The sequence below is a fragment of the Alicyclobacillus kakegawensis NBRC 103104 genome (assembly GCF_001552655.1).
In the GTDB taxonomy this organism is placed as follows: domain Bacteria; phylum Bacillota; class Bacilli; order Alicyclobacillales; family Alicyclobacillaceae; genus Alicyclobacillus_G; species Alicyclobacillus_G kakegawensis.
Genome location: NZ_BCRP01000018.1, coordinates 1 through 57,671, shown reverse-complemented (window position 1 = coordinate 57,671; position 57,671 = coordinate 1). Strand labels below are relative to the sequence as shown.

Annotated in this window: 51 protein-coding genes and 1 riboswitch (1 of these 52 running past the window's edge); of the genes, 9 read left to right on the top strand and 42 right to left on the bottom strand. The window is 55.6% G+C overall.

What is annotated here, in order from left to right; translation table 11 throughout:
• The 6 genes from AK2_RS12885 to AK2_RS12860 all read right to left on the bottom strand — a co-directional run.
• On the bottom strand, positions 1–527 hold the 5' portion of the coding sequence (locus AK2_RS12885) for a Gfo/Idh/MocA family protein (RefSeq protein ID WP_067935087.1). The gene continues 484 nt to the left of window position 1, outside the view; 527 of the gene's 1,011 nt are visible here — the first part of the coding sequence; it begins with the start codon at positions 525–527; its stop codon lies off the left edge, out of view.
• Positions 521–1,525, bottom strand: coding sequence for a Gfo/Idh/MocA family protein (locus AK2_RS12880; RefSeq protein WP_067935086.1), 1,005 nt, complete (start codon positions 1,523–1,525; stop codon positions 521–523). The genes AK2_RS12885 and AK2_RS12880 overlap by 7 nt, the downstream gene beginning before the upstream one ends.
• Complete coding sequence (iolG, locus tag AK2_RS12875; protein ID WP_067935079.1) at positions 1,507–2,553, bottom strand: inositol 2-dehydrogenase; 1,047 nt, start codon at positions 2,551–2,553, stop codon at positions 1,507–1,509. Before iolG ends, AK2_RS12880 begins: the two co-directional genes overlap by 19 nt.
• A 13-nt stretch (positions 2,554–2,566) precedes the next feature.
• Complete coding sequence (locus tag AK2_RS12870) at positions 2,567–3,613, bottom strand: sugar ABC transporter substrate-binding protein (RefSeq protein WP_083521180.1); 1,047 nt, start codon at positions 3,611–3,613, stop codon at positions 2,567–2,569.
• 92 nt (positions 3,614–3,705) lie between these two features.
• A complete protein-coding gene (locus AK2_RS12865) occupies positions 3,706–4,440 on the bottom strand; it encodes an ATP-binding cassette domain-containing protein (protein WP_067935073.1) in 735 nt (244 codons plus the stop codon).
• 14 nt (positions 4,441–4,454) lie between these two features.
• A complete protein-coding gene (locus AK2_RS12860; protein WP_067935093.1) occupies positions 4,455–5,420 on the bottom strand; it encodes an ABC transporter permease in 966 nt (321 codons plus the stop codon).
• A gap of 825 nt (positions 5,421–6,245) precedes the next feature.
• Between AK2_RS12860 and AK2_RS12855 the strand changes: the two genes are divergently transcribed.
• Entirely contained in the window at positions 6,246–7,100 is an 855-nt protein-coding gene (locus AK2_RS12855) for a serine hydrolase (protein WP_067935070.1), read from the top strand.
• Between the two features lie 215 nt (positions 7,101–7,315).
• Here AK2_RS12855 and AK2_RS12850 read toward each other — a convergent pair whose 3' ends face one another.
• The 17 genes from AK2_RS12850 to AK2_RS12775 all read right to left on the bottom strand — a co-directional run bounded on the left by AK2_RS12850 (position 7,316) and on the right by AK2_RS12775 (position 24,204).
• Positions 7,316–8,377, bottom strand: a complete 1,062-nt coding sequence (locus AK2_RS12850; RefSeq protein ID WP_067928694.1) for a tartrate dehydrogenase — start codon at positions 8,375–8,377, stop codon at positions 7,316–7,318.
• A 13-nt stretch (positions 8,378–8,390) separates the two neighbouring features.
• Positions 8,391–8,645, bottom strand: a complete 255-nt coding sequence (locus AK2_RS17830; protein WP_169794791.1) for an LCP family glycopolymer transferase — start codon at positions 8,643–8,645, stop codon at positions 8,391–8,393.
• Positions 8,646–8,791: 146 nt separating this feature from the next.
• A complete protein-coding gene (locus tag AK2_RS12845; protein ID WP_067935067.1) occupies positions 8,792–9,154 on the bottom strand; it encodes a VOC family protein in 363 nt (120 codons plus the stop codon).
• Between the two features lie 355 nt (positions 9,155–9,509).
• A complete protein-coding gene (locus AK2_RS12840; protein WP_067935065.1) occupies positions 9,510–9,869 on the bottom strand; it encodes a YidH family protein in 360 nt (119 codons plus the stop codon).
• 57 nt (positions 9,870–9,926) lie between these two features.
• The gene (locus AK2_RS12835; protein ID WP_083521178.1) at positions 9,927–10,355 is read right to left on the bottom strand and encodes a YidH family protein; all 429 of its coding nucleotides are present in this window, start codon (positions 10,353–10,355) and stop codon (positions 9,927–9,929) included.
• Positions 10,356–10,415: 60 nt separating this feature from the next.
• Positions 10,416–11,369: a formylglycine-generating enzyme family protein gene (locus AK2_RS12830; RefSeq protein WP_083521177.1), complete on the bottom strand. Its 954-nt coding sequence runs from the start codon at positions 11,367–11,369 to the stop codon at positions 10,416–10,418.
• 68 nt (positions 11,370–11,437) lie between these two features.
• Positions 11,438–12,616, bottom strand: coding sequence for an ROK family protein (locus AK2_RS12825; protein WP_067935059.1), 1,179 nt, complete (start codon positions 12,614–12,616; stop codon positions 11,438–11,440).
• 45 nt (positions 12,617–12,661) lie between these two features.
• Positions 12,662–14,182, bottom strand: a complete 1,521-nt coding sequence (locus AK2_RS12820; RefSeq protein ID WP_083521176.1) for a sulfatase family protein — start codon at positions 14,180–14,182, stop codon at positions 12,662–12,664.
• Positions 14,183–14,232: 50 nt separating this feature from the next.
• Positions 14,233–15,300, bottom strand: coding sequence for an ABC transporter substrate-binding protein (locus AK2_RS12815; protein ID WP_083521175.1), 1,068 nt, complete (start codon positions 15,298–15,300; stop codon positions 14,233–14,235).
• Positions 15,284–16,066, bottom strand: a complete 783-nt coding sequence (locus AK2_RS12810; RefSeq protein ID WP_245632903.1) for an ABC transporter ATP-binding protein — start codon at positions 16,064–16,066, stop codon at positions 15,284–15,286. The genes AK2_RS12815 and AK2_RS12810 overlap by 17 nt, the downstream gene beginning before the upstream one ends.
• Positions 16,045–16,743 (bottom strand): ABC transporter permease, encoded by a 699-nt coding sequence (locus AK2_RS12805; RefSeq protein WP_217994703.1) that lies wholly within the window; start codon positions 16,741–16,743, stop codon positions 16,045–16,047. Before AK2_RS12805 ends, AK2_RS12810 begins: the two co-directional genes overlap by 22 nt.
• Before the next feature lie 86 nt (positions 16,744–16,829).
• Entirely contained in the window at positions 16,830–18,176 is a 1,347-nt protein-coding gene (locus AK2_RS12800; RefSeq protein ID WP_083521174.1) for a sulfatase family protein, read from the bottom strand.
• A gap of 486 nt (positions 18,177–18,662) precedes the next feature.
• The gene (locus AK2_RS12795) at positions 18,663–19,676 is read right to left on the bottom strand and encodes a CobW family GTP-binding protein (protein ID WP_067935045.1); all 1,014 of its coding nucleotides are present in this window, start codon (positions 19,674–19,676) and stop codon (positions 18,663–18,665) included.
• A 401-nt stretch (positions 19,677–20,077) separates the two neighbouring features.
• Complete coding sequence (locus AK2_RS12790) at positions 20,078–20,830, bottom strand: SDR family NAD(P)-dependent oxidoreductase (protein WP_067935043.1); 753 nt, start codon at positions 20,828–20,830, stop codon at positions 20,078–20,080.
• Between the two features lie 86 nt (positions 20,831–20,916).
• Positions 20,917–21,801 (bottom strand): polysaccharide deacetylase family protein, encoded by an 885-nt coding sequence (locus AK2_RS12785; RefSeq protein ID WP_067935041.1) that lies wholly within the window; start codon positions 21,799–21,801, stop codon positions 20,917–20,919.
• A 64-nt stretch (positions 21,802–21,865) separates the two neighbouring features.
• Positions 21,866–22,840, bottom strand: a complete 975-nt coding sequence (locus AK2_RS12780; RefSeq protein ID WP_067935040.1) for an asparaginase — start codon at positions 22,838–22,840, stop codon at positions 21,866–21,868.
• 41 nt (positions 22,841–22,881) lie between these two features.
• The gene (locus AK2_RS12775) at positions 22,882–24,204 is read right to left on the bottom strand and encodes an MFS transporter (protein ID WP_067935037.1); all 1,323 of its coding nucleotides are present in this window, start codon (positions 24,202–24,204) and stop codon (positions 22,882–22,884) included.
• A 340-nt stretch (positions 24,205–24,544) separates the two neighbouring features.
• Here AK2_RS12775 and AK2_RS12770 point away from each other — a divergent pair, with 340 nt between their 5' ends.
• A complete protein-coding gene (locus tag AK2_RS12770) occupies positions 24,545–26,329 on the top strand; it encodes a sigma-54 interaction domain-containing protein (RefSeq protein ID WP_067935035.1) in 1,785 nt (594 codons plus the stop codon).
• 941 nt (positions 26,330–27,270) lie between these two features.
• Here the strand turns inward: AK2_RS12770 and ppc are convergent.
• On the bottom strand, positions 27,271–30,015 hold the full coding sequence (gene ppc, locus AK2_RS12760) for a phosphoenolpyruvate carboxylase (protein ID WP_067935031.1): 2,745 nt from the start codon (positions 30,013–30,015) through the stop codon (positions 27,271–27,273).
• A gap of 332 nt (positions 30,016–30,347) precedes the next feature.
• Positions 30,348–30,662: a hypothetical protein gene (locus tag AK2_RS12755; RefSeq protein ID WP_067935026.1), complete on the bottom strand. Its 315-nt coding sequence runs from the start codon at positions 30,660–30,662 to the stop codon at positions 30,348–30,350.
• A gap of 223 nt (positions 30,663–30,885) precedes the next feature.
• Between AK2_RS12755 and AK2_RS12750 the strand changes: the two genes are divergently transcribed.
• On the top strand, positions 30,886–32,568 hold the full coding sequence (locus tag AK2_RS12750) for a fused MFS/spermidine synthase (RefSeq protein ID WP_067935024.1): 1,683 nt from the start codon (positions 30,886–30,888) through the stop codon (positions 32,566–32,568).
• A gap of 50 nt (positions 32,569–32,618) precedes the next feature.
• Here the strand turns inward: AK2_RS12750 and AK2_RS12745 are convergent, their stop codons facing one another.
• From AK2_RS12745 to AK2_RS12700, 10 genes are all read right to left on the bottom strand, one after another.
• A complete protein-coding gene (locus AK2_RS12745) occupies positions 32,619–33,629 on the bottom strand; it encodes a HoxN/HupN/NixA family nickel/cobalt transporter (RefSeq protein WP_067935022.1) in 1,011 nt (336 codons plus the stop codon).
• A 74-nt stretch (positions 33,630–33,703) separates the two neighbouring features.
• On the bottom strand, positions 33,704–35,305 hold the full coding sequence (locus tag AK2_RS12740; RefSeq protein WP_067935019.1) for an ethanolamine ammonia-lyase reactivating factor EutA: 1,602 nt from the start codon (positions 35,303–35,305) through the stop codon (positions 33,704–33,706).
• Positions 35,302–36,417 (bottom strand): cupin domain-containing protein, encoded by a 1,116-nt coding sequence (locus tag AK2_RS12735; RefSeq protein ID WP_067935017.1) that lies wholly within the window; start codon positions 36,415–36,417, stop codon positions 35,302–35,304. The genes AK2_RS12740 and AK2_RS12735 overlap by 4 nt, the downstream gene beginning before the upstream one ends.
• Before the next feature lie 29 nt (positions 36,418–36,446).
• Positions 36,447–37,718 (bottom strand): Rieske 2Fe-2S domain-containing protein, encoded by a 1,272-nt coding sequence (locus AK2_RS12730; protein WP_067935015.1) that lies wholly within the window; start codon positions 37,716–37,718, stop codon positions 36,447–36,449.
• Between the two features lie 177 nt (positions 37,719–37,895).
• Positions 37,896–38,663, bottom strand: a complete 768-nt coding sequence (locus tag AK2_RS12725; protein WP_067935012.1) for an IclR family transcriptional regulator — start codon at positions 38,661–38,663, stop codon at positions 37,896–37,898.
• A gap of 142 nt (positions 38,664–38,805) precedes the next feature.
• Positions 38,806–39,936, bottom strand: a complete 1,131-nt coding sequence (locus AK2_RS12720; RefSeq protein ID WP_067935010.1) for a zinc-dependent alcohol dehydrogenase — start codon at positions 39,934–39,936, stop codon at positions 38,806–38,808.
• 126 nt (positions 39,937–40,062) lie between these two features.
• Positions 40,063–41,055 (bottom strand): ABC transporter substrate-binding protein, encoded by a 993-nt coding sequence (locus AK2_RS12715; RefSeq protein WP_067935008.1) that lies wholly within the window; start codon positions 41,053–41,055, stop codon positions 40,063–40,065.
• 60 nt (positions 41,056–41,115) lie between these two features.
• Complete coding sequence (locus AK2_RS12710) at positions 41,116–41,334, bottom strand: Rossmann-fold NAD(P)-binding domain-containing protein (protein WP_067935001.1); 219 nt, start codon at positions 41,332–41,334, stop codon at positions 41,116–41,118.
• Between the two features lie 52 nt (positions 41,335–41,386).
• Positions 41,387–41,983 (bottom strand): cupin domain-containing protein, encoded by a 597-nt coding sequence (locus AK2_RS12705; RefSeq protein ID WP_067935000.1) that lies wholly within the window; start codon positions 41,981–41,983, stop codon positions 41,387–41,389.
• A gap of 54 nt (positions 41,984–42,037) precedes the next feature.
• Positions 42,038–42,574, bottom strand: coding sequence for a cupin domain-containing protein (locus AK2_RS12700; RefSeq protein WP_067934998.1), 537 nt, complete (start codon positions 42,572–42,574; stop codon positions 42,038–42,040).
• A 534-nt stretch (positions 42,575–43,108) separates the two neighbouring features.
• Here AK2_RS12700 and AK2_RS12695 point away from each other — a divergent pair.
• Complete coding sequence (locus tag AK2_RS12695; RefSeq protein WP_067934995.1) at positions 43,109–43,807, top strand: class II aldolase/adducin family protein; 699 nt, start codon at positions 43,109–43,111, stop codon at positions 43,805–43,807.
• A 112-nt stretch (positions 43,808–43,919) separates the two neighbouring features.
• Here the strand turns inward: AK2_RS12695 and AK2_RS12690 are convergent, their stop codons facing one another.
• Positions 43,920–45,170, bottom strand: a complete 1,251-nt coding sequence (locus AK2_RS12690; protein ID WP_067934993.1) for an MFS transporter — start codon at positions 45,168–45,170, stop codon at positions 43,920–43,922.
• A gap of 412 nt (positions 45,171–45,582) precedes the next feature.
• On the opposite strand from AK2_RS12690, the gene AK2_RS12685 reads away from it, so the two are divergent.
• From AK2_RS12685 to AK2_RS12675, 3 genes are read left to right on the top strand one after another with little or no spacing between them, the layout of a single operon-like run.
• Positions 45,583–46,683: a Bug family tripartite tricarboxylate transporter substrate binding protein gene (locus tag AK2_RS12685; RefSeq protein WP_067934988.1), complete on the top strand. Its 1,101-nt coding sequence runs from the start codon at positions 45,583–45,585 to the stop codon at positions 46,681–46,683.
• A 34-nt stretch (positions 46,684–46,717) separates the two neighbouring features.
• Positions 46,718–48,235 carry a tripartite tricarboxylate transporter permease gene (locus AK2_RS12680; RefSeq protein ID WP_067934987.1) on the top strand — a complete coding sequence of 506 codons (1,518 nt, stop codon included), beginning with the start codon at positions 46,718–46,720 and terminating at the stop codon, positions 48,233–48,235.
• A complete protein-coding gene (locus tag AK2_RS12675; RefSeq protein WP_067934986.1) occupies positions 48,232–48,831 on the top strand; it encodes a tripartite tricarboxylate transporter TctB family protein in 600 nt (199 codons plus the stop codon). The genes AK2_RS12680 and AK2_RS12675 overlap by 4 nt, the downstream gene beginning before the upstream one ends.
• A gap of 180 nt (positions 48,832–49,011) precedes the next feature.
• Here the strand turns inward: AK2_RS12675 and AK2_RS12670 are convergent, their stop codons facing one another.
• Genes AK2_RS12670 through AK2_RS12660 form a run of 3 tightly spaced genes read right to left on the bottom strand, consistent with a single transcriptional unit; the run spans position 49,012 to position 51,976 of the window.
• A complete protein-coding gene (locus tag AK2_RS12670; RefSeq protein WP_067934980.1) occupies positions 49,012–49,509 on the bottom strand; it encodes a tripartite tricarboxylate transporter TctB family protein in 498 nt (165 codons plus the stop codon).
• On the bottom strand, positions 49,487–51,016 hold the full coding sequence (locus tag AK2_RS12665) for a tripartite tricarboxylate transporter permease (protein WP_157076335.1): 1,530 nt from the start codon (positions 51,014–51,016) through the stop codon (positions 49,487–49,489). The genes AK2_RS12670 and AK2_RS12665 overlap by 23 nt, the downstream gene beginning before the upstream one ends.
• Positions 51,017–51,034: 18 nt before the next feature.
• The gene (locus AK2_RS12660; protein ID WP_281180664.1) at positions 51,035–51,976 is read right to left on the bottom strand and encodes a tripartite tricarboxylate transporter substrate binding protein; all 942 of its coding nucleotides are present in this window, start codon (positions 51,974–51,976) and stop codon (positions 51,035–51,037) included.
• A gap of 347 nt (positions 51,977–52,323) precedes the next feature.
• Here AK2_RS12660 and AK2_RS12655 point away from each other — a divergent pair, with 347 nt between their 5' ends.
• Positions 52,324–52,680 (top strand): hypothetical protein, encoded by a 357-nt coding sequence (locus AK2_RS12655; protein WP_067934976.1) that lies wholly within the window; start codon positions 52,324–52,326, stop codon positions 52,678–52,680.
• Between the two features lie 15 nt (positions 52,681–52,695).
• Positions 52,696–52,806, top strand: a riboswitch (TPP riboswitch).
• Between the two features lie 162 nt (positions 52,807–52,968).
• Positions 52,969–54,738, top strand: coding sequence for a phosphomethylpyrimidine synthase ThiC (gene thiC, locus AK2_RS12650; protein WP_067934975.1), 1,770 nt, complete (start codon positions 52,969–52,971; stop codon positions 54,736–54,738).
• A 43-nt stretch (positions 54,739–54,781) separates the two neighbouring features.
• On the opposite strand, the gene AK2_RS12645 is transcribed toward thiC, so the two are convergent.
• From AK2_RS12645 to AK2_RS12635, 3 genes are all read right to left on the bottom strand, one after another.
• A complete protein-coding gene (locus tag AK2_RS12645) occupies positions 54,782–55,564 on the bottom strand; it encodes a bactofilin family protein (protein ID WP_067934974.1) in 783 nt (260 codons plus the stop codon).
• Positions 55,521–56,690: a flagellar assembly protein A gene (locus AK2_RS12640; protein ID WP_083521171.1), complete on the bottom strand. Its 1,170-nt coding sequence runs from the start codon at positions 56,688–56,690 to the stop codon at positions 55,521–55,523. Before AK2_RS12640 ends, AK2_RS12645 begins: the two co-directional genes overlap by 44 nt.
• Before the next feature lie 46 nt (positions 56,691–56,736).
• The coding region (locus tag AK2_RS12635; RefSeq protein WP_067934970.1) for an EAL domain-containing protein at positions 56,737–57,671 on the bottom strand (935 nt) is incomplete at its 5' end.

The window sequence follows — 57,671 nt, the reverse complement described above, 5'->3', positions numbered from 1 at the left end:
AGGTTAATGTCGTGGATGACCAAATCACGCCAGATGCCACCCGACGTTCGAATGTACCTTGCGTCTGGACAAACGCGGTCGCGACTGGTGCTAAGGCACACGAATACCCGACCGAGATCGCCGGACCTAACAACCGTATGGGCGCGCACATAATCGGGCAGAAAACGCCGCTGGTACCCGATGTGTACGGGCACTCCCGCTTCCTCAATCAAACGGCACATCTGGATGCAATCCGTCAGATTGCTGGCTAGCGGTTTTTCAAGCAGCAGCGGCTTTTTGGCTTCTAACAAGAGTTGCTCCACGACCGGTAGGTGTTGGTCTGTCGATATGGAGACGACCACCGCGTCCGCGTTCCGCACGCCATCCACAAGCGAGGTCGTGAAGGGGACCCCTAACTCTTCGGCTACGGCCGCGCCCCGCCGGGACCTCCCAATCATGGCCGACACACGAACACCTGACAACGACTGAAGGATCTCCGCGCGACGGCGGGCCAGCCCCCCGGCTCCGACAACCGCAACATTCAGCATACGCCTTCCCTTCTCTCTGCGATGTTCACCGCATGGTTGCGCCTCTGGGACTCGGCGGCTGCATACGCGACCCGTTCCGCCTCCAGCACACTCGCCACGTCGACTGGAAACGCGGCCCCTTTGCGCACGCAATCCAGGAAAACGGCAACCTCGCTGCGGTAGGCGTCTTCAAACCGATCCGGGAAGGAATGCATTTGCCGTACCATCCCCTCCGCCGTGAATCGGGTCGTCTTGTCCCGTGGCGCCTCCCCGATTTCCAGCGACCCCTCGGTTCCGAAAACCCGCATGCGGATGTCGTATCCGTATCGTACGGATCGGCTGAGGAGAACCTGGGCGATGGCACCCTCGTCAAGGTTGAGCAGAACCGCGCCCTCTTCCGGATCGCCAAGTGCTTGCATGTAAGCGTTCCGCCACAAACCGCCGCTGATGGAACGGACGCGCACGACACGTTGACCGGTCAGCCACTGAATCAGGTCGTAGTCATGTACGCCCATGTCAAAAAACAGACCGCCAGATTGTGGAACAAACTCCGGTGTCGGAGGGGTTTGATCCCGGCCAATCGCGATGACACTGAGGACCCGGCCAATTTTCCCCTCGGCAATGTACTGTTGCGCCGTCCGATACGCGCGGTCGAAGCGCCGCATGTATGCGGGCATAATCAGGTGCAGGTTGTTCATCGCCCGCAACTTTTCGAGATCCCCGGCTGAGAACGTGAGCGGCTTCTCGACCATGGCCGGGACCCCGTAGTGGAGTGCCATTTCAATGTAATCCAGGTGTGTACTTGTAGGAGTGGTGACGATGACGGCATCCGCTTCTTGAAACACCGATTCTGGATTCGAACCCACACGGCTTTGTAACTCTTGGGCAATCCGGGCGCTCCGTGCGGCATCTAAATCCCAGGCTGCGGACACCACACACCCAGGTGTTTCTGTGACATTCCGTGCATGGAGTTCTCCCATTCTGCCGGCCCCGATGATGCCTACCTTGAGCGGTTCCACGTTTCTCCTCCTATGCGTTCATAAATATCCCGAACCTTGATGGGTTTCTCTTCCTTCAACGAGCGCATGGCCGCGTGCGCGATACACTCTGCTTGGAATCCGTCGTGCCCTGTCACGAGCGGAGGAGTACCGTTGCGGATATAGTCAATGAAAGATCTCATTTCTTCGACATAGGCTTCGTTGTATCGGTCAAGAAAGAAGAATTTGGGCGCATCGCGATACACACCACCTCCCGTCCATAACTGGGCTGTATTCTGATAGTCGTTGTCCACCACCATACAGCCCTTGGATCCGAAAACCTCAACGCGCTGGTCATAGCCATAGACCGCCTTGCGACTGTTGTCGATGATTCCAATCGCCCCGTTGTCAAACTTCAAAACGGTGACTGCCGTGTCGACGTCGCCCAGCTCCCGGAACGTATCGTCGATAAGGACCTCTCCCCGGGCATACACCTCTTCGACTTCTCCGCCGACGAGATAGCGCGCGAGATCGAAATCGTGGATGGCCATGTCGAGAAAAATCCCGCCCGAAGTTTTGATATAATCGGCCGATGGAGGGTTAGGGTCCCGCGACGTGATTTTCAGGATATGGGTTTCGCCCACAGCCCCGTCAACAACCGCCTGTCTCAGCCGCTTGAAGTTATGATCAAACCTGCGGTTGAAACCGATTTGCAAGCAGATGCCGTTTGCCTGTGCGGTGTCGACGGCGCGACGCGTCTTCTCAAGCTCCATGCTGACCGGTTTCTCGCAGAATACGTGTTTCCCAATCCGGGCTGCTTCCTCAATGATCTGTGTATGCAGGTCTGTCGGCGCACAGATGAGAATGGCGTCAATCTCGGAATCGGAAAGGATATCCAGATAATCGTCGGTGACGTGCGGGATGCCCATATCCTTGGCCCACGTGCGAATCGCATCGACATAGATGTCGGAGACCGTTTTGATTCTCACCCCCTCAAGTCGGCGAATGTTCTCTCCGTGCAGCTTTCCAATCCGACCTACACCGATGATTCCAAGCGAGATTTCGCGCATGCGCCGCGCCCCCTCAGCCGCCGATTCCGGATTGAACCAGCTTCTCCATCTTCGATACGTTGTCCTTCGTCACGAACAACGTCCCCGTATTGACGTCCACGGGCGACATGCCGTATTTGGCCGTCAGGTAGAGCTCCACGACAGACATGTAAGCCTGGACAAAGGGTTGCTGGTCGACCGTCCCCAGGTCCATGCCCTGCTGAATGGCGTGCAGGGTGTTCGGATCAATGTCGAACGACGCGATTTTCACCTTGTCTTGCAGATTGGCTTGTTTCAGGAACTGGACAGCAGGTATCGTCTCCTGCGGCCCCAAACTGAAAATGAGTTTGACGTTTGGATGTTTGGCAAAGTAGCTCTGCAAGATGGAGATGGCTTGGTTCGCGTCGGTCCCGATGTTGAGCACATCTACCGAGACCCCCTTCGGTTTTAACACCTGCTCAATCCCCCGTTCTCGCCAGGTCAAATTCAGTGCTCCGGGCTGGCTGTTGAGAATCACGGTGTGATCACCAGAGTGGAGTTGATTGAGCACGTGACTCGCGAGGAAGTCGCCCGATTGCGTTTCATCTTGGCCGACATACCCTTTCACAGGAACGCTCTTCGAGAAATCCTGCGCATTGAACGAAATGACGGGTATTCCATTGGCCTGCGCCTGCTTGATGGATTCATTGAATGCTTTGGGATCCGGCAGGGTAACCGCTATCCCAGCCGGTTTTGCCGCAATCGCTGCATTGAGCAGGTTCACCTCGTCCGGAATGCTGAAGGTCTGTGGTCCCTCAAAAATCGCCTTCACACCCAGGTCTTTCGCCGCCGCCTGCACCCCTTTCTGTTCCACGGCCCAGAACGGATCGGAAGGTCCGCTGTGTGCGATGACGTAGAACGTGAGTTTCGAGTTCCCCGTGTGCTGAGCCGCGTTTGAACCGCTGGACAATTGGCTTGACCCCGAGGCGCCGGAGGATGCGTTCGCCGAGTTCGTGCTGGACGTGGAACACCCGACTGTGAACGTCAATGCCCCGAACGCACAGAACGAGGACGCAATGGCTTTTCTCCATAATCTCCTCATGAATTTGCCCCCTTACAAAACTTTATCGATATAGTTCCAATCATCCGATAACCACACGAACACTTGTGGTTGTCTGGAGTGTCGGAACCCCTTCAATGCACCCCGACCACCATTTGGGTAATGGCGTCCAACGTGGTTTGGTCCCTTGTGAAGTTGCCTATCTGGACGCCGCGTTCCAATACAACAAATCTATCTGCGACTTGGTAAACTTGGCCGAGATTGTGCATGATGAGAATCACCGATACCCCTTTGCGACTCACCTCCTTGACGATTTCAAAAACCCGCTCGGTTTCCTTGACGGATAACGCCGCTGTGGGTTCATCGAGAATCAGGAGTTTGGCCCCAAAATACGCGGCTCGCGCAATGGCGACGGCTTGCCGTTCGCCCCCGGACATGTGACCGACTTCTTCTCTCGTTGAGCGCAATCGAATCCCCATATCGGCCAAGGCTTCCATACAAGCCTCTTCCATCTCCTCGCGACGCAACACATTCAACCAGCCGGCACTCGTTCGTTCCTTTCCGAGAAAGAAGTTCCTCCACAGGCTTAAATTCTCAACCAAAGCGAGATCCTGATAGACCGTTTCAATACCCAGAGATCGCGCTTCGTTGGGAGATCTCAGGTGAACCTCTCGACCATCGAAAACCATCCTGCCTTCAGACGGGGCGTGATACCCGCTGATGATCTTGATGAGCGTCGATTTCCCGGCCCCGTTGTCGCCAATGAGTGCCACAATTTCGCCCTGGGCGATGGTAAAATTCACGTCCCTGAGCGCCTGGACGGTCCCAAACCGCTTCTGGATATTCGAGAGTTGCAAGATATCACCCACACTCACGCACCCCCTTACGCACCTCTAGATTTGCTGATCCTGCTGACGCGTACGTTGAACATGACGGCAATGATTAAGATGAGCCCGACAAACGATGTGTACCAATAACTTGGCGCCCCCATGAGGATCAACCCCGACGTAATCATGCCCATCAGAAGGGCACCGAGGCAGGAGCCGACCACACTCCCGATGCCCCCGGCAAGTGCCGTGCCGCCAATCACCGCAGCCACGATGACGGTGAGTTCTAAGCCTTGACCCTGTGCCGGGGAGACCGAATTCAGCCTTGCGAGGTCCATACACCCAACTAAGCCAGCCAACAAAGCGCTGATGCAGAAGTTCACAACCTTGACCCGCGTCACCGGAATCCCCATGGCGCGCGCAGCATCCGGTTTGCCACCGGAAGCAAAGCACCAGTTCCCAAATTTCGTCTTGTTGAGTACAAACCATCCGAGCACAGCGGCCACGACAAACCAGACCGCGGTAAAGTGCAGCCCCCCGGCAACCTCCCCTCCCAACACGTGCATCAATTTGGAACTGCCGAAGTACGAAATGGGATATCCTCCAGTCGCCACGAGAACGATGCCGCGCCACCACATCTGTGTGCCCAACGTGACAATGAATGAGTTGACATGGAATCGCGTCACGATGAGTCCATTGGCCAAACCGGTCAGTGCAGCGGGAATGAGGGCGCACACGAGGCTGAGCCAAATGTTCCAGTGTTGTTGGACAAAGAGATACGCCCAGATGGTGGGACACAATGCGTAGATGGAACCGACTGAGAGGTCAAACTCCCCACTTATCATGAGGATGGTGATGCCAATTGCGATGATGCCAATCTCCGCCGCGCTTGTAATAATGGAGGCGGCCTCCGTCATCGATAAAAACTGTGGATTCAAGACGGTAAATATGACTGCGGCTAGAACGATGCCCCCGATTACGCCGAGTTCCTTGACCGAAAAAAGGGTTCGACTCCACCTCAATCCCTTCGGCCCCGATAGAGTTTGTAGCTGAATTTTTCCGGTCATCTCCTTCACATACCTTTCGTCTTAAATTCTATTCTTTCATGTCCAACACGCGCTTGGCATGAAGTCTCATGCAGGTCAAGGTGGCCTTATACGATCCGTACCGGACACGTACATGCGTCAAACATCCGAAGTCGGCCGGATACAAGGAAACCGCTTTCCCAGCCGAAAACACCGAACTGTCCCAGTGAGATATTTTCTGAAGGAAACCGCTTACAATAAGGGTAGGAGAAACAAAAGTTTTTCTTTCAAACAGCCTCCAATGACTTCTTTACACTCTCAGTTTGCACCTCATTTGAGCCTAAGATTTGTCGTATTTTGCTCCTTCTTCCCCCTTTATCAAATCTTTGTACCCTGGTCTTGTTCATAGATCTGCATGTTCGCACAACGAAAACCTGAGTTGGTATCCCATACAGCGAATGAGATCTATAAAATATTTATTTTTATATTTTTATGTATACATATAAGCAAACCTCCATCCGAGAGAGTCTTTCGGTCGACCTCGTCACGGATGACATTAAGGATAGCGCTTTCTTTGCCTCATTATAATTGGGGCAGGCGTCCTTGTAAATACGTTTTTGAAAATTTATTGTTATCAGCCTCTGCCCACACAGCCTGTAAGTTGCATGGGGCCTCCCGACGCTTGCAAGTCGTCACCTCAAGTACGAATGCAACCGGAGTCATGCACCGCCACTGAATTATCAAGCCAAATGTGCCATGTTCCCTGAAATTCAACTTCCCTTCAAGGCGCTTCCTCTAACTTAAAGTATGGGGTGGGCCAATATGGTCAGGAAAATTCTTGGTTCTGTAGTCATCGCAGGAATCCTTGGTATCCTGATTTTTTTGCAGTACGGAATGCGAGCACGGCAAGCTGCGGCACAACGACCAAGTCAGGTCACGAAACCGGTAAGCCGTACGACGGAACCGACACAACACCGTCTGAATCTATTTGGAACCCAATTTCGCCAATTTATAAAAACACGTGACGACGATGTCTCTGTCGCGATCTACGATAAAAGGACGGGGAAAACATACAGTTTCCATCCGAATTCGGTATATTGTCCCGCAAGCACCATAAAAGTACTTATCCTGGCGGAGACGTTGAAAGAGAATGATGGAAATCTAACAGAGGAGCAGCAAGAACAATCGACGCGAATGATTGAAAATAGCGACAATGATGCCGCCACCGATTTATGGGAGGATGACGGCGGCACTGCGGCTATGCAGAGGTTCATGGATCAGCTGGGAATGTCCCACACCACCGCGAATGACCACTGGGGATTGACCACCACGACAGCGTCGGACATGTTAAAAGCCATGAAGCTATTCGCCTGCCCAAATGACATCCTAACCAATGAGGAACGTAAGTACGGACTTAATCTGATGGAACACGTGGAAGCGGATCAACAATGGGGAGTGAGTGCGGGAGTCGACACCAACGCGACAGTGGCCATTAAAGATGGATGGTCACCGAAGACCTGGTCCGATTGGCGGATCAACAGTTTAGGTTACGTGGACGGAGATGGGCGCAACTATGTCATCGCAGTGTACACCATCAACAACCCGACGGAGCAGTACGGCATCGACACCATAGACGACATCTCCAAAATGATTTGGAATGAACTTCAAACGAAGTGAATGATCCCACGCGAAGCCCACACATCACGCCCAGAGGTTCACAGTCTGTATTCGCTCCTGTCTCCGCACTCCTACACCCTCCAAAAACGGCGAAAGGGCTCGCCAGTATGCAACTCGGTGTACGGCGGGCCCATCCCACATTCCAAGTGGTTGCTTCGCAACATTCCTGCCCCTGTTCGACTCAACCTCTCGGCACCCGCTGCATGAATTTGGTCTCACGCCTGTGCCCTCAGGTTGTCCAACACCGCGCGGGTGACCTCCTCCGTGCTGTGCCTGCCGCCAATATCGCGCGTCTTTACGCCGGACGCCAACGTCTTCTCTATCGCCTTCAGCACGAGATCACCCAGCTCTTCGTACCCGAGAAAGTCGAGCATCATCTTCCCCGTCCAGATTTGACCCAACGGGTTCGCTATGCCCTGCCCAGCGATATCCGGCGCCGAACCATGCACGGGTTCAAACATCGACGGGTATTTCCGTTCGACATTCAAATTCGCGGCGGGCGCGATGCCGATGCTGCCCATGATGGCTCCGCCAAGATCGGTCAGAATGTCCCCAAACAGATTCGAAGCCACGATGACATCCAACGTCTCCGGTTTCATCACGAAGAAGGCGGACAGCGCGTCAATGTGTGTGCGCGAGGTCTGAATGTCGGGAAACTCCCTGCTCACCTCACCAAACACCCGATCCCAAAACGGCATTGTGTGCGTGATGCCATTCGATTTGGTCGCGCATGTCACGTGCCGCTTGCGCTTCGACGCCAACTCAAATGCGTACCGCATCACCCGTTCCGTGGCTTTTCGGGTGAAGACCGAGTTCTGAATCGCCATCTCGTCCTGTCCTTCGTGGATCCGTCCGCCAATCTCGGAGTACTCACCCTCGGAGTTCTCGCGAACCACCAGCAGATCAAAGCCGTTCGGGTGCCGCAGAGGGGATGGCAACCCCGGCAACAGCTTGGCAGGCCGTATGTTGACGGTCTGCTGCAGCTCTCTTCGAATTTTGATGAGCAATCCCCATAGGGACACGTGGTCCGGGACCACGCTCGGCATGCCAACCGCACCCAAGAATATCTGATCAAAGTTTTTCAGCGTCTCAATCCCTGTTTCCGGCATCATTTCGCCGTGCTCCAGATAATAATCGCAACTCCACGGGAACTCTGTCCAAGAGAACGCCAATCCTCCGTGGATCTCAGCAGCAGCATCCAGGACACGAATGGCCGCCGGAACCACTTCCTTACCGATTCCGTCGCCCGGTATCACGGCGATGTCAAACTTCTGCACAGGCTACCCCTCCTCAAGTATAAAGTAAAATATTCCAGCATCGCCTTGCCAATACCGACCAATGCGGCCTGGTGGAGTTGCTGACAGCCGTAGTCGGTTCCAGGCAGGCCATACCCGACGAGGTTATCTCCGTGTACCCATTGCCCGGCATGTACATCCGCGTGTCCCGCTGGATGCTCAGCGCGTCATATGTATGACGATTCCAATCAATATGGATAAGCAAGATGGAATCGGACTGCCCCGCCTTCTTCCCTCGACGCGCGTCCAATCCCGACGTCAATGGTGTATCAGAGAATTCTCCGCTTCATAAAGGGGGTATCCGCTTCTGCATTTCTGCGTCCAGACAAGTAATCTCCCTCACTGAGGAACTAACCCATCTACAGAATCCATATCCCACATTCGTCCCGGAAAAAGTCATTTGGCATTCTCATCACGTTGGAATATCCCAAAAATCAGCTTTTCGGGGCCTTGACAATATGCAACATAACCTCTCCCTGGAATCGGCATTTTTGGGTATACCGTCTCACCGCCATTCGCAGTAATTTTCACTAAATATTCGTCCACGTTATCAACCTCAATTGTGTTAATTACACGAGCTTGCCCATCAGGGGAGGGCAAAATTCCACCGGTAATGCCGGTGCCTTCTTCATCCGTGGTAATAAGCCAATAGCCTAAATCACCATGTTTTTCAATCTTCCACCCGAAGATGTTCCTATAAAACTCGACTGTTTGTTCCGTATTCGCTACTTGCATTTCAAAATGGGCTATACGATTCATGACATTTCCCCCTCATCATTCACTTGCATACTTGGTACGACCACATTAGTATCTGAAGCCATTGCATGTTCTACATTTTTACTCCATAGCACCAATCTTTCGGCATTTTCCGACCGGCAAGAACCCAGCCGAAGCAAGCGGCCCGTCATTGTTACTCCATACTCGCTCTACGGGAGTGATTCATTCCTGCCCCCAATTGCTCTTGAAATCTCCCCCGCTATCGAAGTTGGGTGGTACCATGGCTACATCCTCCATGTCCGAGTTAACACTAATCTACAGAAAGGCTAATTTTCAATCAAGCCATACCTGCGAGTATGTTGAGCTTCATCATCGATGGTTAGGCCTAACTTCTATGTCAAACATGGGACAGAAACTGCATGACTCCCAAACCGACTGCTACAACAAGAATCAGACCTAGCAATCCGTACAGCCAAAAGAGGGAATGAAGACTTGTGCGGTGACCATGAACGTTGATCTCCGCCCTTTTCTTGAAGTAGTGAACCGTGGCCAACACGGAGGCTAAAGCACCGGATAGCGTCAGGCCTTCAGCTACGATGCGGATTGGATACCATCTGGAGATATGGGTATCGATGGCGAGAGTAATTAACGCAAATCCCACACCGGATACAGATAGAATTGAGCGCAGCCAAGCCAGCACCGTTCGCTCATTGGCCAGGTGTTGCAAAACGCGTTTACTCTCATCAGTATCATTCATCTTCTACGTTGTTCCCTCCGGTACTTTCGGGGGCTGCCATACTGTTCTAACGGAACGCTAGTAGGCGAGGGCCATATAACACGCCATGGCAATCAAAACTGCGGCGACGGAAGAGCCGACGAAGATGACACAGATCCCGGTTGAATGAAACCCAGAATGATTAATCCCCTCTCGCTTCTGTAGATACGAAACAGCCGCGAAAACGGATGCCACAAAGCCAAATACAATTGTAAATAAGCCTATCAGCTTGATGAGCAGGTCAGCGTTTGAATGTAGTCGATTGCCGAATTCAAAATGAAGTGTGGTTGTTACGAAACCAACGCCTAAAATCGATATGATTGTACGAATCCACGCCAGAAATGTACGTTCGTTGGCGAGATGCTGCTGGACATATTTAGATTCATCCACGAAGACAGGCGGCCGTTCTAAACCCTGATGAACTTGTGTAGATTTCCTCCTGCTGATCATCATTTCCACCTTCGCCACCGCAGTCTGGTTTCAATCCCCAACAATTGCACATGCCCGGGCAGCGGATGACAACTTGCATCAGGCATCGGCAGCACACCGGAATCCCATGTGCCCGGTGGAACTGTCGGGCGTATTGGAGCTCCTGGCGGCAACACGATAACGATTGCAATAGGATTCATGACACAGATACGAACCGCCTCGAATGACTCGGTTTTGTCCTATCGGGGGCCCCTTCGGATCGACAGTTGGGCTGTTCATGTAATAATTCGGACTAAACCAATCCGCGCACCATTCCCATACATTTCCTGATACGTTGTACAAGCCAAAACCATTGGGTCGAAAACTCTTTGCGGGTGCTGTACTGACAAACCCGTCCTCCGCGGTGTTCCGGTATGGAAATTCCCCCTGCCATATATTACACTGGTGCTCTCCATCCTCTGAGAGCAACGAGTCCCCCCAGGGGTAACGTTTTTGAACCAATCCGCCCCTTGCCGCGTATTCCCACTCCGCCTCGGTCGGCAACCTTTTTCCGGCCCATGCGCAATAAGCAACTGCGTCGTTCCACGACACGTGGACCACGGGGTGATCCAGCCGGTTTGAGATGTCCGAATCGGGGCCCTCAGGATGTTGCCAATCAGCGCCCTCCACCACATACCACCAAGGCGCTGTGGGAACGACTTGCGTGACGGTCTTGGCGACCTGTTCGGAAACCAAACTGTGGAAAACAAAGGACCAGCCAAACTTCTCCGCATCCGTGACATAGCCGGTCTCTTGCACAAACAATTGAAACTCGGCGTTCGTGACTGTACAAGCGTCAATGTAGAATGGTTTCAAGGTCACTTTGTGGACCGGACCTTCCCCGTCATCGGGAAAGCCCTCGTTGGAGTCGGTCCCCATCAGGAAGTCTCCACCTGGTAGATAGATCATGTCAGAAGTGACGTCTTTCGTCTCACCGCCATGTGGAAACTGGACGCGACCCGATGACCCCTTTCGGCCCGGAGTGCAACACGAATGAGTTTGGAGGTTTTTCATTCGCAGATCCCCCCGTTTGAAATCATCAGGCACGTACTGGAGGTGATAAGTCCATCGAGAAATACCGCCTAGATGTATGGCATGAGTTCCCGTTCCAGATCTGGCAATCCGCCAACCAGCATGAAGTGGTAGATGCCCAAACTGCCTGCTCCCAGCACGCCAATCTCATGCACACCGTATGCGGACTTCTGGATTGTGACAGGCCCGGTAATGACTCTCTTGGTTAGGACATGTTTCAGTTCATTCCACACGACTTCACTGTCAAATATCCGGCCACAGGCAATCACATGCGGTACAGACAACACGTTCATCGTGTTGGTTAAGCCGATACCCAGGGAGGCTCCGACTTCTTGGAACACCTCCCGGATTTCGGGGACGTTTTCAAGCGCAATCAAGTCAGATATATCTATGTCCCCGTTCGCGAAATAATGGGGATACAATGATTTCACTTTTCTTAGAATGTTATCGGTGCCCGCGAACAGCTCCACGCATCCAACGCTTCCGCACCAGCATTCATCGGAGTCCTGGCGAATGGAAATGTGCCCCACATTCACAGGACCAAACCGATAGGGAACGCCATTGCTTATCAACCCAGCGCCCACACCCACATCGGCGTACAGGAAAAGCATATTGTTCAACGGTTTCCCGAGACCCATGAGTTTTTCCGCCAGTGACATCCCCACTACGTTGTTGTCCATCACCACGCGCGCGCCCGTTCGTCTCTGAACAAATTCCACCAAGGGTACATTGGCCCAGCGCTCATTAGGGCGCCGATTCACAGTGCCAGAAAAGAAATCCACCCATCCATTGACTCCCAGGGCAATTCCCAACACTTTTTCCTGGTTTACGGTTAGCTTGCGAACGAACGCCTCAATCAGCGCTACGGTCTCATCGACAGACTGGTCTTCCGAGAGATGGTCTTCTCTTTGCAGGATCTCACCCTTCAAATTAATCACACTGCAGCTAAGAATCTTTCTCCCGATGTGAACGCCGATGACGTATCGGCCATCCGCGTTCACATCAATCAAGATCTCTCTTCTGCCCACTCTGCTTTGAGAAGCCACCCGATCCGTTTCAACGAGAATTCCGTCGGAGATGAGCTCGGATGTGATGTTGGAGATGGTTGCCGCTGCCAAATGGGTGATCTTCGAAATCGCCAAGCGACTGATTGGCCCGTACTGATAAACCGTTTTTAAAACCAAGTAGCGATTCAGGTGCTTTGTACGGTTTACATTCTGGCCAATCATCGCAAGGGTCACCTCTTGTCTGTGAAGGCAGCTCCCCGGGTGGTTCTACGCGAAACTCAAGCGGGGCGGATACGGTCCTTCGAGCTGTCCATACATGTCTATCATGGCCTTCATCATTCGCAATACAACATCGGTGTAAGCCGGATCGTTGTATAAATTCACGAATTCGTGCGGATCCTCCTGCAAATCATACAGTTCTCCTTCATTGCGGCCCAGAAAATAGTTGAGCTTGTACCGCTCGTCAACGATGGTCTTGACATAAAACGCGGGTTCGGCACGATTCTCAATCAGGCAATAGTTCCGCACGGATTCATGCGGGTTCATCCAGGTGTGAAGCTGGCTCACACCTTGGACACTAGGTGCGTTCCCAATTTGGCACAAGTCACACAAGGTAGGTGCGAGATCGACCAGACTTTGCAAACTCTGACTCTGGACATTTTGCGGAATGTGCCCTGGCCAGCTTACGATAAACGGAACGCGTATCACGTCCTCGTAGTGAAGCGGGCCTTTTAACCACAGTCCGTGGTTACCCGCATAATCACCATGATCCGATGTGAAGATGACAACCGTATTTTCGGTCAGCCCGAGTCGATCAAGAGTCTGCATCAGTCGACCAATGTGATGATCAATCAGACTGATCATACCGTAATAGGCGGCCAGCCACCGTTTGGCGCGCGTTTCACCGATTTTGTCCGTCGTCGGCCCAAGACACTGTATGCCTTTCGTTGGATGGTTCGGATCGGCGGTGATTTCGACATCCATTTCATCCAGCCTGTCCTCAATGAGGCACTTGTGCAAAAGGGTCTTGTCGTCCATTTCACCGGGCCGCCGGATAAACTCGGGCAGATCCTCAATATCGTACATCTGGTCCCATGGTTCCGGCACCAAGAACGCGTTGTGGGGATCTTGGAAACTGCACCACACAAAGAATGGCTGATCCGTGTCGTGCTGCTCGAGGAACTCTATCGTTTGGTCAGCCGTCCACCTGGTATAGTGAAATTCCTCGGGGAGGTCCCACCTCCCCTCGCGATAGCCGCCATTCGGGCCGAAATACTTGTCAATATCGATGCCTTGATCCTCCAACCAGACGCCATAGTGCATGCCCGCAGAGGATATCTCGTCAGCGTGACCGTGGAGCATCTTGACTTTTTGAAAGCCGTAATACGGGCCATCCCAATGTCGCCAAAAATCTCTATCAAAAGTGTGCGGGCGCGCCTCAAAACTCCCCTCTGCCAGGACAGGCTGGAAGTGGGTCTTGCCGAACAGAGCTGTGCGATACCCCGCCGCGCTGAATGCATCGCTTATGCGCGGTCGGCCTTCATCTAATTTCACACCAATATTCCAGCATCCGTGCCGCGATGGATATTCACCTGTCAAGATAGAAGCTCGGCTTGGGGAACATACCGGATTGGTAACGTATGTCCTCCCAAAACTCACGCCACGTGCGGCTAAGGCGTCCAGATTCGGGGTCTTTATCACGGAGTTCCCCAATGCATGAATCGTGTTCGCGTGTTGTTGATCAGTCGTAATCAGCAGGACGTTTGGCCTCACTTGCGCCACTTCCATCTCTCCATTTCATCATTGCACCATGCGCACAGCACAGACAAAGCAACCCATCATTTGGAGATGTTCTTGTAGTATTTCTCATTCACAAACGTTGACGGATTAACCACCTTAGGCAGGGTTCCGCTCTGTACAAACTGCTCCTCCAAATTTTTCATCCACCCATCGACAGTCCCGTCGACCATGTAGGACCGAATTTGGGAGGAACTCAACCAATCCGTCGTGCCTGCTTGGGATTGCAGGGAAGCGGCTGGCGCGCCGGTGAAGGAAGCCGTCATTGAGACCGCCTGCTGGACATGGTTCATTCGCCAGTCATTCGCTTCGGCTAAAGCATTGACAAATTTTTGGACCAGGTCACTGTGAGACTTCTCAAAACTTGGGCTGGCTGTCCATACCTGCGGAAACGTAAATTCAGGCATGAATGTCCTGTCCGTCGCCAAGACCACTGTGTTCGGCATCTGCTTTTGTATCTCGGATGTGTAAGGATTCCATGTGGCCACAGCATCCACGTGCCCAGCCACAAAGCCGCTCACTTCACTGGACACATCCATATTCACGATTTTGACATCCGACGGGGTCAACCCTGCCTTTTTCAGGGCCAGGTTGAGGATCATCTCTCCTGACGTTCCTTTTGGCACACCGATGGTATGCCCCTTCAGGTCCGCCAGCGTTTTAATGCCCGACTTCGGATTCGCCAAAATCATGTCACCCACATTCAGGCTATCAACGGCAACAATGTCGGCCTTGCCTTCTGCGGCCAGGAAGATGGCGCCCGGCCCAATGTACGCGATATCAACTTGTCCTGCCGCCATCGCATCGATTTCGGGCGGCCCACTCGTGAATTTCACAGGCTGCACATCAATGCCCTGTTGCTTGAAGTACCCTTCCTTTTGGGCAATCGCCAGTGGAGCCGCCCCATGGATATCAGGCATGTACGCAACGCGAACGACAGGGAGCTTTCCAGATTCCTTGTCTTTCGAAGTCTGGGCGTTGGTTGAATTCTCACTGCTCGTGCCGCAACCAGCCAAAGCGACGACAGAAGCCAAAGAAATTGCACCAGCCAGCATCACACGTTTCATTGAAAAATCCCCCTTGAAATTGAAATTAGTGACGGTAGACATTCATCCACACTTCGTTCTTCAGATGTGTAAAACTATCCAGAAGCTTGGTTTCCTGATTTCTCGGGTATGGTAAGTCAACCTTCAACTCCTTCTTGATTCGCCCTGGATGGGCGTCCATCATGATGACGCGGTTGGCCAATATGACCGCTTCTTCCACGTCGTGCGTAATGAAGAAGACAGTCTTCTTCTCCTTTTCCCACGTTTTGAGAAGCTCTTCCTGCAATTGGCCGCGGGTTTGAGCATCCAAGGCCCCAAACGGCTCGTCCATGAGCAGGACCTCGGGATCGACCGCGTACGCCCTGGCGATGGCCACGCGTTGTTTCATGCCCCCGGACAGTTCCTTGGGATAGGCATCTTTAAACTTTGTGAGTCCAACTAGATCCAAATAATGAAGCGCTATTTCTGTTCTCTCACGTTTGGGTATCCCTTTGAGTTTTAATCCAAACTCCACATTTCCGAGAACAGTCTTCCACGGAAAGAGTGCGTATTGCTGAAAGATGACACCGCGACTGGGATGCGGGCCCTCGACAGGAACTCCTCTGTGCAAAACGGTTCCTCCGTCGGCCCTCTCCAGCCCGCCAAGAATGTTCAGCAGGGTGGTCTTCCCGCATCCAGAAGGACCGACCACACAGATGAAGTCCCCCTCGTTAATCTCCAAATTCACGTTGTCTAAGACCACATGGGTTCCCTTACCGGTCGCAAATGCCTTCGTCACGTTCTCTACTTTGATGACATGTTGAGAGCCTATTTCAATGTCTCCTGCCACCTCGTCAGCCTCCTTTCCATCCAGAGAACGCCCCGGTCCATGAGAAACCCGATGATGCCAATGATGAAAATCCCCATGACAATGACGGAGACCTGGTAGTACAACCCAGCCTGCTCAATCATGCTGCCGAGCCCATGCTGACTCGCGATAAGTTCTGCAGCCACCAAAGTGCTCCAAGCGCTCGCGAGACCCAGCCGGATGCCGACGAGAATGTATGGAAAAGAGGCGGGGATGACCACATCCCAAAACAGATTGAAGTCATTGGCCCCAAGCACTCTGGCCGCCTTCAACAGAGTGGTGTCCACGTTCTTCACGCCCTGATAGACGGAAATCACGATGGTTAAAAATGCGGCGGTCCAGATGACGAATATCTTCGCCGATTCACCGATGCCGAAAATAATCACGACCATTGGAATCAACGCTATGGGAGGCACGGTTCTAAAAAACTGGATCCAGGGTTCAAGCAATCCCTGGGCCCATCGGTACCACCCCATCAAGAACCCGATGGGAACCGCAAGAACCAACGCTATGGCAAAGCCAATGCCTACCCGCATCAAGCTCATGCCGATGTTCGTCCCCAGCCCCGCATGAAGTTGCTGGGGAACCGCCTGCAGCACCGCTATGGGTGTCGGCAACACCTTACTGAACGCAGGGATGAGTGCGAGTACCCACCACAAGGCAATTCCGCCGACAATTGAAATCGCAGGGTAAACCCTTCGCAATCGTTCTCACCGCCCATACACTGTCTTCACGAGATTCCCAATCAGGGGTCAATGGAAGGCTTGCGATCCGGCAAAACAAAATCCATCACGCGGCGGTGCTTCTCATAGGCCTCCATCGCCTGCTGGCCGTAGAGTTGAATTCCCGGCGGGCCGTACAGCGCGTTCACCTTCATGGGATCCGTCTCGCCGGCGACGCGCGATTCCCAATCCGTCAAGTAATCCATTAACTCCTTCACCACACTCCTGTGCTCATGCGCCACGGAGTGCTGTTCGAATACATCATGCTTCCGGTCAAAAAGTTGCACATTAGGGATATCCCACTGACCCGGATGATAGGTCCGGATTAATTTCCAATTTTCCGTTATGACGGCTCGTTGAGCCGTGTACAACCCATGTCCGCACACCAGGTGCGTTCGGCTGTCCCCGGAAAGCAGAGATTTCGCATCCCATTTCTCGGGAACGCGGACGCCAAACAAATCCAGTATTGTTGCGGACAAATCCATTTGGTAGACCAAGTCGTGCCTGACTCCCGATTGCTGCAAAGCTTTCGGAAGACGCACGATCAGCGGAACACGGTTTGTGCCATCATAGACACTCCAGTGCTCAATGTAGACCCCATGCTCGCCAAGTTCCTCACCATGATCGGCGGAAATGATGATGGCCGTGTCCTCGCTTATCCCTAACGAATCGAGTTTCTTCAGGACCTGACCGATGTGATAATCAACATATCGAATCTCAGCATCGTACAGGTCCACCACATGCTTGTACGTCTCGTAGGAATCAATCCCCATCATGCCGGCCGAATGCCAAAACACATCGTTCCGATGATTGTGAACCTGGTCCTTGGTCGGGTATTCTGGATAATCGTCCGATTTTACTGCGTCCACGCAGGACTCCGGCGGATTGTACACACTGTGGACGTCCCAGTACTGTACCCAGAGAAAGAAGTCGTCCTTTGCATGGTCATCCAGCCAATCCAAGGCGATCTCGTTGATCTTCCAAGCCGGAGTGGCCTGAAAGTGCCAACCTTTTGGATCGTAAAAATTTTCCCATCCGACATAAAACCACGGAGAAGGATGTCTTCCAAAGGTAGAGACGGCGGCAGTCGTGACCCCTGCGACGCGCAAGATGTTCGGTAAGGTATCGACTTTGAGATCCATGGTTTCGCCGCGTGATCCATGTGTCACAATACCTGTTCTCGTCCCCAACCGCCCACTAATCGTCGCCGCTCTGGAGGGCATGCAAGGGCTGTCTGACGTATAGCAGTTGGTAAACACGATTCCATCCCGAGCAACTTGATCAATATTGGGGGATGTCGGACGTTTATAGCCGTACACGCCCAGATGGTCAGGACGAAGACTATCGATGTCGAAATAGATGACTTTCAATGATCACCTCACCCCTTCTCTATTTAATTAATACATTTGATAAATTAATGATTGCACAGAATGATAACGTTGTCAATGTGGCTTGATGGAGTTTTAATAATCGCGCCTTTAGTAACTGTTGCAAAAGACGTTCTACACTACACACCCGGGTAGGCCACACGATGACATGGTGATGATTCGTAAACGCCGCTACGTAGATTCTCGTGAGCAATATCGAAGGGGTGTGTCTACCCTGGCAGCTCCTATCTTCGATGACATGTCCAATCGGGTGGTGGGATGGGTTTCATGGATACGTTGAGCGGCATCACGACCACCATTTCGCCAAGACGCGCGCGCACCGCTCAACGTATGAAAGGGTGATATAAGCACAGGAAATGTAGTCCAAACCAGGAGTGCGCATCCCTCCGACCCGATTTAGTCGACGAAGTGTCCGTTCGCCCGTCCGTCAAAGAAGATTCGGACAGGACTAGGAGTAGCCATTGCGTTTCACGCATTAAGTAAGATGGGTCGAGCCCCAAGCAAATGACGGAAGGCATGGAGAGAGTTGATCATTTCCTCCGCATGAATCCCCCTTAAAATGAATGTGATTCTGGTTTGGCGGTCATGGCCTGACCAATCTGATAAATGTTCGGGTGGATGGATGATATGTTGCACCCCATTTAAGACCACCGGTCCATCGTTACCAACGTCGAGTATTCCTTTTACCCGTAACACATGTTCTCCGCGAGCGAACAAGAGCATACTCATCCATACTCCGAACGCTGACCAGTCGATAGGACCATCAAATGAAATGGATACGGATTGCGTTTCAGTTTGATAAATATGTGAATTTTCAAGTTTTTTATCTACGGTAATCGCATGGGGCAGGATATTCCCACTTGTCTCGGCAGACCAATCCAGTGCAGCGAACAAGGCATTAAAATCCATATTTCCGTGTTCTGAAATAAAGATTTTTGCAGTCGGGTTCAACGCACGGATTCTGCCAAATACCTGTTCCTCCGTCACAGAATCAACGAGGTCGCGTTTCGTGACCACTATGACGTCTGCCAAAGAAATTTGTTTGGAGAGTTCCGGATGGTTGCCGGTTTGTCGAGGATAATTTACGCTGTCAACCGTTGTCAGAATGCCACCGATACGAAAATGGTGCTGCAACATAGGATCGGTAAGGATTGTGAATACCATGGGGGCCGGATCGGCAAGGCCTGTAGTTTCGATGACTACACCGGTGAGGATTTGAGAGTCTTTGCGGTTTATCAACTTAGACAATTCTCTCGCAAGGTCCTCACGCTTTTGACAACAAGCGCATCCACCACCGATGAGAGACAGTTCTTCAGCGGCAGCGTTTAATAGGTGATGGTCAATCGAAGCCTGACCAAATTCATTGACGATGAGAGCCGAGTTTCTCCATCTACCATGTCTCAGCATTTTCTGAAGCAATGTCGTTTTACCACTGCCCAGAAATCCGGTGACCACAAAAGCAGGAATCTTGTCCGTCTTCATTACCCCATATTCCCCTTGACGTCGCCGATAAGGCTGAGATGGTTCACCAGGCGTGAATCGGTAGGATCGACTGGCTGTCCAGCAAGGTTTTGGGCTTCTGTCCAAACTTCAGACAGGTTTGTGCATAGTACCGAGTTACCCTTACGATCCGATATCATATACCGATTTCCCGCCCAGTACCGCACATTCAATCCGTAAAATTCAAGAACCTCGTTTAAAATCTTTACCCGGTGATGATGATCTCGCGTGCGGGTACGCTGACTTGCGCCTCCGACAATGGTTGTAGATTGCTCATCCTCACCAGACAACTTATCCGTCCAATGAATCTGAGTAATCAACTCACCACATAACACACACATCGATGATTCAATCCTTCCTACAAACTTATGATTTGCTGCTGTTTATAACATCACGTCTCCGCAGTTTGGACCAAGAGTTTGCCCGGTATATAGACTTCCGTCTGGATCACTCGCGAGGAAAACTACGGTCGGGGCTACTTCCTCAACTGTCCCAAATCGAGGGATAGCCAATTCATTGCGCTTGGCTTGCTTCCAATCGTCATCCAATCCACGTATCAGCTCCGTTTCAATCGGACCTGGCGCCACACAATTCGCGGTGATTCCGTATTTTCCCAATTCCAAAGCTATAGATTTAGTGAATCCGATGACGCCGGCTTTCGCAGCGGCATAATGGCTTAAATCGACTCCACCTTTTTGTCCCAACTGCGATGCAATACTAATGATGCGACCGTACCGCTGCTTCATCATGTGTGGAACAGCGAATCTGGTAGTCAGAAAAACGCTCCGTAAATCTACCTCAATCATACGGTCCCATATCTCCACACTCATCTCATGAATCGGTGATTGCGTCAATATCCCCGCATTGTTGACAAGGATGTCGATTCCACCAAGTTTTTCAATTGCGGTCTCAATCACCGTGCGTGCCGTTTGTTCCAAGGAGACGTCACCCTGCACAAAGTGGGCTCGCCGACCTTGCCCTTCAATTTCCTCACGTAGACGGTCGATGGTGGATTCACTTTGACCCAGCCAGTTTACAACGATATCGGCACCTTCGGCCGCCATCCTAAGTGCTATTGCACGACCAATCCCACTACCTCCACCTGTAATAACGGCTCGTTTGCCTATCAACCGCACGTTTTGATACTCCCTTCACTCTTTGAATCGGGCGGGTGCCCCCACATTGGGGGCACCAATCACCACTCTCCATGTTTCAAAGAGAATCATTTATTGCGTGGAAACCTCTGCAGAAAGTCGTCAGCTATCTCATTGAACGTAACCCACCGCACACCCTCGTGCTGGTTAATGTACTCAATCAAGCGTTCATGCATCAGAAGGACTTGGGGACGTCCACTGACATCCGGGTGTATCGTCATCGGAAATACGGCATAGTCAAATTCGCGATACACCCAGTCAAACTGGTCACGCCACAGCTGCTCAATATCCCTTGGGCTTACGAATCCAAAACTGTTGGGTGATTTCTTGATGAACATCATCGGCGGCAGGTCATCCAGATACCAGTTCGCCGGGATTTCAACCAAGTCTGTCTCTATTCCTCTTTCAAGTGGCTTCATCCACTCGGACGCTTCTTTCGAATAATCAATCTTTGTCCATTTGTCGCCAACGCGTACGTAATATGGAGTAAAATCATTATGCATAAGACTGTGGTCATACTTAATTCCATGTTTAAGCAAAAGTTCATTTGTAATATTCGAGAATTCCCACCATGGGGCCACATAGCCAGTCGGTCGCTTACCAGACAACTGCTCAATTAATTCAATCGACCGAAGTAGGACTTCCTCTTCCTGCCGCTCAGTCATGGCTATTGGGTTTTCATGAGAATAGCCATGGGCCCCCACTTCGTGTCCCGCTTCTACAACCATTTTCATCTGCTCCGGAAATGTCTCAATGGAGTGCCCCGGTATGAACCATGTCGTCTTAATGTTATATTTATCAAAGAGTTTTAAGAGGCGCGGTGCACCAACTTCCCCAGCAAACATTCCACGGGAAATGTCATCTGGAGAATCTTCTCCTGCGTAAGAGCCCAGCCACCCCGCGACTGCATCGACGTCAACACCGTAAGCCACCAAAATCTCCTTCTTCGCCATAACGGAACCTCCTGTAAAGTTTTTATAGACTTTTCCGAACCCCCAGCCCAACCACCCGTATTGTCTAGGGTCGACTATACGCCTCTACGAATCTCCACATCTCTTGCCACCCTACGTTATTAGCTAGTAGTAGACCCAGTAAAATCCTTGCTTTTTCTCCAGCTAAATCCCCAGCAAACCATGCACCCGCGCGCTCCAGATCTCTTCCTCCCCCACCACCGTAGACCGGTCGGACAGCCCCGCGGATGCAACGGCTAGTCACGATAACGGGGACACCCTGTTGTACGAGCCGAGATATTTCACTGTGAATGCTTGGATGTGCGTTGCCACGCCCGAAAGCCTCCAAAACCACCCCCTTATACCCGGTGCACATCTGCTGAAATTCGGCACCCGTCATCCCCACTCCAAGTCGAACAAGAGCCACAGGCACAGGCACTTTTACATTCAAAACAGGCCTGCGGTCCGCCTGTCTCAGGACAATTACACGATCACCATCCATGCGGCCCACCGGTCCCCAACCCGGCGAATCAAAAGCCTCTAAGGCGCTCGTGTCCACCTTTCGCACTTCCCTGGCGGCATAGAGAAATCCAGCAAACGCGATGACAGTCCCAATATTGCGCGCTGACTCGGATTGCGCGATGCAAACGGCGTTCCGAAGATTGTTCGGACCGTCGCCGTGGGGGTTGGAAGCGTCTAGCTGGGCCCCCGTTAAAACGACCGGTTTCATGTAGTGGCCAGTAGTCAGAGACAAATAGAATGCGGTCTCCTCCATGGTATCCGTCCCATGCGTCAGGACGACACCCTGTACGTCCGGTGATTCGAGTGCCTCTATCACACGTTCGCCGATGAATGCAAGTGTTTCATAATTGAAGGCAAAGCTCCCCATAGTCGTTAGCGTGTCAACTTGCACGGACGCCATTCCCAGCCTTTGAACAAGTTCCTCCCCCGACAAAGACGCCGCCAAATCACCATTGTCTTGAGGGAGAGACGCTATCGTGCCCCCTGTTGTAATGATTCGCACGTGGGGATACCCGGTCACTTAACCAATCTCTCCTTCCTATTCCCGTCTAACTCATGGCCTCATTTGGATATGGACTCAAGAACTTGGCCAGGCCGGATTCGGCGAGCGCCTATCATCAATACACCGGAGAGCAGCATTGGTAATGCGCCAGCCACCAAGGCTCCAGAAGTCACCCCTGCCGTACCCGTGACCGCAGCAAAGACGGCTGAGCCCACGATCCCCCCTAGAGGTCCCATCGAGTTGACCACTGAGGCGGCCGTCCCTCGCATGCGGGTGGGAAAGGATTCGCTGATATACGACATCACCGCAGAATAGGAACCAATCAAGAAAAACAATCCTAAAGTGTAAGTTACGATTACGGCCAAGAAGCCATGGGCCAGGAACAGCATGATGGCGTAGAAAAGAGACCCTAGCACCCAGGACATGATGATGGTTTCGCGCCGGCCAATCTTGTCTCCAACATATCCGTGAGTCACGTATCCGATGTAAGCAACGGCGTTGGACAAGATGAGCATGAACAAAGAGCTCGTAAAGGAGATTCCCTTGCCTTCGACCAAAACCGTGGTGGACAGGACCGAAAACACCTGTATGGCCATCCAGTTGAGCAGGTAAGCGATACAAAGGAAAAGTGTGTGCTTGCGCGTGTCGCGGTCAAACATCTGTAGAAGAGAGGTCTTTGTCATCTTCTCGGAGTCTATCTCATAGACCTTGGCCAACTCGTGAGCTTCTTCGACACGATTTTTCCGAAGCAGCTGTCTGACCTGCTTCATTTGTTCAAACCTGGGCGACTCCTGAAGCTTCGACCACAGAATTACAATCACGATTGCAGGAAACGTTGCCACCAGGAACGTGCCTCGCCAACCAACGTGCGGCTCAAGCACAGCGGTCATCAAGGACGCAAACAGCACACCAATCGGCCATCCCCCTTGTACAAAGCTGTAGAGGAAACCTCGCCGCCCAGGCCCCATAATCTCCGTCAGATAGGTCGTATTGACCGCCTGCTCAGAGTAGCCCAAGCCGGACAGGGCACGGATAAAAATGAGATAAATCGGATTCATCGTAAGGGCGGTCAGCCCCGAGCTGATGGCAGCTCCAAACGTCGTGATCATGAGCGTATTTTTTCTGCCAAGATAGTCAGTCATGGGTCCTACGAGGAAGGACAGGATAAATGTTCCTACAGATACCCATGTGGCAATCTGCAAACTGAGAACGGTCGACCAATGAAAACTCTGCGCTATAACAGGTAGAAGAGTTCCAAACAAGATGTAGTCGTAAACCGAAAACATCCAGGCTAGAAATGAACAGACCAATGCATACGTCACTTGTTTGCTGGTCAGGGTGACCTGCCTAATTAGTCGAATTCCTTTCACGGATGTGGCCATTTCAATTTTCACCTCTCTTGGCTATAGTCGCTTCTTTCTCTCTTCTTTCTTCGATAACTTTCCTACTACAGCAGAACGAACATTCCGCAGCCTTCCATTGATATAATCCTGCGCAGCCTTCACCCCCAAACAAGCGCTTTCGCTTCTATGTTGTCTGCAATTTCTGTGCCAACAGAAAGACGCTTACCTTGTTGCCTAAACAGCCGGGCTATCAAAGAATTTTGCAGACAACCTTGGATGTGAAACTGATACAGGCGATTATTCTTGCACATTTGCATTGCACTTTGGCAATTTACATGCGATGATAAAGATAAAATATTGCATCAAGGGGGGAATGTTGATGGGAGAGCAGTTCAAGCGTCCAATCCATGAAACCGAGATTATCAACCTTGTTTTAAACGCTCTTCCGTTTTCGGGATGCTTGCTTTCCCCTACAGGAGAACTCCTGTTCGCAAATGAGTCCGGCCGCAGGGTGTATGAAGAAGTCCGGTCCTCCTTCTTATCTTCCCAATACTGGATGGACCTTCTGCAGTCAAAAACGATTGTTGGTCATACTTTCTCTGTCGGAGATTCCAAATATGTCCTATCCGGTGCTCCCGTCCGCCTTGCGGGAGAATTATTTGGGATCATGGCTGTTTTTGGTGATTATTCGGTTTACCGTTCGGTTTTTCATGATGAATTACAGTCCTACCAAACAACTATCCATGATCTGCAGACGATATTCGATAACTCGTATGACGTTCTGTATGTTTCAGACGGTGAAGGGCGAACACTTCGCGCCAGTAACGCCTGTGAAATTTTATGGGGAAAAAAACCGGAAGAGTTGGTCGGAAGGACAGTGTATGAACTCGAAAGGGAAGGTGTTTATCGCCCATCGGCGACGAGACTCGCATTAGAACGGGGAGAAAAAGTGCAGGTGATTCAGCAGACAAAGACCGGTCGCCGCCTAATGGTCGTCAGCACTCCTATCCGAGATGTTCATGGCAAAATCACACGGGTAGTCAATGCATCGAGAGACATAACTGAAATCCATGAATTAGAAGAGGAACTCAAGCAAATGAAAGCCCTGATCGAGGGCTATAGACAGCAATTGTACGAAGCTCAGAACAAGGAACGCAATCGACAACACAAGTTGGTATTTCATAGCAAGGTGATGTCAGATTTGAGTAGCACCCTCGTGAAAGTTGCGATGGTTGACTCCACTGTGTTAATCACAGGAGAATCTGGAGTCGGAAAGGAAGTAATCGCAAATTTTATCCATCAATACAGCCCGCGATCTTCGAATCCATTTATTAAAGTCAATTGTGCGGCCATACCGGAAAGCCTTTTAGAAAGTGAACTGTTCGGTTATGAGCAAGGTACATTTACCGGAGCAAACAGGCACGGAAAGGCCGGATTGTTCGAATTGGCGCACAAAGGGACCCTGTTTCTCGACGAAATTGGTGACATGCCTCTGAGTCTGCAGGCGAAACTTTTAAGGGTACTGCAAGACGGGGAGGTCAGACGTATCGGAGGTTCAAGTCCGAGACTGATTGATGTCCGCATCATCGCGGCAACAAACCAAAACTTAGAGCGCAGGATTCAGGAAGGCCTCTTCCGCAAGGACTTATACTATAGACTCAACGTCATCCCGATTTCTATACCTCCATTGCGGGACAGAGTAGAGGACATTTTTCCTTTGGTCCAACACTTTTCGGATTTATACTCACGCCAATTCCACAAACGGATAACCATCTCCAATGAAGTGATTCAGGTCTTTGAACGATACAATTGGCCGGGAAACGTGCGAGAACTGCAAAACGTGATTGAACGTATGATTGTTACCACTGAAGACAGTGAGATTCAGCCCAGACACATACCAAGCTATATCCTTTCAGGGGCCAGCGCACATTCAAGTACGAGCATTGACACCCATTCTTCTGGGGACGATATCACAGTAAGAAACATTGTGCCCCTAAAACGCGCGGTTCAAATCGTCGAATCGGAGTTACTTAAAATAGCGGTTCAAAAGTGTTCTACACTACAACAAGTGGCACGACTTCTCGAAGTCGATCCGTCTACAATATCCCGCAAATTATCCAAATATCAGTCGATGGGGATTGTGCAACTACCTGATTCCGAATGACTCATCTTGACCTGTGAACACGTTTTCGACCGTGTTTATGTTCTCTCGTAGTCCCTCCCGTTCATTCAATTCATTTGGTGGCTCATGTAGGCATCTGCACCAGCGGGGCCGGGGCCGTATCCAGAGTGTTGCTCGCCAGCATGACTTCGAATGCCTTCCCCGCCTTCCGGAGGCATGTGGTCTTCAATCGGCTGACCGAACGCCGACGCAAAGATTCCTTCGAAGATCCCGAAGAACACGCGCACAATTCCCAGGGCAAATGAGGGACCCGCCAACAGTGAGCGCCGTAAACACGGAACAAATCCTCATAGCATACATGACAGCAATGATGTCAGCCAACAGGCCCAATCGTCTTGACTGTGTGGAGACCCTTCCTTCGACCCAATCCATTTTCTCGACACCCATGTGCAGGTTCGACATGTGTCTAGATTATTCTCCCTGGTCCCTACTTATTATCTTTTTGTATATTTATTCATACGACACGTTTCCCTTATACGCACAAATGCTACTCCCTTGCAACCCTCGCTTCGACCACAACCTCCACGTGTCCCTTGAGCGCCCTTGTCACCGTGCAGCGAGACTCGACGAGGCGGACCAAATCCCGCACCCTCTCCATGTCCGCGTCGCTCGCGGTGGCCGGGAGCACGACGTACGGACGGTGCTCAATTGCGCTCGCAGTGCAAACCGCCTTCCTCGTTGAAGGCAGCGGTGGACGACACACTCAGGTCGATGTATGGTACCTTCCGGCTGGCAAGTGCAAAAGGCCAGGGCCAGGGTCATCATATAACAGGTGGCAGCCGCGCCGAGCAGCATCTCATCCGGGTTGGTGCCAATAGCCGGGCCGCCCCTCTGGGCGGGCGTGCTGACCACCGACCACCGGCCGCCGGGGCACGAGACCGGCGGCCGGTGAGCGGATGAGTGGCGTGCGTTCAAGGGCTGTGTCAACCCGTGTTGCGCAAGCCGGAGGCGATGCCGTTGATGGTGAACAGCACCTCCCGTTCCAGCTCGGGGGCGTCCTCGCCGCGGGCGCGCTGCTGGCGGAGATCGCGCAGCAGCAGGACCTGGAAGAAGGACAAGGGATCTACATACGGATTGCGCAAGTTGATGGACTCGCGGATGACGCGGAAGTCGGCGAGCACATCGTCGCGCTCAATGATGTCAAGCACCACCCTGCGGGTGCGGTCGTACTCCTCGCGGATGCCGGCAAAGATGCGCTGGCCGATGGACGCGTCCTCCACCAGCCGCACATACTCGGGCGCGATGCGCATGTCCGCTTTGGCCAGGGCCATTTGCAGGTTGTCTATCAGGGCCTTGAAAAACGGCCAGTGCCGGTACATGCGGCGCAAGGCCTGGAGAGTCTCGGGACGGCTTTCGACAACAGCGCCGACGGCGCTGCCAAAGCCGTACCAAGCGGGCAGGAGGTGCCGGTTCTGCGTCCACGAGAACACCCAGGGAATGGCCCGCAGGTCCTGTATGCGGGCGCTGCTCCTGCGCTTGCTCGGGCGCGATCCGATGTTCAACCGCCCTATCTCCTCTATCGGTGTGGCCTGCTGGAAGTAGGTGAGAAACTCCGGCTGGCCGTAGACAAAGCGCACGTACGCCTGGCGCGAGGCTTCCGAAAGCCCTTCGACACAGGCGGACCAATCGCGCTCTGTGGCCTGCATAGCTTCGGTCTGCACGTTGGCGGCGCCGACCAATATGGCGGAGACCGCCGCTTCGAGGGAACGCCGGGCGATGTCCGGGTGACCGTAGCGCTGCGAGATGATTTCGCCTTGTTCGGTGATCTTCACTTTGCCACGCAAGGCCTCGGGCGGCTGAGCGAGGATGCTGCGCTCCAAGGGTCCGCCCCCGCGCCCCAACGCGCCGCCGCGGCCGTGGAAAAACTTCAGCCGCACGCCGTGGCGCTCGGCCGTTTGCAGCAGCGCCTTTTGCGACTTGTACAGCTCCCAGTTGGACGTGAGATACCCGCCGTCTTTATTGCTGTCCGAGTACCCGAGCATGATCTCCTGCTCGCCGCCGCGGGCGGCCAGCTGCTGTCGATAGACCGGATGGGTGAACAACCGCTCGACAATCTGCGGTGCGCCGCGCAGGTCCTCAATCGTCTCGAACAAGGGCACGACGTTGAGCCGGCTGACGACGCTGCCGTCCGGCTTCCAGCGGAACAGACCGGCTTCCTTGGCGAGAATGAGCACCTCCAACACGTCGCTTACGTCAGCGGCCATGGAGATTAGGTAATCCTGGATGCACGCCTCGCCGAACAGGTCTTTGGCCCGGCGGACGACGTGGAACACTTTCAGTGTCTCGGCGGTCGCCTCGGAGAGGTCCTGATAGGGGCTGACCAGAGGGCGCGCATCCGCCAGGAGCTCGGTCAGCTTGTCCACCTTGTCCGCTTCTGGGAGGCCCCGGTAGTCGCCCAGGTGCGCCACCTGGAACAGCTCGTGCACTGCGTTTTCGTGCACCTCGCTGTGCTGGCGGATGTCGAGGGTGGCCATGTGAAACCCGAACAACTCGACCTGGCGCAAGAGCGGCCGCACGTGCACGGCGACGATGTCCTCGCCGCGGTGGGCCAACAGCGACGACTCCATCAGGCGCAAATCGGCCAGGAACTCGTCTGGGCTGGCGTACGGTTGTGCGGCGGACGCGTCCACCTCCGCGGCCGATCCGTGAAACCGCGCCTTGGTCGCCTCCAGGCGGCGCTGGATTTGCGAGATCTTCTCCCGATAAGGTTCATCGGGCGGATCGGCCACGGGAAGGGAAGCCAACAATTCCGGGCTGGCGCCGGTCAGCTCCAGCGATTGGCTGAGCTCCCGGCCCAGCTGTACGAGGCGCTCCTGATACTTGCGCATGGCCAGATCAAAGTGCAGGACCAGGGTCTGGAACGTGATGTCCGCGGTGACGAACGGATTGCCGTCTCGGTCCCCGCCCATCCAACTGCCGAAGCGAATGAAGGACGGCACACGCCAGCGCCGGTCTGGGTAGTGCTCGGCCAGCTGCTCCTCCAGCTGCATGTGCACATGCGGCAATACGTCGAACAGGATTTGATCCAGAAAGTACAGGCCGTTGCGCACCTCGTCCAGCACGGTGATGCGCTGCTTGCGCACGGGACTGGTCTGCCACAGGCCGACAATCTGGGCGCGCAGCGACTTCTCCAGTTGGCGCAGCTCGCGCGGGGTGAGCAAAGGATCATCCAGCTTTTGCAGGATGAAGGCAATCTGCTGGTGCTTGTCCAGCACAGTGCGGCGCGTGGCCTCGGTGGGGTGGGCGGTGAGCACCAGTTCCAATCCCAGGCGCTGCAGCAAATCGGCCACATCGTCCGCAGTGTAGCCGGCTTCTTTCAGCGTGTGCAGGGCGCTTTGGATGGTGGCGCGGCCGACCTTCTCGCCCTGCGCGTGCTCATACTCGCGGCGGCGGCGGATGCGGTGGTTCTGCTCCGCGATGTTGACCAGCTCGAAGTACAGGGAGAACGCGCGAATCACGTAGCGGCGCTGAGCCTTGGGCACTTGTTCAATCAGACGGGCGAACGAGGCGGCGCTTTCATCCTCCTCGGATTGGCGAAACTCCTTGGCGGCGGCGCGGATGCGCTCGACCCAGTCGAACACCTCCTGGCCGCACTGCTGGGTGACGACCTCGCCGAGCAGGTTGCCTAAGAGTCGAATATCGCGGTGCAAGGGTGCTTCGTTGGACACGCTGCGACCTCCTCCACTCCCCAGCCCGGCGCGTGACGCGTGGAACTGGCAGTGTTTGGTCTGGGAATGATAAGTCAGCGATTAGAAATGTGGCCGCGCCCCGGCCGCGGGACTTAGAACGGCCGACCGGGCCGTCTTTTGGCCCAAGGGACGGACAAGTGAAAACAAAAGGGCGTCCCAACTGGAAATCAAGCTGGAATCGTCCGGCAGGCTGATGAAAACGCCCCTTCTAGAACTTTCCGTTTCTCTTGAGCGATTGCGTATATACATATCAAGTATACATGGAAGAGGGTCCGGCGTCATGTTGGAGAGGAGAGGTTTCTGGCTGAAGGTTACTGGTTTTCTGCGCGCAGCTCTAGGCAGGCCTCAATCGCGTCAAGCCGGGCCGCCGCTTTGTCCTGGCGGCGCTCCAAGAGCGGAATCCGGCTGACATGTCGTTCAACGGCTTCCAGACGGAGTTCGAGGGCGTCTACACGCGCGATCAGGTTGTCCACGCTGACGCTGAGTTTGTCCACCCGCACGACAAGGTCGTCCACTTTTTTGGCCAGTAAGGCCACCTGCGTGTTGGTATTGGCGACGATACGTATTAGTTCTTCCGTCATCGACTCCATGCGTTCCAGGCGCTCTTCCCACCGAGGTTTCTCCAATGCATCTGACCCCCGTTTCCGATTGCATGGCTTCATGATTCGCCGGGTGGGCCCAGGATCCTGCCGGGATCGACAAAGATGGAGGAAGTTTCACAATAGGATTTCCGTTGCGATGAGACGAGAGCCCTGCTGCAACTTTCCGTTTCTCTTCGGCGATTGCGTATATACTAAGTATACGTGGAAGAGTGTCCGACATCTCGTCGAGAAGAGAGGAGCACGCTGGTTGGACAAGCCTCGGGTAACGGAAGGGATACGAACGGATGCGAACGGGCGAAACGGTGTGCGGGAGGGACGGCGTTTCATCCGCTACCTGTACGTGTACGTGGTGGTGACCGGAGCCTCCGTCATGGCGTTGGAACTGGCGGCGTCGCGGTTTTTGGCGCCGTACTTCGGCACGTCGATGATTGTCTGGGCCAACGTGATTGGCCTGATATTGCTGGCGCTGTCGGTTGGGTACGTGGTGGGCGGACGCGTGGCCGACAGGTGGCCGCGGGTGCGTCTGTTGATGGGATTGTCGCTGGCGGCGGGGCTGTGGATGGCGACACTGCCCTTGTGGGGGCAGCTGATCTTTCGCGGATTGTCACACGGCATCCTGAACACGCCGATTGCCACGATTGTCATCTCGTTCATCGCCATCTTGCTCGTGTTCGCGCCGCCGGTGTTTTTGCTGGCGATGGTCAGCCCATTCACCATTCGCCTGGCGACGGGCGCGAGAGCCGACGCAGGCCCCGGCGCGGGCGCGCAGGCCGACCAGAACGCGGGGTGGGACAATGCGTTACCTTCCCCCGGCCAGGCACTCGACGTGGGGCGCGTGGCAGGCAACTTGTACGCGTTCTCGACGCTGGGGAGTTTAGTGGGGACGTTTGGCACGGCGTTTGTCACCATCCCGTTTTGGGGCGTGCGGGAGACCATCTTCTTTTGGGCGGCGGTGCTGATGGCGGCGAGCCTGTGGGGATTGGTGCAGGCGGACATGCTGCGCATCGGCGCGTCACTGGTCTTGGTGCTGGTGATGCCGCCCGTGGCGTCCGGGGCGCTGCCCGGACCGGCGAGTCCGTACGGGCACGTGTTGTGGAGCCGGGACACCCTGTACCAGTATGTGCAGGTGGTGCGGGAGACGGACGGATCGATCGCGCTGATCTACAACGAGGGCGGCGGTGTGCAGTCGCTGCGCCGGCCGGGCGACGCGCTCAAAACCGGCGACTACTACGACGACTACCTGGCGCTGCCGTACCTGCGCAAAGGGGCATCGCGGGTGGTGGTGCTGGGATCCGCCGGTGGCACGATTCCCCACCTGCTGGCCAAGTACGTGCGGCCACAGCGGCCGGACTTGCGGGTCACGGGTGTGGAAATCGACGGCGACGTGATTCCATTGGACTTCCGCTACTTTGGGGTCAAGCCCGGCGACGCCCGGTTTGTCAACCAGGACGCGCGCGTGTTCGTCCGGCAGGCCCCGGCGCGGACGTACGACATCGCGATTGTCGACGCATATACGAACCAAATCTACATCCCGTACGAACTGACGACGGTGCAGTTTTTTCAGGAGCTGAAGTCCCGCTTGACGCCAGGCGGGCTGGTGGCGATGAACGTCAATGCGACGAGCCCACGCTCGCGGCTGCTGCTGTCGATGGAGCGGACGCTGCAGGTGGTGTACCCCTACGTGTACTGTATTAAGGCGCGCGGACTGTACAACTACATCCTGCTGGCCAGCGAGGACCCGGTTTCGACAGCGGGACTGGCGCGAATTCCGCGCGGCAGCGCGCTGGCCTCGGTGGCGGCGGATTGGCCGCGGCGGCTGGTGCCGCTCAGCGAAAAAGACACAGCGGGCGGCATGGTGCTGACCGACGACCGGGCGCCGGTGGAGATGCTGACAGATTCGATGATCTTTGGCGCAGCCAAAGAACGGTGAGAACGGGACAGCAGAAGAACGGGATAAAACAGGCGCGACCGTTTTCCACCTCACGGTGTCGCCTTGCTCCATCTCTCCTCGACACGAAACAGCTTCCAGAACCCGAACGACATCGCCCACACCAGGATGAACAGGGCGACCAGAAGAAAGCCCAGCCGTCCCAAATCCAGCTGTTGAACCCAGTCCCAGAGCGCGCTGTGCAAACCGAGTTGTGAAACCAGCGCCTGGGCCAGCTCAATCACGCCAATCAACAGCGCCGCCGCCACGCCCAGACCGGTTACGGAAAGATTGTAGTACACCTTCCGGAGCGGGGTGGACAAAGCCCACTTATAGGCGGTCGTCATAAAGACTCCATCCGCGGTATCCATCAGGCTCATGCTGGCCGCGAACAGCACGGGCAACGCTAAAACGCCCGGGAGGGGAACGGCATTTTTCACCGCCATGGCGGACATCGCCAGTAAGGCGACCTCGCTGGCCGTATCAAAGCCCAAACCGAACAGAAGCCCAATCGGATAAATGTGTGAGCTTTTCGTCACCAGCCGCAGCAAGGGACGCGCCAGGCGCGCCACCAGTCCGCGCGACAGCAACAATTCTTCCACGTGCTGTTCCAGATGCCCGCACGTGCGCATCTGGGAAAACAACCGATAGACATCAAACAGGATGAACAAATTCACCACACCGATGATCAGCAAGAATACCCCAGACACGACCGTTCCCACCATACCTCCGACGGTCTGCAGCTGGGGCAGGCGTCGTTCTACCACGTGCACGGATAGCACTGTGAACACCGTCATGCAGGCCACCACAGTCGAGTGTCCCAAGGAAAAAAAGAATCCCACGCCAATTGGATCCGCTCGTTGTTGCACGAGCTTTCGCACCGTGTTGTCGATAGCGGCAATGTGGTCGACGTCAAAGGCATGCCTCAATCCGAACGTGTAGGCCAAAAAAGCCATCCCGATGAGGCCGGGGTGACGGTGGGCAGCGACCACGAGCAACGTGACGCCCAGCGCATGCAATCCCCCAATCAGCACAGCGTATCGCAACCATCGGCGTGGATTCATGGATAGACTCCTTTCCGCTGCCTCCACATGTGTGTATGGGAAATATTCAATACGCTCTCAAAAAACTCCGACTCTCACTGCACCGGCGGATGCGTGGATGATGCGTGATCCCAGCCATCCCGCAATTGAAACACCAGCGATTTCACCGTGACGGGAACGACACCGGCCGGTTCTATTTTTCGGCCAATGTCCACGTAATCAAAATCGTGCAGGTGAATGCCGTCCAGGATTAACAGCGGACACTTCACGCCGAATTCCTCCTGGAGAAGGTGACCCACGGTTTTGGCGATGTCGCTGTCAAACAGCATGGTCACCTGCCGTCGCCCGCGAAACGAAGTCGGAAGTCCATGGCACAACCCTTCGCATAGGGCGTGCATGCGGTCATACGTCGGGAGGCCACCAAAGTGGAACGACAGCGCCACATCGGAATTTCCTTCTTCCAAGTCGAACCGGTGAAAGTGATCCAGGATCTGTTTTCCCATGGCCACCGGATTGATAGCGGAGTCCAAATCACACGGTGGATGCAGGACTGGCACGTTCCGCACCGGTAACACTCGCGGGCTCGACAGAAAAATCGTGTTGCCACTCACCTGCACGCTGTATTCGGACGCACCCACGACCGTGGCGCGCAGACATTCTCCGGCGCGGAGCACCGGCCCAAACTGCCCACGTTCAAACTGCCGGCGCACGGCCACTCCCAGAAAGCGACCGAGGTCGCCAAAGTCCTGGTCAGTGAGGCCGTACACGTATTCCCCCACGCCGCCCGAGAACACGACGCCATCGTAGGGCCCGCGCCGCTTGAGAGGGGGAGTGATGTACAACTCTTTTACGGTGTCCGGGAGCGGCTCCGGTGCCAAGGCCCGGGACAACTGCACGGCAAGCCATGCGGAAATCTTGTCCTTGACGGCTTGCGAGACCGCCTGCCCAATCTCCAGGTGAATGCCAAGCCCTTCTGCAATCCTTTGTCCGGCCGGCTCCAGTCGCGTCAGCCTTCCCGATGCGTCGGTCGCCATCAAGCGGCCCCCGATATGCAACGCGGCCGTTTCGACGACGCGTCCGGACTCGACCACGGAAAGCTTCGTGGTTCCCCCGCCGATGTCCACGTTCAACAAGCGGGATCGTTGTTGGTGCGAAAGACGCACGGTGCCCGAGCCATGCGCGGCCAGAGAGGCTTCCATGTTATGCCCGGCGATAGCACAGACAAACCGCCCGCCCTGGCGGGCCAGCATGTGGGCAATCGCCTCCGCGTTTTCCCGTCGAATCGCCTCTCCCGTCAGAATGACCGCCCCTGTATCCACACTCGCGTGCGGAATGCCGGCTTCCCGGTAAGCCTCAGCAATGTATTCTTCGAGCTTCGCCTCGTCGATTCGATGGGGTCCAGAATACGGGGTCAGCCAGATGGAGGAGCGGTAGACCGACTCCCGCTCCACCACCTGGTATCGGCTGGACAGGTCACTCCCCAACCGATGCAGCGTCAATCGAGAAAATGCCACCTGTGTGGAGGCGGATCCGATATCCATGCCCACGCTCATCAGTTCAAAATGGTCGGACAACCACAGGCCATCCGTCTCTGGAGACCAGTCCTCATCGTCGTGAAAGTGGTCGTCACCGGTCTCATGCATCCACAACATCGGAAGACCCCGCACGTCAGGAAATCGAACCGGTTCCACATTCATCGACTTAAGCCGTCCTTTTCGAGCTGAGCGAGTTCAGCCTCGTACACCGGCTGCATCTGCGACTGCAGGCCGTGTTTGGCCAGTTCGCTTTCAAACACCCTGCGAACCTGCGGATCCTCGTCGGCGTAATCAATTTGATCGCCGCCCAGGCGTTTGCTGATCCAGGCCTTGGGCACTCCCTGCTCGTTGCGAATCGCGGTGCCCTCATATTTCAAAGCCAGGTATCGTGCCGGTGTCGCCCCCGTATTAAAATGCTGATGGTACCAGCGATCCGGTGGCACAATCATGCTGCCTTCTTTCCAGTCGTATCGCCGCAACGGCGAGTTCTCCGGCCACATGAAACTGAACCCCTCGCCGCTGAGAATGATAACGTGCGCGCCCGGGCCATGCAGATGCGCCTTCTTGTAGGTCCCGACCGGAAATTCGGAGATGTGGCTGTTCATGGAACCCTTGGCTAAATTGAAACGTATGTGACCGCCGCCCGCCCCACGTTCTTTGGCGCTGATGAGCGGCAGGGAGCGGGTATCTGCCACAAAGTTGGTTTCCAGTAGAAACCCTTTCTGTGTGCCCTCGTCGGCAAAGTAGTCGGGCTCCCCGCGGAACCGGCTGCGGAAATCATACGCAGTGTTGAACACGAAGTCTGTCTCTCCGTACAGGTTGATGACCATGGGGGCATTCGTCACCGCGAGAAAGCGTACTTTTTCCAACCCGGAGCTGTTGAAATGCTGGTGCCAGCAGTTGAGGGGAATGGCGAACAGCGACCCAGCCTGCCACTCGAACGTCACCCTGGCCCCGGCGTCATTCCACACCGATGTCGAACCATGACCGTCGAGCACGTAGATCATTTCTTCGTACAACTGGCGCTGTGGCGCCAACTTCCCGCCGGGCGGAATATCGCATACGTAGCAATCATTGGATGTCCGCGAAGACTCGTGATTGATGAAAACACCCGCACCGCCCCGCCGCGGCCACGGCTTGACCTCCACGGTGTGCAAATCCGGTACATAGTGGGCCGCGATGATGTCCAACCCTTCCTCCCGCACCCAGGCCTCATACCTGGAGTCCTTTTCTGTGGCAAACCGTTTCGCCAACTCCTCCGACACCTTGGCCATCCCATTCACCTCCATGCATGTACGCCCAGTCAAAATTTTGCCGCCAGTTCTTCTTTCAAGCCTTCCTGCCAGGGAACACCCTTGGGCAGAATGCGGTCGCAACCCCGCACGTTGCGGTACGTGCGCGGATCGACCCCGCGTGGCGGCTTGCCGGACTCCACTTCGCGAGTCGCCTCCAGCAGCAACTGCCTGGCCACAATGATGGCAGCGTCGGCAGAACCCAGGCGCTCCTTTGAACGGTCGACAATGGGAAGCATTGTCTCCTGCAAGGCAAAGTCCTGAGTGTTGATTCCGGAGATGCCAGTGAACGTTTTCGTGCGCTGCACCTCACGGTCAATCAGGTAGTCGTTCGATTTGTTCCTCTTCAACCGGTAGCCAGGCAACATATCCTCCGGCCCACGCCCGAACAAGGCCTCGTGTTCCAAGCAGTATTTCCGGGGCAACGGCCGCTGTGGGTCGGCGGAATAAAACCAGTTGTAGACGCAGCAGTGCTCGTCGTCCACGGGAACCCAAATGTGGCCGTTCACCGACGGGTATCGCTCGGGTTCGCCGGTGCTCCAATTCGTCATATATCCCCGCATCTGCTGCGCCGGCATAATAAATTGATAGGCTCGGACGTAGTTTCCATCGCTCCCTAGGTCGCGGATGCCTACGTACGTGAATCCATAAGGCCGTTTATGCACTTCGAGTTTGGGCGCAGTGGCGCGGGTGCGTAAGGCCTTCTTGTCCTGCAGGTTATTATTGTGTGCGAAGGAAGAATGCGATGTATCGATGCCGCCTTCGAGCGCCTGCAAGTAATTGCAATCCTCAAATGTCTTGCTGACGAATCGATGGGTTTCCGGCGCGCGAATCCATTCGTAATCTGGATAGGGAGGCTGCTCGTCGCGTGGTCCCATGTACGTCCAGATGACGCCGCCTCCCTCCCAGCAGGGATAGGCGACCGTCTTGACCTTGTGTTTAAAGTTGCTCTCCGGTGGCTCGTTGGGCATATCCACACACTGCCCGGTCACGTCAAATTTCCACCCGTGATAGACGCAGCGAAGACCGCATTCCTCATTGCGCCCCCAGAACAGGTGCGCCCGCCGGTGTGGGCAGTAGGCGTCCAGAAGCCCCACGCGGCCATCACTGTCGCGGAATGCAACCAAGTCTTCCCCGAGCAGCCGGACGCGAACCGGGGGACAGTCAGGCTCCGGCAGTTCTTCGGACAAAAGCGCCGGGATCCAATACCTTCTGAACACTTCTCCCATGGGTGTGCCCGGACCGGTTCGTGTAATGCGTTCGTTGTCCTCTCGCTTCAGCATCGCCCTCACATCCCCTTCCATTCTTGTGTCAAGAGTCATTATAGGGATGGGTGCCGAGAGAACGGACCGTGGTTTCTGGTCTGTGGAACACTAATAGAAAATTTTTTGCGTGCGTCCATACGGGCGCCTAGGCCTCCAGACGGGCAGCTGAAACCGGTGAACGGTATGCGGTGGATATCATCCGTCGCCGTCGAGCTGTTCCGTGATCAACCGACTGTAGACACGCATTTCGCGCACATATTCCTGAACCTGATTGGGGAAGAACTCGGATTTCCCCGCAGTGACACTGAGCGCCGCAATCACTCGTCCCTCCTCCGTCGCCACTGGCACTGCGACGGAACAAGCTCCCTTCGTGGATTCTTCATACGTGGTGGCATACCCGTTTTTACGTATTGCCAGCAGCTGTTCCCGGATTATCTCTGGGTTCACGATGGTCCGCCTTGTATACGCTTTCAACGGTCTCCGAAGAACCCGTGCGATTTCCTCCTCGTCTTGATAAGCGAGCAACAGCTTGCCGACCGCGGTGCTGTGGCACGCCACTCGCTTGCCGATGCTGCTGAACTTGGTGGTCTCCTTGTCCTCTGGCAACTTGCACAGATACACGACCGCCCCCTGGTCGTAAACGGCCAGCCGCACCACCCGGCGCACCCGATGCATGAGATCAATCAGCAAAGGAAACGATTTGACACGGATCTCCATCCGCCGGTAAGGGATGGAACCCAGCACGAACAGCCCGAGCCCCAGACGGTATTTGTGGGAGCGTGCATCCTGATCCACCAATCGCATTTCGCTGAGCGTGTGCAAAAGCCGGTATACGGTGCTCTTGGCGATGCCGAGACGGGCGCTCAGTTCGCTGATCCCCAACTCCGGCTTTTCATCTGAAAATTCTTGAAGAATTCGGATAGCGTTGTGAACCGATGACAGATGTGCCGCTGCTCGAGCCACTTCATGTACCTCCTAAACACTCACGTGATCCGGGACACGGCGCTGCCATTTTACCGACTGCTATTTTCGATATTTGTAGCAAGTATTATATATCACAATATCACAGCGGCAGGTCGTTGTCGTCCGGACCGCTTGTGGAAAGTCACGATGAAGGATTCGAGTGCCTTCCTTTCTTCACCTGCGCCAAGCCGGGAGATACGGCCACCAATAGGGGATTCGGTTCACCCTCACCCCCAGCCGTCCGGAGCGCCAAATCCGTATCCTGGAGGCTGAAGTGGTGAGAGTTCAACAGATGTATGGGAAACCTACCATCCGCGATGCAGTCGATAGCCATTTCGACAGACCGGTGGCTATGACCACGCAACCCTTTCACGGTTACCGACTTCGCCACCACTTGATCGACGTCCCAAGCTGGAATTGTTTGGTGTTTGTAAGCGGCCAACGCGACGGTCCCACCGCGCCTCACGATGTCGAAGGATTGCTTGACCGGGTCGGATCCACCCGACGTCACATCAATGACCACATCTGCGAGGTCTCCTCCCGTAAAATCGAGCACCTTCTGGGACAAATCCTCATGCGTCACATTGACGATGGCGTCCGCGCCGAGCTGGCGAGCCAATTCAAGTCGATGGCGACTGCTTTGCCGGCCGACAACCATCACACTTGCCCCCAAGGATTTTGCGGCCAACAGACAGGCTAACCCCTGCTGCCCAGGCCCCTGGATGACCACTGTCTGACCGAACCTCACGCCACACTCCACATCCATCCACTCGAAACCATTCGCTATCGGCAATGTCATCGCAGCTTCCACAGACGGGACGTGTGCGGGCATGCGGTGCAAGACCGCATTGGGATGAAGGTAGAGGTATTCTGCAAACCCTCCCCACAACGCCGGCGGCACATCAATGGGCGTGTTTCCGTAGCGCAGCCCGCCGCGGCGTGAATCGGTGAAGGGGCAGGCACGGTACCTCCCCCGCCGGCACTCCTTGCATTGCCCGCACGGAATGTACTCCTCCATGGCCACTCGGTCTCCCTCATGGAGCCCCCATCGCCGCGAAGCCTCAGCGCCAAGTCCGGACACAAACCCGACAACATGATGCCCGAGGATGCGCGGTTCCCGCACGGTCGCGTAGTTGGCCACATCAGTCCCGCAGACGCCGACCGTTTCCACCTGCAACACGCCGCCATCCTGCGGTACTTCGGGCCGTAGAAATTCTCTCAGCTGTGTTTGTTTAGGAGCCCATGCTACGGCCGCCAAGACCTGGTTCACCATGAATGTGCACCTTCCCCGCGTTCGATTCGCACGTGACTCAAATCCTCGTCACGTAACGTCCGGAAATTACTCCGTGTTTTTCTTTTTCTTTTTTCTATAGAAGAGATGAATCGCCCGCTAGATCCGCTAGATGATGTAAGATTCCAGCGTTGCAGGCGCAAATAATTCCTCAACTGATAACGGTTGGCGAATCATCCCTTGTTCATACGAGTACGCAACGGCGGCTTCGAGGGTCGCCCGGTTTGCCGCCACCCCGTAGGGCCAAAAATCTTTTCCCATAATGGATTCGGTCCGTTCCACTTCGGCGGTCAACCACGGTAGTGTGACCTTCAGCGCAGCCGTCTGCCGAAACCCGTCGTACACTGCCTGTTTGGCCGCCACGAATGCTTTGTACAAGTTCATGGCCAGCCATGGGTGTTGCTGCAACACGTCGTCTCGTATTACAATGACATGCATTATGGGGAATATCTTGGTTCTCTCGAAATAGCGGCGTTCTTGCTGTTCATAGTCTGGGAAGAGCCGAGCCACGTTCGGAGACCCGTTCAAAAACGCGGACGGTGCGCGAGGACCTATAAACGCATCCAATTCTCCGGCATCCAACATCCGGTTCAAGGTTTCATTCGGCCCAATCGCATGAACATGGACATCTTTCGGGAGATCCAACGGGACCTTCTCAACACGCCCCGGAGTCTCCTCGCCGCCCACATACCACTCCACGTCGCTCGGATGTACACCATACTCGTGCTGAAGAATGCCGCGAATCCACAAACACGCGGTTAGTTGGTACTCCGGGAGCCCGATACGCTTCCCCCGCAGGTCTTGCGGCCGGGAAATTCCCGCTCGTTTATGGATAAAGATGCACCCATGGCGAAACGCCCGCGACGGAAATACTGGGATGGCCGTAAAACGCGGAAACCCCCGGTCACGAGCGATTAAATAGGAAGAGAGAGACAGTTCTGCCACGTCGAATTCCTGGTGCCGCATCATACGCCAGAACGTCTCCTCAACCTCCATCGACAAAGGATTCAGGTCCACCCCTTGTACAGTGACGGATCCATCAAAAAGCGCTGCCACCCGGTCATAATTCCAGCAGGCAAACGATAACTGCAACTTTCCCATAGAGCCCTCCTAGAAACGTGTCAGCCCTGTCACCACATCCGCCTTCCTGTGCGGGCGGATCTACCAGACTTGAATGATATCGGCCAAGCATGCAGCCTCTTCTGGGCTTCGTACGTTCTCGCCATCACGGCGGGCGACTTCCCATTCGTCTCGATCCTCTCGAATTCCGAAGATGACGGTAATGCCGTGTTTCCGCAACTCTTGTGCGTGCCATCTTCCATCCTCGCGATAGCCGAAAATCGCTATAACCTGCCTGGAATTTTGCTGGTCGGAATTCACACCCATCACTCCTGCCTGTTGTTCATTCCCACTTCCACCCATGACTTATGGGTCAACGCCGGAGCGCCTTCGTTACCCACTCCGCATGGATGCGTTGATTGGGCACATACTCAGGAGCGTTTTCCAGCTGCTCCAGGTCGTTCAACCCCGAATATTTGTAGATGCGGTTGACCGCAGAAATCAGCCGCGCGGGCTTTTCGGGATCTGAGTTGAAGTGCTGGTGAATCGTATTCGGAGGAATGTAGATGACATCGCCCGCCTTCCACTCGAACCGCTTCACCTCATCCTGCGACTTCCAATGATACGTATCTGTAATCTCCACGTCACAGTCCTGGTGAAGGTCGTATCCCCGACCTTCCAACACGTACAGGCATTCTTCCGCGAGATGACGGTGTTTCCCGGACCGACTGCCGGGTGGAATCACCTGCATGTAGGCGTCCACAGTCTCCATCCGGGTGTTCATTTGTTCGTTAATCATGTGTTTGAGGATGCCCTGTGGCGCCAGTTCCCACGGCATCTCCCAGGGATGAATGATCTTTTTCCGCATTTGATCACGCTGTGGTCGTTCTGCCGCATCATCCAGCGTATCCTGATAGAACCGCAGGGTGAGGTCACCCTGGTTCCACACCTTCGACTCGCCCCAAGCCATGTTTGTCCCTCCCGTTCCATTGCCTGTGCTGTCCCTGTCGGGAGCAGAAGTACGTTACACCTCGTCTTCCCGCGGCACGAAGCCAGCACCGTGTTCAGTCGGCTCTGTCGGACGCGGAATGACCGTTTTCTGAAACAACATGTTCATGAACATGTACATGGGCTTTGTCTTGATGACCAGTGCACGAGCCGGCTTGAAAGGGTCTGCGTTATTGTGCTGATGGACGCAGTTGTTGTGCACGATGGCCACATCGCCCGCCCGCCAGTTGTAGCGAACCCCGTCGTGGATCTCGTATCCGCTGCCGTCGAGAATGTAGAACGCTGCTTCGTTCACATGCCCATGTTTCTGCGACTTTCCTCCGGGCGCATATTCCTCCACGTGGATATGCAGCGTTTGCCCCAGTCCGTCGACGGGTTCCATGTAGTGCTTACTGAACGTCTGTGGCCCATCCATAAACTTGATTTCGTCACCGCGCCGGACACGGGGCAGAGACCGTAGGCGCTCCAGCTCCTGCTTCAGGCTGTATTCACCCTGAATTGCTCGTACGAACACCCGGTCTTTCTTGCTGTGATAGTGCGACTCGCCCCCCACTTAGATCCCTCCCTATCACTCTTTTCCGTGAAACGTGCAGGTCAGTGAACCGCTGTCCCCAATACCATCCGGATGCACTGGCCATCTTCGTCTCGTCTGGGAATGGAGCCCTTACTATCTTTCTTGGGGATAATATATATCCGGAATCGAATCGTTAGATAAATCGATTTCTTCTATACGGAACGCCCGCATGATAAACTTCGGTCTCGTACCTCAGGACGGCGGTTGGACGGAGGGAAAGACTCCGTATTGTAGGGAGTGAACTCGCCAAGCGCTCGCTAGGCGATATGTACGTGCCTGTCGAAAGGCTGTCGATGAGCGTCCAGACGAGATTTCACTTTCTTGTATATAGAACGGGGCATATCCTTCTGAGGCGAGGCCACCCTACAATCGAACTGCAGGGGGAAACCTTCGACGGATGAGATGAGTTCAGCGGCGCGGTAGCGTGCAACCGCGCTCTCTTGAATCGTCTCGTGGCGTCTCATTCGTCCGGAGACCATACGGACAAAGCCGGAAGGCGCGGAGGTGCGACTGATGATGACGATGGACAGGCAGGCTCGACTAGCTGTGGCCGTTCGACTCTTCGAGGCGCTGGATCTTTTCGACATGAACGGCCACGTGAGCGTTCGTGCAGAAGATGGCTTTTGGACCCACGGCCGACAAGCCGCTCGCGCTACCGTCACGGTCAAGGATCTCATTCTCGTGGATTGGGACGGAAAATTGAAGCAGGGTGATCAAGAACCGCCCAATGAGGTCTATCTTCACTCGGAAATCTATCGACTTCGACCGGATGTCCATGCGGTCGCGCACTTTCACGGTCACTGGAGCACCATCCTCAGCGTGACGGGTATTGGCCCGAGACCGGTCAGTTCTGTCACGTGCGTGCTGGGCAAGCACATTCCCATCTATGAAGATCCCGATTCCATCAGCCACGCGGAACGGGGGCGTGAAGTTGCCCGTTGTCTCGGCCCGCACAAAGTCTTGCTATTGCGCGGCCATGGCGTGGTGACAACCGGGAATTCCCTAGAAGAAGTATTGGTGCTCGCAAAATATATGGAAATCAATTCTCAACGACAGGTTTTCACCCATCTTCTCAATCCCAACGCTCATTTGCGGGATGACGAAATTGATCGCATCGGCCCGAGTCTGTGGACTGCTAAAAATATCCAAAAAACGTGGACGTATTATTACGAGAAAGCCGCGCGTGAGGGAAGATTCATCGGCATCCTGTAGAGCCGTTCCGCAGAAGCATGCCCGCTTTACAGCAAACGCACCTCGGGAATCGGGGAAGGGGCCGCTTTGCCCCCTATGGAACCCATTCCACCGTCAGGTGCGTTTGCAGGATTCACATCGTTTGCGTGCCCGTATTTGAAGCCGTTGGTGCCGACCAATTCCCCGTGACGTAAATCAGTCCACCGACCACGTACGACGCCGCGACCACCAGAAAGAAGGGAGTGAATCCCAAACGCTCGACCACAAGGGATAAGACCAAAGGCCACAGTGCTGAAGCACCATATGTGATCCCGAAAAACAAGCTGTAGGTGTTCGCGTGCTCTGCCTGAGACGTAATGTCTGAAACCAGGGTCTGCTCGATTGGGCTGTAACCATACACGAATATGCCGAAGGTAACCAGCAAGACAGCCAACAGCCAAACGTTGAAAGCCGCCATGAAAGCTAAACAAATGCCAAGAGACGCGGCGCCGAATAGCCAAAAACTGAGCACCTTGGAGCGGTTCAGCTTGTCCGAGAGACGCCCCGCCAGCACCGGACCGACCACGCTGGTGACCGTGAACAGGGTGAACAGGATGCCGGTGAATCCCTTGCTGAAGTGCATCTGATTGAGCAGGAACAGAGGTAGAAACGTCTGTAGAATGCCGAGCCCCTTCCCCCCCGCCGTCACGGACGCCGTGACGATAAGCCTCCGCACCCGCGGATTCTTCAATGGAGAAAAAAATCCGTCTCGAGAACGCACCGCGCCACGTTTGGATTGAGGAGCCGCCACCATTTCCGGAGGCAGGCACATAAACAACAGCACGGCCACCGCGAATGCAGGCAAGCTCAACCCATACAGGGTGTTCCTCCATCCAATCAGTGGAATCAATGCGGTGGCGATAAGCGGCGACACGACGGTGGCTATGTTGGCTACCGCAAAGTGAGTCGCTTGGGCCACACCCCTCCGTTCTCGGCTGAACCACTTGCTGAGCATGGAGCTGGCTACAGGATGGTGGGGGCTGGCCGCCACTTGGCCCAATGCGACGACTGTTGTCAGCTCGGCATAGTTGTGAACGAACCCACAGAGCCCTATCCCCAAACCGACGCCAATATTCTCATAGGCAATGATATTTCTACCTGACATGTATTTGGTCAGGAAACCCCCGGCACCTTGCAACAGGCCCCCAATCACTCGCGTGATGGTCAGCATCGTGCCCAGATCCACGTATCCAAATCCCATGGATTTCATTAACAATGGGTAGATCAAGGGCAATGCGGCGCCCGGCATATGCGTGATGGCATGGCCGGCACTCAATACACCCAACCGCAAATGCGCCTCACGCAGGTTGTCCTCGGACAAGTACGACGCAGCCACCTCCTGCATACGTGTGCACCTCCTCTCGTCGTTCCGCACAGCTCCCCACGCCTACCGGAATCGATCGGCGGCTGTTGTCCACCTCCTTGTAAGCCCATTCAGATATGCCTGCTTCAGTATAGTGGCCTGAAGGTGGCTGCGCAGGATGGGGATTCTTGCATATGAAACGTTTCCACGCCACCCTCGCGAACCGCTTGCCTGTTGTTCACTCTTCAAGAACGACGGGCTTCCCATCTGTGGTGGATGTCCCCAACAAGTTGTGTTCCATATGCAAGAAAATGCTATCTTCTCGCGCTATCTCACTGCCCTATACTGAGCCATGAATTGCTTATTCAAAGATTCAAAACATCGTTGTATTTCACCACAAGGCAGAATAAGCCATTCATAACTATGATTCCTTATTTGCAAAGGAGAGGATCCCATGAACAATCACAAGTGGTTGATCATTTCGGCCTCAGTGGTAGCGCTTTCTGTTCTCGCTGTGGGCTGTGGCACCAGTGGCAAGACCTCCAACTCCGGAGCAACAGGTGAAGGCGCTACAGGAAGTCAAAAGAACGTGTCGACATCCCACACCGAGTCAGCGACATCGGCTTCAGCTTTTTTCAAAGACAAGACGATGCAGATTCTGGTTCCGTACGGTCCGGGGGGCGGCTACGATCAATGGGCCCGGCTGATTGCTCCCTACCTGCAAGAGTATCTTGGCCTCGGCAAAGTTGAAGTCGTAAACGTCCCGGGGGGAGGGGGAATTGTAGGTACCAATCAGATCTACAGCGCAAAACCTGATGGTCTCACAATTGGTGATACAAACGCCGGTGGCGATGTATTCGACCAAATCGACAACACCCCGGGCGTGAATTTCGATGTCACGAAACTCACGTGGATTGGACGACCGGACGACGACCCGCATATCCTCGGCGTTCACACGAACGGCCCATACAAGTCTTTTACCGACTTAGAACATGCCCAGAAGACGATTAAGGCCCTGGCAACTGGCAAGGGAAGTTCCGACTACAATGCGGCAGTCATCACACTCAATGCGTTCAACATTCCCTACACGATGGTCGCGGCATTCAGTGGCAGCAAGGATGAAAAGGCTTCGTTCTTGAGCGGCAACGGCGACACCATTTCACTGTCGGCCTCCGACATCGCGGAGATACCTGATCAAGCCAAGGTTATACTCTTACAGTCGACAGAGCGCTTCAAGAAGTTGCCCAACGTGCCCACGGTCATCGAGCTGGCGCAACAAGCCGGACTGAACCAAGACAAGATCAACGCCCTGAAAGAAATGGCAAAGATCATGGATCTGGGCCACGCGTTCATCGCGCCTCCCGGCATCCCAGCGGATCGTGTAGCGGCGCTGCGGAAGGCATTTCAGAAGGCATTGTCCGATCCGTCGTTCATTGCCCAGGCAAAGAAAGAAAACCTTTACGTAGGTTACCTGTCAGGGAGCGAGTTAACGAACATCGCGGACAACGCCGTGGCCAATACGAGCCATTTAAAACCACTGCTGCAGGCCAAGTAAGTCTTTTTCCGGCAGTCTCCGAGGAGGTGTCCCTGTGTTTTCGGCTGTGTTGGCTGGTTTCTCTTCACTCCTGACGGTGCATGGACTGCTGCTCTTGTTGCTCGGCTCACTGCTCGGCACGTTGATTGGGACCATCCCGGGCTTGGGCGGAGCCGTTTTGCTCACCATGCTTCTTCCTTTTATCTATGGAATGCCTGTGATTCCAGCGCTTAGCCTGCTGTTGGCCGCGCACACAGGTATTTACTTCAGTGGTTCTATCACAGCTATTCTGTTGAACACTCCGGGCGCTCCCGAATCCGCCGCCACCACCTTTGACGGATACGCAATGACCCGCCAAGGGAAAGCAGCCAGGGCCCTGGGGGTCTCCGCCGTTTCCACGACAATCGGGGGCTGGATTGGCGTGCTTCTGTTGATGGCGGTCATCCCGTTGATGTATCAGCTGATTCAATTGTTTCAGCCGTCCGACTATCTGATGCTGGCCGTTTTGGCCATTATCCTGATTGGACAGATGCGGTCCGGATCGCTGACCAAAGGTTTGCTCTCCGGGCTGTTTGGTTTGATGGTATCGTTCGTCGGCTACGATCCGATTACTGGCGTACAGCGGTTCACGTTCAACCTGCTGTCACTTTACAACGGTTGCAGCATTACGGCGGTTGCACTGGGGTTGTTCGCGTTCGCGGAGATGTTTTCTCTGTACGCAAAAAACAGGGTGACGACCCAATCCACCAAGATTGGATTCAAGGGGAACGCCCCCGGCGCTCGAGTCACCGATGGGATTCGCGATGTGTTCCGACACTCCTGGCTGATGGTACGCTCCGCCATTCTCGGCACCCTGCTCGGGGTGGTTCCCGGTATTGGCGGGGTAGCGGCCAACTTTATCTCGTACGGGCAAGCGGTCAAGACTTCCAAACACCCGGAGAAATTCGGAACAGGCATCCCCGAAGGGATTATCGCCCCGGAATCGTCATCGATTTCCAAGGAGGCAGGCAACCTCATTCCGACAGTGGCGCTGGGCGTCCCGGGGGGCGTCGGAATGGCCGTTCTGATGAGTGGATTTACGATTTTAGGAGTGGTACCGGGCCCCTCCATGTTGAACCAGCATCTGGACGCGGTCTTCGCGATGGCTCTGGTCATCGCGATAGGAAGCCTGCTTTCAAGCGCAATGGGCCTAGCTATGGCTCCTTATCTCGCGAGACTGAGTCAGCTGCCCAGTCGGATTATCGTGCCCTTTATTCTAGCGCTCGGCGCGCTGGGGGTGTACGCTGCAGAACGGGACGTCGGCCAGATTGTCGTCATGCTGGGCTTCGGATTGGTTGGACTGATGATGAAGCGGTTCCAATACTCGATTCCCGCCGCGATGATTGGCTACATCCTTGGATCTGTGGCCGAGAAGAATCTCTACCTGGTGCAACAATTGCAGGGATGGAGGATGTTTGAACGTCCACTGACCGACCTCATGGTCGCCATTATTCTGGCATTGGTCATCGGCCCCTACGTTCGCCGCTTCAAAAAACGCGTTCCGACTCAAGAGCCAAAGGAGGCCAGTCTATGAAGATCTGGCGCGGAGAGCTGTTCATCGATTTCGCCTGGGTGGCGGTTGCAGTGTGGTATATTCGTGTCTCCATGAATTATCCACCGGCAGGACGACTGATTCCGATGGTCGTGGGCACAGCCGCCCTGGTGGTGGGATTGGTCCAGGTGATTGGGAATTTTGTGCCTGCTTTGCGTCCATTCACGCACCAGCGGAAGGCGCAGCCAGCAGCCGACGACCGGGTGGCCGTCTTGGCGAGACAAGTCGATGCCCGGACGAATTCGCCCACAGCCGAGGTGAGTGAACCCGTCGCTCCAATAGACTCCCCTCCACCGCCTGCTTCCCAAGCGGCGGAGATGCAACGAAGAGAGGATGTCCGCCAATGGGCGGCCATTCTCTGGTCCGCTGGGCTTGTGGGGGGCTTGCTTGTACTCGGATTCCTCGTCAGCATTCCTCTGTTCTTCTTACTCTACTTCATCTTGCAGAAGGGTCAGCGAAACTGGAAACTGGCCATTGCTTCCGCCATCGTGATGGGCGCGATAACGTTTGGCGTGTTCGACCAGTTGCTGGGGCTGCACCTGTACAACGGACTCGTATTCACGTCCCTGGCTGGATAGGGCGGGGCGGCCTCACCCCCCACTTTTGGCCCAATGCCGTAACCAGAAGTTGAACGACGTCGGCCCCTGATTTGGCCGCATGGGCGCCCGACCACCTCCATCTCCGGATGTGGCTGGACGAGGTTTTGAGGGGCCGGCATCCTTCGCACCCGGGTGGTATTGGGTCGCGCATCCGCTGGATTACGTGAAGGTAACCGACAGAAACAAATGGAACACGATGTAGAAGAAAGCACATGTTCCGATTGCGGATAGTAGGGCCTGCCACCTATGCATACGTCCCTCCAGCCAGGTGACCAGAAACACGAACACCCCGCTGGCAGCCAAATAGCCTATGATCTGTATGCCAATCGCAAACGCGGTCAGCCAACAAATCCACCGCAGCAGCCGCAGCCATTCCCGGGCTGGCAGGCCGGGGGTTTCCCGAGCAGGCGCAGCCGTAGACACGGATAGGCTGGAACCGGTCCCCTGGCGATGCACGAAGCCCAGGACTTGACGGAGACGCGGAAATAGGTCGGAGAGAAACAAGACAAAGACCAAAATGCACCCCGCAATCGCGATGGGCAAGGGGAGTTCGCGCGCCATGGGCTGGTACGTCCCCCCTACCGCGGCAAACACGATGAATACGGCCAGCAGCGTGAGATCAACGATTATGGTATCAATCGATGTTGTGAACTTCACTGACGGTATCCACCTTCCTGGCACTCATTTGCTTGTTCGAGCGGCCATGCCGAATCGAAAAGAGGAGTACAATCAAAACGACGCACAGCAGCCCGACGGAGATGGGGCGAGTGAAGAAGCCCCGCCACCCCATCGCCAGCAGGGTCTGGTGGAATGACGTTTCCATCAGGCTACCGACCATCAAGGGGATAACGAGGTTGATTTTGGGAAATTCGAACCGGTCCATGATGAAACCCAGCACACCGAACACCAGTGCGACAATCACGTCACCGATCAACCCGTTCAACGCGAAGGCTCCCACAACCGACAGCGCCATGATGATGGGGCCAAGAACGGGCCTGGGCACCAACACGAGCCGGGTCAGATAACCTCCGACAGCCAAAACGATGGCGGCGGTGAGAATATTTCCGGCCACCAAGGCATAAATGACCGTCAGCACCCGGTCTGGATCCGTCTGCACAAGCCGGGGACCGGGATCAATGCCCAAAACGGTCAGCGTCCCCAGGAGCACGGCCATCTCCACATGGCTCGGGATGCCAAATAGCAGCGTCGGGATGAATCCGCTTGCATCCTTGGAGTTGTTCGCTGCCTCGGGCGCAATGACGCCGCCGATTTCTCCCGTCCCGTAACGTTCCGGGTGCTTGCTGAACTGCACCGTCTGGCCATAGGCGATAATGGTCGTAATCGAACCGCCCACTCCCGGGATCATCCCCATCAGCGTCCCGACCAGATTGCCCCGGAAAAACGCACCGAAGTGCTGAAAGACCGATTTCATTCCGGCCCACACGCCGCTGAGCCGATTTCCGATCTTTTCCGTTTCGACCAACCTGTCGCCCTTCAGGGTCATGTCGATGGCTTGACTGATGGCAAACAGCCCAATCAAAGCGGGAACGATATCGATGCCGTTGTACAAATATAGGTTGCCGAACGTGAACCGGACCGTTCCTGTCACCGGATCCGATCCGATGAACGCGATCATCAGACCGAGTGCAACCGTTATCATGCCTTTCCAGATTGACCCCTTTTGGGAGATCACGGCTACCATGCTGAGACCTGCCAAGGCCATCATAAAAAACTCGGGATACGAAAAGGCCAGCACCACCCGCTCGCCCAGCGGTAGAATCAGCGTGAGCACGATAGCACCAATGACCGCGGCCAAGATGGCACTCATCGCGGAAGCACCGACTGCGTACCCGCCGCGGCCTTGACGCGTCAGCGGATACCCGTCAAAACTGGACGCAACACTCGGGGCATGGCCAGGAAGGTTGAGCAGAATCGCAGTGAGAGAACCGGATAACGGAATCGCACTCATCGCCCCAATCATCATGACAATCGCTGACGTGTGGTCCATTTTGTAGGTTATGGGCGTCAGCAATGCCAAAACCTGAGGTCCGCCCAAGCCCGGAAGGATGCCGAACAACATGCCCACAAGCACCCCAATCACCAAAAACAAGGGCGCTGGCCAAGCGAAGAATGCCCCGACGGCAGGTATAAGATGGGCAAACACAGGGAGCACTCCTTTCCGTCAGTGACTGATTTCGTCCTTAATCTCAGGAGCATATTTTCGCATCAGCTTTATGTCCCTTTGGACCGCCATCAGGGTGTCCTGCCCGTTCAAATATTGCGTCGACTCGTTGGCCGCCTTCATTTTCGAAACGAACCCCTGATCCTGAACCGCCTTCTTGAACGCACTCCGCAAGACAGCCAAATTCTCCTGGGAGACTCCTGGGGCTGTGCCCACCACACCTGCCAGTCTCGCGACCGTCGCCAGCTCCGGATGCCCCAACTGACCTATGGTCGGGACATTGGGCAAGCCCGGTAACCTTTGCGACGCGTTGACCCACAAGGGTTTTAACAGCCCGGCGGATATCTCTTGGCGCAATGCTGGATACGGAAATTGAACAAAATCGACCGTGCCTTGAGAGGCAGCGAGTACACTTTGTGAACTTCCGCCGCTCGGTATCGTCGTGGAGTTCTGCACGCCCAAGGACTTCAGGGTGATGAAGCTGATCAACCCCGCTGTCGTCGTAATGCCCGTCGTCCCCACTTTCAGGTGCGGATCTTTTTGTACGTCCTTCAGGCTGTTCAAGCCGGAATCCTTCGAAACCGCAGCCACATAAGGCATCGCGAATACCTGCCCAATCCAAGACACCTTCGTGAGGTCATAGTTCCCCTGCCCGATCAGCGGTCCGAGCGCGATCCCGGGGAGTGTGAAATATCCGATGGTGTATCCATCCGGTTTGGCATTTATCACTTGCATGTCCCCAATTACACTGTTCCCGCCTGGAACATTCTTGACAATCACCGCTGGGTGATGAGGGAGATACTTTGTCAGATAAGGTGCAAGGAGCCTTGCTGTGGTGTCAAAATCCCCGCCTGGGGCATACGGGACAATGAATGTTATGGTGTGTTGGGGATACGTTGAACCTTCTGTCTTTTTTGTTGAATTTGGGTTGCCTGAGGCCATGGAGCCACACCCCGCGGCAGTGGTCAGCATGCCCGCGAGTCCGACGACAGCCATCACCTTGCGCCCCCGACCCCATTTTGACTGTTTGACCTGATCCAAACTCAAACCACTCTCCTCCTGTATCGCGATCCGGAGTTCACGAGACCTTCCCTCGTCGAATCCGGAACCCGCGGAAAAATGGATCTATATTATCAGCATTATCAGCACCAACCTATTGAGTGTCTATGCCGCGTTTCATATAGAAGAAAGTACGGACGCGTAAGCGGCCAAGGCATCTTGCCGCCGCACCCGTCATAGAGTGATAGAGATGGACCCCTATTCAGGCTGTGTGGCAGGAGGTTTCGCTCATGAGATTTGTGCTTCCGATTATATCCGCTGTTGTCGCGGTAGTGAGTGGTTGGCAGGCGATGGCTCTCGCTGAGGTTGGAGTACAGCAGCAGATTCCGCAGTTGGAAGGCGATGGCGGCGCAGGCATGGTGTTTGCCCTGCTTTGCCTGGCCGGGGGTGTGACCGCCCTGTTTCGCCGCTGGCTGGGCTGCGCACTGTTCTTGTTGGCTGCGCTGGTGGGCGCGTGGGCCGGCGTGGTGTTCGCCGACCTTTTGACGGGACTGTGGTCCATCGCGCCGCTCGCGCTGGGGGCCGTGGCGTGGTGGAAGGGTGGTCGCGAGGGTCAACCCATTGCCCCATCTAGCCACACATGCTAGACTGATGGCGACAATTACACATAGCACGGGAGCTTGGTGGAACCAGGCTGAGAGGGTGGCTGTAAGCCGCCGACCGTAACACCTGATCTGGGTAATGCCAGCGTAGGGATTTGCTCAAGATACCTTGTGAGACTTGGGCCGCCGAGGCATTCGGCGGTTTTTTTCGTACCGTTTCTTCATCCTCATTCGCCATTTCTCGAATGGCATGCGCAGGTCTTTCCGGGCATGGTGCGCACGCGCCCCTCCCCTGGCCCTTCCGGCTCCCCCGCGCAAGGAGGAATATGCCCTATGCCTTTTTCCGCATTAGAGTCTGGCTACGGCGAGTGCTTCCCCAACAGCCGCAAGGTGTATGTAACGGGATCCCGCCCGGACGTCCGCGTCCCGTTCCGGGAGATTGTCCTCTCTCCGACCACAGGCCGGCTTGGAGAGCAGGAAAATCCGCCCCTCTGCGCATACGACACAAGCGGCCCATACACAGACCCGGCCGTGGCGACCGATGTGCGGCGTGGCTTGCCGCCGCTACGCCGCAATTGGATCTTGGAACGCGGCGACGTTGAAGTGTACGAAGGACGCGCCCTGCAGCCGGCAGATGATGGAGTGAGAGACGCGTCGCGTCTGGGCGAGAACATTCCGCCCGGTCTGCGCCGCAAGCCGCTGCGCGCGAAGCCGGGACGCACAGTGACGCAGCTGCATTACGCGCGTAAGGGCATCATCACACCCGAGATGGAGTTTGCCGCCATTCGCGAGGGGATGGATTCGGAGCTGGTACGCCAGGAAATCGCCGCTGGTCGTGCGATTCTGCCGGCCAACATCAACCACCCGGAGAGCGAACCGATGGTCATCGGACGCAAATTTCACGTGAAGATCAACGCGAACATCGGCAATTCAGCTGTGGCCTCCTCAATTGAGGAGGAGGTGGAAAAGATGCGCTGGGCGACGCTGTGGGGAGCGGATACGGTGATGGACCTGTCCACCGGAAAAAACATTCACACAACTCGCGAGTGGATTCTACGCAATTCCCCCGTCCCCATCGGCACGGTGCCGATCTACCAGGCGCTGGAGAAGGTTGGCGGCAGCGCGCCCGACCTGACCTGGGAAATCTTCCGCGACACGATCATCGAACAGGCGGAGCAGGGCGTGGACTACTTCACCATCCACGCCGGCGTACGGCTCGCGTACATCCCGCTGACCGCGAAGCGCGTGACCGGAATCGTGTCTAGGGGCGGATCGATCATGGCCGCTTGGTGCCTCGCTCATCACCAAGAAAACTTTCTTTACACCCACTTTGAGGAAATCTGCGAGATTCTAAAGGCCTACGATGTGGCGCTTTCGCTCGGCGACGGACTGCGGCCGGGGAGCATCGCGGACGCGAACGACGAGGCGCAGTTTGCGGAACTGGAGACGCTGGGGGAACTCACGCAAGTGGCTTGGCAGCACGACGTGCAGGTGATGATTGAAGGTCCGGGTCACATCCCGATGGACAAAATCCGCGAGAACGTGGAGCGCGAAATGGAAGTCTGCCACGAAGCGCCATTCTACACGCTGGGACCGCTGGTGACCGACATCGCGCCAGGATATGACCACATCACCTCGGCGATTGGGGCGGCGATGATTGGCTGGTTGGGCACCGCCATGCTCTGCTACGTGACACCGAAGGAGCATTTGGGCCTGCCGGATCGAGACGACGTCAAGGAGGGGGTTATCGCCTACAAGATTGCGGCCCACGCGGCCGACCTGGCAAAAGGCCACCCACGCGCGAGGGTCTGGGACGACGCGTTGTCGAAGGCGCGATTTGAGTTTCGTTGGCGCGACCAGTTCCATCTCTCGCTCGATCCGGTCCGCGCCCAGGCCTTTCACGACGAGACGCTGCCCGCGGAGCCGGCGAAGACGGCCCACTTCTGCTCTATGTGCGGGCCGAAGTTCTGCAGCATGCGCATCACCCAAGACATCCGCCGGTACGCGTCCGAGCGCGGGCTTTCCTGGCACGAAGCGGTGAGGGCTGGCATGCGGGAGAAGGCGCGCGATTTTGTCGACAGCGGCGGCACCCTGTACCGGTAGACAGGATGTCCGCCGGCAGATAGGCCGGCGAAGACGGACAGACTCAGGGTCCGACGGCTTGCCGTTCGGCCACCTCCGCCAGCGACTTTTCACCGTGATACGCGATCCCAAACTCGGGCAGGAGGTTGCGATGCACCGCTCCCCCGATGCAAAAACGGACGTTGGGGTGGCGGATGCGGCAGGCAATCCGGCCGTCGGCCTGCTTCACCTCCACCGCTCCGTCCAATCCGGTGGGGGTCCCAATCTCCCCGGCCTTCACAGCGGTTTGCGCAACCAGCCTCCCACCGCGCACAATGCCCCGCACGAGAATGGATTGGGCCTCGACTTCGCTCGCGTACACGCCCGCTCCGCGCACAGTGACGGTGCCGGTGGCCGATACACGGCTGACCGACAGGCTGTCGGCGACCACCGGGGCGGGCTCAGCGTCCTGCTGAACGCACAGGGCCCGCTCACACTCGGCCAGGGTAACAGCCAGTTTTTCCACGTCCGCGGGTCCCAAGCGGGTGCGAGCGATGCCGGTCCAGTGCTGGGCCACAAGATCGGCCAAACGGCGGTAAGCGGCCGGATATTCTCCAAGCGCACACCCCTTATCCGCCGCAACCTCTTCCAACACCTGCATCAGCTGCGCGTGCTTCTGGGTCAACAAAATGTGGCCGAGCAGTTGCAAGTTCGTACCGTTGACGCGAGGGTCCTGCAGCAGTGTCAAGTAGTTTCCGTGAAAGGGCGCGAACGCCTCCTGCAGGCGGCGGACCTTGGCCGCCAATTCGCTCGCATGGTCGGCACTAAATCCGGCCGCCACATCGGCGTTCACGATGCTGCCGCGCACCCCACACCCCCTCCCCCGCGTGGGCCGTGGATGCGACGACATCGCCATGCACCACGAGCTGGCCGCGCACCCGCAGGATGCTGCCCTCCAACACGGAGCCATGGATGGTGACATGCCCATCGAACTCAATCACGCCGTCGTTGCGGCCAATGTCGTGTTCGAGCGTCAGTTCGGGTATGACATCGATGCGCTCTGTATCCACCACCGGGCGGCCGCTTGCCACAGCCACGACCCTCCCGCCGACCTCCACGACATTCTGGCCGAGAGCCGGGAGGCGGGTAGGCACGTGGGCCGGAATGACACGGCCGAACACGTCGCGCCCGGGCACGCCGGGAACACCGGGCACCAAGTGGGCTAGGGTGGCGCCGGCCGGCACCGTCTGCAGGCGCTTGCGCCGGAGGAGCACATCATATTCGACGGGAAGGGTGACGGCTTCGTAGCGGGCGGGCTGTTCCAACTGGGCGGGACGACCGCGCAGGATGACGCGCTCCGTCGACGCCGCCGCCGAGGTGATCTCCAATATCGCCTGTTCATCGATGTCGCCCTGCAGACCCTTCTTGTCGATCATTTGCCGTATAACGTCCGGATGGTCCGGTGTGGGTGAGACCGGCCGCTCCTCGACCACCAACTGTACAATGTGTTGCGGCGGCTGATGGGGAATGTGCAAACACAGACCGGGCTCCACCTCCGCTTTGACAATCACGGCCAGATTGTCAGGGGTGATACTCAAGCGGTAGCTGCGCCGCCCCGGCTGGCGGCGGGTGACCAACTCAATGCGCTGAGATTGGTGGACAACGACGTCGCCCACCACGGGGCTCCCATCCACCAGCACCGACAACAGCGGGTGTTCCGGCACCTTCAGGATGGCAAAGTCGCCGCTCTCATCGGGGTCTTCGACCACAATGCGCCGCCCGGCCACAGACACACGGCCGTGACGGGGTCGTGAAGACTCCGGGGCGGTCTCGGCCTCAGCGAGGGTATGCCCCGCCCGCCAGGCGGGCGGCGGAGGCGCGCCTTGTACCGGGCCTGGCTGCGGCGGTTGGGGATGCGCCCTGTGGCGTGCGGTGCCTATGTGTGTCAATAGTGAACGACCCGTGCGGATGATTCTTTGTCTCAAGGTTTGCATATCCCTTCCCCCATAGGCGAGCTACGTGGTGTCACGCCTTGCACAGCTACGCCATCATAGCCCGTTGATACAGAACGATCAGGTCGTCCAGTCGCCGGCTCTGCTCCAGCACCTCAGCGTCCGTCAACTGCGTCGCCGCGTTGGCCACCTGCTCAAGCCGACGGCGCTCCCTTTCGATGTGAGCGATCAAGGCTTGGATCTGCTCACAGGCGAGCGGCGGCGACCAGTAGAAGCCTTGGCTCAGCTCCACTCCGGCCTCCGCCAGGGCGACCAGGTCTTCCCGCTCTTCCACGCCTTCGGCGATGACAGCGCGGCCGGACTCCATGAAGCGAACAAACGAAGCCAACAGCCGCTGACGGGTGCGCGAGCGGGCAAGCCCGCGCACAAGCGACCGGTCCACCTTGAGAAAATCGGGATCGAGCGCGACCAGGGTGTTGACCTCTGTCCGCCCCGCCCCGACGTCATCCACGGCAATCTTCACGCCCATGCGGCGCAGCGGCCGAATCTGTTTGGCCAGGCGGACAGGGTCAAACGCGATGGACTCGGTGATCTCGAGGACCACCTCGTGGGCAGGATGAGCAGTCAGGGATAACAGGTGTTCCAATTCGGAGACAAAACGAGTCGATAGGAGAGTTGTGGGCAGGACGTTGATAAACAAACGCCGCTCAACGTTCTGTCCCAGTTGGGGCTCCGATAACAACGCGCTGCGCATCGCCAAAAGGTCCGCGTCCAGGGCTCGACCGTGACGATGGGCGGCGAAAAACCATTCGTCGGGCGGAAACAGGGAACCATCCGTGGGATGGCGCGGGCGGCTGAGCGCCTCGTGAGCGAATACACGGTTTGCGGAGTGATGAACAATCGGTTGGTAGCAGGTGGTCAGCGATTGGCTCGCCAGCACCGCGTGGACCGCATCGGGGCTGAGACCGGCCGGGTTACCGGAAGGATCGGGAGTTGGAAAATTATACCCCCCCCCCCCCCCCC

Bases quoted from the DNA above. Each gene is read 5' to 3' on its own strand.
- iolG (WP_067935079.1), bottom strand. From the start codon at position 2,553: ATGCGCGAAATCTCGCTTGGAATCATCGGTGTAGGTCGGATTGGAAAG.
- AK2_RS12870 (WP_083521180.1), bottom strand. From the start codon at position 3,613: ATGAGGAGATTATGGAGAAAAGCCATTGCGTCCTCGTTCTGTGCGTTC.
- AK2_RS12855 (WP_067935070.1), top strand. From the start codon at position 6,246: ATGGTCAGGAAAATTCTTGGTTCTGTAGTCATCGCAGGAATCCTTGGT.
- AK2_RS12845 (WP_067935067.1), bottom strand. From the start codon at position 9,154: ATGAATCGTATAGCCCATTTTGAAATGCAAGTAGCGAATACGGAACAA.
- AK2_RS12840 (WP_067935065.1), bottom strand. From the start codon at position 9,869: ATGAATGATACTGATGAGAGTAAACGCGTTTTGCAACACCTGGCCAAT.
- AK2_RS12830 (WP_083521177.1), bottom strand. From the start codon at position 11,369: ATGAAAAACCTCCAAACTCATTCGTGTTGCACTCCGGGCCGAAAGGGG.
- AK2_RS12825 (WP_067935059.1), bottom strand. From the start codon at position 12,616: ATGATTGGCCAGAATGTAAACCGTACAAAGCACCTGAATCGCTACTTG.
- AK2_RS12820 (WP_083521176.1), bottom strand. From the start codon at position 14,182: ATGGAAGTGGCGCAAGTGAGGCCAAACGTCCTGCTGATTACGACTGAT.
- AK2_RS12815 (WP_083521175.1), bottom strand. From the start codon at position 15,300: ATGTCTACCGTCACTAATTTCAATTTCAAGGGGGATTTTTCAATGAAA.
- AK2_RS12795 (WP_067935045.1), bottom strand. From the start codon at position 19,676: ATGAAGACGGACAAGATTCCTGCTTTTGTGGTCACCGGATTTCTGGGC.
- AK2_RS12785 (WP_067935041.1), bottom strand. From the start codon at position 21,801: ATGGCGAAGAAGGAGATTTTGGTGGCTTACGGTGTTGACGTCGATGCA.
- AK2_RS12775 (WP_067935037.1), bottom strand. From the start codon at position 24,204: ATGGCCACATCCGTGAAAGGAATTCGACTAATTAGGCAGGTCACCCTG.
- AK2_RS12770 (WP_067935035.1), top strand. From the start codon at position 24,545: ATGGGAGAGCAGTTCAAGCGTCCAATCCATGAAACCGAGATTATCAAC.
- AK2_RS12745 (WP_067935022.1), bottom strand. From the start codon at position 33,629: ATGAATCCACGCCGATGGTTGCGATACGCTGTGCTGATTGGGGGATTG.
- AK2_RS12740 (WP_067935019.1), bottom strand. From the start codon at position 35,305: ATGAATGTGGAACCGGTTCGATTTCCTGACGTGCGGGGTCTTCCGATG.
- AK2_RS12735 (WP_067935017.1), bottom strand. From the start codon at position 36,417: ATGGCCAAGGTGTCGGAGGAGTTGGCGAAACGGTTTGCCACAGAAAAG.
- AK2_RS12730 (WP_067935015.1), bottom strand. From the start codon at position 37,718: ATGCTGAAGCGAGAGGACAACGAACGCATTACACGAACCGGTCCGGGC.
- AK2_RS12720 (WP_067935010.1), bottom strand. From the start codon at position 39,936: ATGGTGAACCAGGTCTTGGCGGCCGTAGCATGGGCTCCTAAACAAACA.
- AK2_RS12715 (WP_067935008.1), bottom strand. From the start codon at position 41,055: ATGGGAAAGTTGCAGTTATCGTTTGCCTGCTGGAATTATGACCGGGTG.
- AK2_RS12705 (WP_067935000.1), bottom strand. From the start codon at position 41,983: ATGGCTTGGGGCGAGTCGAAGGTGTGGAACCAGGGTGACCTCACCCTG.
- AK2_RS12695 (WP_067934995.1), top strand. From the start codon at position 43,109: ATGATGACGATGGACAGGCAGGCTCGACTAGCTGTGGCCGTTCGACTC.
- AK2_RS12690 (WP_067934993.1), bottom strand. From the start codon at position 45,170: ATGCAGGAGGTGGCTGCGTCGTACTTGTCCGAGGACAACCTGCGTGAG.
- AK2_RS12685 (WP_067934988.1), top strand. From the start codon at position 45,583: ATGAACAATCACAAGTGGTTGATCATTTCGGCCTCAGTGGTAGCGCTT.
- AK2_RS12675 (WP_067934986.1), top strand. From the start codon at position 48,232: ATGAAGATCTGGCGCGGAGAGCTGTTCATCGATTTCGCCTGGGTGGCG.
- AK2_RS12660 (WP_281180664.1), bottom strand. From the start codon at position 51,976: ATGGCCTCAGGCAACCCAAATTCAACAAAAAAGACAGAAGGTTCAACG.
- AK2_RS12655 (WP_067934976.1), top strand. From the start codon at position 52,324: ATGAGATTTGTGCTTCCGATTATATCCGCTGTTGTCGCGGTAGTGAGT.
- thiC (WP_067934975.1), top strand. From the start codon at position 52,969: ATGCCTTTTTCCGCATTAGAGTCTGGCTACGGCGAGTGCTTCCCCAAC.
- AK2_RS12640 (WP_083521171.1), bottom strand. From the start codon at position 56,690: ATGCAAACCTTGAGACAAAGAATCATCCGCACGGGTCGTTCACTATTG.